We start from the raw sequence: 57,671 nt of genomic DNA on the forward strand, positions 1-57,671 counted from the left end.
ACACATTGATTTCTCAATATGCTGACTGTACGTTTTCGGAACTTGGTTCCGACGAGCGCTTACCCACGACTAAAGTCACGGGTGTGCGCGCTCGGTTCAATCAAAAAACCAAGCATAATCAAAAACCAATTTGGTTTGTTTTTCTTTCTTTTTTTCATAAATCCTCTTCAATTTCCTTGTATTTTCAACGGTTAGTGAAAGATTGACTCATCCATCCATTCGAGCAATGCTTGTTTTTCCCCCGTTAATACATGCTGCAAAACAGCTGGAACTCGGAATGTTAGCACATCATCGAATCCCCACTCCCCGTATGAAAGGGTCACTTTTAAATTAATCCATTGCTTTCCGTCAGCATCTTGTTCTTTTTGAACCATCTCCACTAAGCCTAATTGGTGTTCTATCCATTCTTTGGCGATGACTAGTTTCATTTTACGGTATTCCGCTAATGCTAACAAGCGTTTTTCCGGATAGATAATGGTTTGTCTCAGCACTTTTTGTACGAGCATCCATTCATAATCACTGAACAAATGGATAATTTTTTGATTGACTTCTGGCGCTAGGGTCCCTCGTTCTTCCTTCCAAGCTTCCCACTTCACCCAATCGATTCCTAAGATTGTTTTGACAAATTTGGACTCAGATCCATATTTGTCTTTGATTTCTTCGCAGACAATTTCCACATAAATAGAATGCATTTCATTTCCTCCTAATTATTCATCCGTGTGATTTGAAAAATGATTCGCGTGGGCAAATTCCGATTTTAGTTCAATAAAGTTTTGAAATGATTGCAGAAATTGAAACAAGCGCGCGCGATTTTCAAATTCGACTCGATTTTCTGGTAAATGTAAATTTTGATAAAACGAATAAAGCTCACTTAAATCATTAAGAATTTGGTGCCCGTCATTTTCTTCATGAAATCTCAGCGCAGTTTCTTCCAGAAGGGCCTGTAAGTTTTTGAGATACGTTTGATCCACCACAATTTTTGCTTGCAACTCAATCATATCCTGCAAAATTCTTAGTTGAGAAGCGCGCATGAAAAAATATTCTTCGAAATACGGATTTATCGCGAAGTAGCGATCTTTCGACAACAGTTTTGCATTATTTTGTGCGGAGCGGATGGTTTTCATTAATTTTTGGCAGTTTTGTTTAAGTAGTTGATTATCTGAATGATCAAAGGCCTTGGAAAGATCCCAAATGACTTTTCTAAATAGTTCTTCAACAATTTGTTGCTCCTGTCTGACTACTTTTTCCCGATTTGGCATATGACTATTTAATACCAGTGCTGAACCCACTCCGATAATCATCAACAGAAATTCGTTCGCTATGAGATGCAAACCAAATGACTCTTCTAACAAATAATGTGTGACTAACACAGAATTGACAACAATTCCTTCCGTCACATTCAAACGCACCGCAAAAGGAATAAAAATAAGTAAATAGATGCCGAAAGCAACTGCATTAAATCCTAGTAGTTGAAAACAAATGTAGGAGATAACTGTTGCTAATCCTAAAGAAACGATTCGCCCTATCCCCGTATACAATGAATCTTTTTTGGTGTTTTCTAGGCTTAATATGGCAATTACACCCGCCGATGTTGCATAGCTTAAATGAAAAAAATTGGCTATCATCATCGCCATAACACAAGCAACGGCTGTTTTTATTGTTCGTAATCCAATACGCATAGCTTCCCCCCTTTCTCACTTAAGCAATTCTCTTATTCATTTGCTTTCAACGCATCCAACATATCGATTTTTTTGAGCTGAAGGTGCATCACGCCCCCAACAATCAAAGTAAATAGAAAGGTAATCCCACCAGCGTAAAAATAGCTTTGCCAATGCATCTGTTTAACAAAAAGGGTTGTATCCATTTCAACGGTTTGGATAACGAAACGATGCAAAAATGTCCCTCCAAATAAACCAAAACCAATCCCAATCAATGCGAGCAGAATATTTTCACGAAAAACATACAAGGTAACCTCGTGATGAAAAAATCCTAAAACTTTCATAGTGGAAAGCTCCCGAATACGCTCCGATACATTCATCGAATTCAAACTATAAAGCACAATAAAGGCCAACATTCCAGCAGCGATAATCAAAATCCAGACAACCAATGTTAACACACCAAGTGATTTTGCTAGATCTTTTTTTGATTGACTCATGAGACGAATATTCACCACCTGTTGCTGTTTTTGCCACTGATTTGTGAGTTTCTTAATTGCGGCTCCATCAAAATCCTTATTGAAAGTCACAAGACCTGTACGGTAAATAGGTTGATTGCCAGTTAACTTTTGATAGTATGAACTAGATAGAAAAAGCGCATGTCCAACATAATTTTTCACGATCTGGGCAATCCTTACCTTCGTATACTGACCATCTATTAACTGAACCGAAAGTACATCGCCCCGTTTTAAGTGATACAACGTGGCCAACTTTTCCGAAACAAATGCCCCCTCATCTGGTAAAGTATACGTTTGATTTGAAGTAGTCGCTTGTAGCAATTGGACTTTGTTGAGTTGTTTACGATTCTTAGGAATGGTCACTACTACTTTTTGATTTTGATAACCAGGACGCGTAACCGTCCGCTCATTTGCATCCACCGGAACAAGTTGCGCGACTCCTTTTTCTTTTGCAAAAGTATCAAACAGTGCCGAATCTTCCTGTCCTAGCGTGACAACAGCTTGATAGTTCCATATTTTTTGAAATTGTAAAGGGACAATATCTCCAATTGAATCTTTTAACCCAAAACCTGTCAAAATCATTGCCGTGCAACTTGCAATTCCTATGATGGTCAACCACATTCTACCTTTATATCGGAACAAATTTCGAAACATCACTTTATAATGAAAGTTTACTCTTCGCCAAAATGGGCGAATCTGTTCCAATAAAATACGTTGACCTGCTCGAGGAGCTTTCGGTCGCATTAGCTCTGCAGGTTTTCTTTTTACTTCTAGCATTAAAACGACAATGGCTACCCCAATCGTACACACTATAGCGAAAAGCGTCGCCAGCACGATTAAATTGATTGGCCACATTAGTTGATAACCCCTGATGCTATAGACCTGACTATACGCTTCAATGATTATTTTGGGAAATAGCGTAAAACCAACAGCCAGACCGGACAACACACCAATCAGACAAGCCGAACCAACATACAATAAAAATTTTCCTATAATTTCCACGGGCCGATAGCCTAGTGCAAAAAAGAGCCCAACTTCCATTCGTTTTTCATCCACCATTCGCCTAACCGAAGTTAAACTAATTAAACAGGCAATCAAGAAAAAAATAGTCGGAAAAACAGTTGCAAGGGAATCAATTCGATTGGCGTTTTGTTTGTATTCACTATATCCTGGGACATCTTGTCTTGTGAAAAATTGCAAGGTATTGAGGTCGCCCATTTCATTTGCAAAAGAGGCTCTATTCACCAAAAATGCGTGAAGCTCCTGTTTCGCTTGATTCACTTCTTTTTTATATAAAGAGGAATACGTGGCAGCATTCGTAATAGAATTTTCGAGCTGAATCGCTAAGGTCGTCGGACGACGATTCACAAAATTACTTGTCGCTACCATACCATAGTGGGCTACAGAGCCATTGCCAACAAATGATGCACCACGATTGGTTTCATCTAGATAAACTGGACTCTGGATGAAGCCCACTATTGTATACGTCGACCGCTGTAATTGATGATTATCATGAAACGTTACTTGGTCACCGATTGCCAGTTTTTTTTCATTTTTGACAGATTGATCCAGAACAATTTCCGTATCCGTTTTGGGAAACCTTCCCTTGATTAGCGTGACTTGATTCACCTTGGCCTGCTCATCAAAATTTGATAGACGGACAACTTCTCCATTTGTTGTAAAGGTGACGTCTGCAACCGTTTGAGCGGCTACATGTTTGACCCGAGAAAAGTTTGTTACATCATTTATTTGTGCTTGGCTAAATCCCTGCATCGAGGTCATCGTAATATCAGCCAATTTCATTTCTCGAAAATAGGCATCTGCAGATTGCTTCATATCCGGAGCGGTTGCCTTGATCCCAACAAAAAACGCAACACCGAGAAAAATAATACTCACTAACGACAGAAAGCGAGCAGGTGTTTGGCGAATGTCTCGCCATGCAGAACGAACAAACTGCTTATTCACTTTCCCCACCTACCATTCCAATGACTGTATTGATTGAGGATTCGGATTCTCATCAATCGTTTGGATTCGGCCGTCGTTCATCCGAATCACACGATTTGCCATTGGTGCAATCTGACTGTTATGAGTAATGATGACAACGGTTGTCCCATCAACCCGAGCGACATCTTCAAGGAGCTGAAGAATCTGCTTTCCTGTTTCATAGTCCAAAGCGCCTGTTGGTTCATCAGCCAAAAGCAATTTGGGCTTCTTTGCCAAGGCGCGTGCAATAGTCACTCTTTGTTGCTCTCCACCAGATAATTGTGCAGGAAAATTATTCAACCGATGTCCTAAGCCCACTTTTACTAGCATTTCTTTAGCGTCATAGGCATCAGGAACTAGTTGGCTAGCCAATTCAACATTTTCCAATGCAGTCAAATTTGGGACAAGATTATAAAATTGAAAAATAAAACCTACATCCACTCTCCGATAATGAGTCAATTGTTTATTCGTAAATTGAGCAATATTTTTTTGATCCACTCTAACTTCACCACTCGTGGGTACATCCATCCCACCCAAAATATTCAAAACTGTTGATTTACCTGCACCGCTAGGACCAAGTATCACGGTTATCTTACCCTCTTCAATCGTAAAAGAAACATCATGATTGGCTCGCACCTCGGTGGTTCCCATTGTATATAGTTTCGATTCATTGTGTAATTCAATAAAGCTCATGACTTTCTTCCTCTCTACCGTCTTTACGCCTTTAAATGTAGTTTACCACAGTCGTTATCGTGCTTCATCTTCTTTTGCATGCATCCAATCACTCAATGATACCAAAATACTTTTGCTCTCAAGTTAGTACTCAATGAAACAAAGCTTCTACTAAAACTGTTCGATAGAAAAACGAAAAAACACAGACTTACGTAAGCCTGTGCTAAAAAATCGAATTTATTTTTCTTCAAACCGTTTTTGTCCATCTAGATAAGTTGCGCGAAGATTCATTTTTTGATCTAGCACAATAAAATCAGCTGCTCGACCTGCTTCAATTGAACCGCAAACATCATCGATATGACAACTTACAGCCGGAACGAAACTGCCCATCATAATGGCTTCCTCAGGCGTTGCTAAATTCCAATCCACAACATTCTTAATAGCCTCTTTCAATTTTAAAATACTTCCTGCAAGATTTCCTTCCAATAAGCGAGCAGTACCATCTTTTACGACCACTGGAAATTCGCCTAATTGATATTCGCCATCCGGCATTCCTCCGGCCATCATACAATCCGTAATTAACGCAACATGGTCGGCCCCAGCTTTATCAATTAATAGTTCACAGGCTTTTGGATGAACATGGTGTCCATCACAGATCAACTCTGAATACACATGGTGCAAAGTCAATAACGCCCCAACCATACCCGGTTCTCGATGATTTAGTCCGCGCATTCCATTATAGGCATGAACAAAGACACTTGCGCCGGCTTCAACCGCTTCTCTTGCTTGGTCAAGTGTCGCATCACTATGGCCTAAAGACACCACAACGCCTTCTTTGGTAACCGTTTTGACAAACTCTTGCACACCTTTTCGTTCTGGAGCCAAAGCTATTTTTTTGATTAATCCGTTGGCAGCCGTTTGCCAATCATGAAATACATCAATATCAGGATCACCAAAATAACTTGGATTTTGTGCTCCTTTATGTTCTTCTGTAAAAAAAGGACCTTCAAAATAAATACCTTGGATTTTTGCACCAGGAACCTGATCCTTTACAGAAGCAATCGTTGCTGATACATCCTTTAAACGTTCTTTGCTTGATGTTAGCGTCGTTGGAAGAAAGGAGGTCACGCCGCAAGATAGCAATTGCTCAGACATAATTTTTAGCCCTTCCGCATCATTATCCATCACATCATGATTTGCATAGCCATGAATATGGGTATCAACCAATCCCGGAGCAATCCATTGATCCGAGTAGTCGATGACTTTTCCTTGTGCATCCGCTGGTAATGTTGTGGAAAAATCACCAAATAATCCATCCACAATCTCTAAATACCCTGGTCCTTGTGTACCTGACGAAAAAAAGAATTTATCCGCATACAAATAGTTCTTCACCATCATCGCTCCCTTTAGCTTTCTATAATCTAAAGGTACTCGTTTTCTGCTAAAAAATCAAGAAAGGTATACACCATTTTCAAACTTTGAAAAGAGTTGAACGGATTGTGCCTTTTCATACATAAATTGTGCCCTTTCGTATTCTTGAAGCTGTTCATAAGCTGCACCTGTTATTTGTAGGAGTTCCTCTACATAATAGTAACTTAGTTTATCAATCGCCCACTGGACCCCTTTCAAAGCGCAATCAATTGTACCCAACAAATCGTTTTGGACAAACAAAAACCGACTATAATGATAGAAAATTTTCGTTAGTTCGAAGTTGGCATGTTCTTTCGGTAAACTCAGGGTCAAATCAATGCTTCGATTCAAATAATGTCGGGCTTTTTTTAATTGATTGGTATCCGCATAGATTCGACCAAGACAGCCCATAATTTGAATTTCGGTGGAAGAAATATTATTTTTTTTATTTTCTGTATAAGTGAGTAATAAACTATGCTTTAACGAAGCAATTGCCCGCGTTGCATCTTGATCAACAAAATACTCAACTGTTCCCAAATAATAAAAATACAGTTGCATATCCGTATCAAGGTATATTTCTGAAGAAATAGTGGAATCATGCAATAAATCATACATTTTATGATAATTTTGATGAATCAATGCATTATTTACTTTTTCAAAATAAAGTTGAACATGCTGGATTTCATCAAATTCAGCAAACATCATCTGATCCATGGTAATCCCTAGTCGTATGCAAATTTGTTGCATCACAAGAATATTGGGAATCTCCAAATCGTTTTCAATCCGGCTTAAAACACTTTGCGAACAAATACCAATTGCTAACATTTTTTGTGTCATTCTTCGCGCTTTTCTCATTTTTTTGATTTTCTGACCTAACGTATTTTGCTCAATATCCATCGTTTCACTCTCTAAATATGCGAATTCGCATTTTCTATTTTATTCATTTTAGCACATACTATCGAAAAAGAAAGCGTATTTTTTTCTTTTTAGATCAAGATGGGGTGTGATGGGGATGAGTCAGCAGATTGGAATTACCTTTACGTGGGAAAATGAAGTCTATCAGGGAGTAATAGAAAAAGAATATGAAAATTCTTATTTGATTAGTGTCAACAATCCAAATCAAGAATTAATAGACAAATATAATGGTCGCATTGTTATTAGTAAAAAGAAGTGCAATGAACTTGCTGAATAATTTATCAAAAAAAATCCAAATTTAGACTTGTTGGAGTGAGCCAAAGCAAAGCTTAACAAGTTTAAACCTGGATTTTTCTATTTTCATGGCATTATTTTTGTTGGTATGTTTCTAAAAAACTCCGCATCGAATTGGCAGTCGTTTTTAAATCTTCTAGATTAGGTAGATAGACAATTCGAAAATGATCTGGTTGTTGCCAGTTAAATCCTCCACCATGAACCAATAAAATATGGTATTCATGTAAGAAGTCCAAAACAAATTGTTCATCATTCGTAATATTAAATCGTTTCACATCAATTTTCGGAAACATGTAAAAGGCCGCTTTGGGTTTGACTGCTGAAAGACCTGGAATAGCATTAATCGCATTGTAGATGTATTCTCTTTGCTCATAGATACGTCCACCTGGTAAGAGTAGCTTATCCACGCTTTGGTAGCCGCCTAAAGCAGTTTGTACAATTTGTTGTGAAAGCACATTTGAACACAACCGCATCGAAGACAACATATTTAAGCCTTCTATATAATCTTTTACATTTGCTTTATTCCCACTTAATACCATCCAACCTACACGGAATCCAGCCACTCGATGCGATTTAGATAACCCTCCAAACGTCACAACAAAACGATCTGGGGCTAAAGTAGCAATCGGAACATGCGTTAAGCCATCCATTACCAAACGATCATAAATTTCGTCAGAAAAAATAAGCAAATCGAATTCACGAGCAATCGCAACAATATCAAGCAGAATATCTTTTGGATACACGGCCCCTGTCGGATTATTTGGATTAATCAGCACAATTGCTTTGGTTTTAGGGGTGATTTTGGAACGAATATCATCAATATCGGGATACCATTCACTTTCTTCATCGCAAATATAATGAACGGGTTTTCCTCCCGCCAAAGAAACAGAGGCCGTCCATAAAGGGTAATCAGGCATTGGCACGAGCACTTCATCGCCATTATTGCATAACCCTTGCATACTCATCGTAATTAGTTCACTGACACCGTTTCCAGTATAAATATCATTAATCGTCACATTTGGGAAATTGGCCAGTTGACAATATTGCTCAATCGCTTTTCGCGCGGAAAAAATGCCCTTCGAATCCGAATAGCCCTCAGAAGCTCGGACATTCATGATTAGGTCTCGGATAATTTCATTTGGTGCTTCGAAACCGAACGTCGCTGGATTTCCTGTATTCAGTTTCAGAATACTAATTCCTTCTTCTTGCATTCTTTCTGCTTCTTCTAAAACTGGACCACGAACATCATAGCTAACGCCTTCCAATTTTGATGATTTTTCAAAGTTTCTCATGGCAGATCCTCTTTTCAGAATTAATGGTTTGTTACAACTTTAAGTCATCTTATCTAAAATTGCAATTTGTATTTAAAAAAAAATCTTTTTATAACAAAAAGTAGCCTATTGACAAACGAAAAGAAAAACGATACGATTTCCTAGTCGTAAGTTTTGCGGATATGGCGGAATTGGCAGACGCGTACGCTTGAGGGGCGTATGACCAGTGGTCGTGTGGGTTCGAGTCCCATTGTCCGCATTTGCTAGTTGATGTGATAAAATGAAGAGGCCTTTTTACAAGGCCTCTTCATTTTATAGTTTCAAGTTTACATAATACTATTATAATTAAATTTTATTCTAACAAGCATTCATCGATCCGTTGCCGTACTATCAAAAAAAGCCAAACAAGCTAAACAGGATGCTACTCGTCACTTCACCTAGTTGGTGACACCCTTTTTAGTTTGTTCCGCTTTTCGTTGATAAGCTACTTTATTTTACTTGTCAGGCGCTTGAAAGTACCCGTTTTCTTTAATTTGGCTCTGTCCATCTTCAATTAATCCATTCAATGAGTGATCCAAAATATTTCTTTTTTTGTCTTTTGTTTTAATTGCTGCCTTGTATTCATTTCTAGTCATCGTAATCTGCTCAGTTTTTTTAAAACGCTTGACAGCTGGTTCATCAGGGCGCTTCTCTTGATAGGCGTCATTTGTGTCAAATAAAAGATACGTCTCACTTTTTTTCTGCATTGATGCATAGAGCGTATTCGCTTCAATCTTTTTTTCCGGCTCATCTGGGATTAAAGATGCTGGCACAAATTTGGGCACGAAATACGAGCGACCTCCTGTATATTGCTTCTTAAGAGAGTCGTCTTTGTTGGCTGCATAGTGGGTACTTGAAGGAGTTTCAAACATCTGCTTAGCCTGATCAGACGTTTGCTGCTTATTTTTCGTACCAAATAAACTGGTCTTTCCTGTACTGGTAGTTTCTTTAATCGCATGTTGACGATAAGTCGGTAACGATTGGCGGAATCGTTCTAAAGTTTCCCGCTCTCTGCCAATACTTCCAGCCCGTTCAATTGTTTTTTTTGTATTCCGGCGATAGCGTGTATCAGCATTTTGGGTTTCTGGTTCAACGACCAGCGATTCCGTTTGTTGTTCCGTTATAATCCAACTATCATCGGATACAAAATGATTCGCTGTGGCTTCACTTGAACGTTTTTTCACACCTTCCTCATCGGAAAAAGCTGGAAACCTTTCTTTTTTTCGCTTAATATCAGCATAATGCGTCATAGGCATAATCCTCCCAAACTATCATCTCTTCATTTTATCATAGCATGAAAATGAATTTTTTGCTGAACTTCTTTCCTCAGGATTCGGCGTTTGCTAAGAAGACCCATTCATCTTGGTGTACGATGGTTAATGGCGCTTTCTCAAAAAAATGCCACAATTCGACAAAAATACGTCGCTTTTCAAAATTCGTTAATTCCGCCACACAAGCATCCGCTTTCGCAAAAGGTGCTTGTTGTATAGGAGTCTGAGTAGTCATTTCCACGACAGACCTAAGAACAAACGTATCGGTTAAAAAGCCAAAATCGACTAAGCTTTGGAGAAAAATTGTTGGTCGAATGCGCCGTGATTGCTTCCTTGCTTTTTCAAACAAAACAGCCAGTTGGTCAAGATAATACTCCGTGTTCACATCCCCCAAATAGGCAAAGGGTTCATACAAACTAGCATCCCCTTCTCTCAGCGCAGAAAAATATGCTGGTATGGTTTTCGCATGGGGTTCATCGGCTAATTCTTGAACGATTAGTTGATCCGAACACAATTCACGAAAATAAAACAGCTCCATCATTTCTTCAACAAAGTACACTTGAGGCTCCTTTTTTAAACGTTGTCCTTGCAGAACAAACCATGCTCGACGACTTTCCACGGACCATTCTGCTAAGATTGTTTTCAAAGATGCGACTTTTTTTTCAATCAACTCATTCGAGGAAAGCACATTGTAAACAGGGACAATCAACTGGTAGCGACGATCTGATCGAGCAATTAAGCCCAATTGGATATATTCCTCAATGGCACGATCAACTTTCACCTCAGGAAACCGGCTTTTTATCTCTCTTAGAGTAGGCGGTTTTTCTTTTCGATTAGTTAAAAAAGAAGCAACGCCTTCAAAAAACGTATCTCGCAAGAGTGAATGATTTTTCTGCCAATTATCTTCTACAATTAATTTCATTTCTTAACTAAGCTCCTCCTCTAATTGAAAAAGTGTGACAACCAATGACAGTCATTCTCAGGAACCCCCGTCAAACTTGGTCAATCACACAATTTTTTCCCTATTTCACTGATTACTCACTCAACTGAGCTAGATTGGCGCAAAAAGCAAACTTCCTTCTTTTACGCAACGGTCTAAAAACTTTCAGTCAAAGGTGGCACAACTTGTTTTTTTCGAGAAACAACCCCAGGTAAAAACGCCCGATTATCTGTCAACGTAACTTGAAAAGCAGCTTCAACATTCGCTTTTGGTTCACCAACTACCAACAATTCGGAATCACTATCTAAAATGTTGGTGATAACCAATAAGAACAAATCATAACCATTCTTCGCATTTTCACTGGCCATCGTAGCTTCAAATTCAGCTTGACGTTCAAGAACTTCCGCAATATCCACTGTATTAACTTGCGCAATACGAACGTTTTTATCTCCCATTGGAAAGCTTTTGGCATCCAGATCCAACAAGGTTGCGACTGATTTCGTACTAAGGTTGGTACCTGCTTTCAACATATCCAGACCATAGGATTGCAAATCAACCGCTGCGATCGTCGCTAATTCCTTTGCAGCGGCAACGTCTTCTTCGGTGCAAGTTGGAGACTTAAATAACAATGTATCGGATATAATTGCCGACAACATGATACCAGCAATGGCCTTTGGTACTTCAATGCCGGCTTCCTTATATAATTTCAAAATAATTGTACTCGTACAACCAACTGGTTCTGCTCGATAATAAAGAGGATTCGCAGTTTCAAAATTTGCTATCCGATGATGATCAACCACTGATAAAATAGTCACTTCGGCAATATCCGCAGCACTTTGTTGAAATTCATTGTGGTCTACCAACATTACGCTATCAGCTTCTGGCTTTACACTAGTAATCACTCGTGGGGCTACTAACCCAAAAGTAGTTAATGCAAATTGCGTTTCTTCGCTAGGTGCGCCTAATGCAACAGCCTCAACATCTTTTCCTAACTCTTTTTGTAAATGTGCAAAGGAGATAGCAGCTCCAATGGCATCAGTGTCTGGGTTTTGATGCCCAAAGACAAAAATTTTTGACATAACAATCGCTCCATTCTTTCTTTTCGCTTCTAATGATAGCAAAAAAAACAAGATAAGAAAATAGGCTTTTCTTATCTTGTCTCCTTTTACCTTGTCAAATAGCCTTGATAATCCGACACATGCAATAATTTTTTGGCATTTTCTACCCGATCATCTGTAGGCGGTTGAATTCCTTCTAATGGATACTTCAAGCCCATTTCATCCCATTTGTATTTTCCCATCGTGTGGTACGGTAGGATTTCAACTTTATCCACATTGTCCAATGTTTTGATAAAGTTATCTAGACGAATCAAATACTCGTCATAATCACTACGAAACGGTACGAGGACGTGGCGAATCCAGACAGGTTTATGAATTTCTGAAAGATAGTTTGCCATTTCGAGAATGTTTTCATTTCCTAAAGAAGTTAGTTTTTTATGCTCTTCATTATCGATATGTTTAATATCAAAAAGCAATAAATCGGTATAATTCATCAGCTCTTCAAATTTGCTGAAAAACGGTTCTTCTCGAGTAAACGGTTTGCCACAGGTGTCAATGGTTGTATGGATTCCCTTTGCTTTTGCTTTTTTGAATAAATCTAGGAGGAAATCAAGTTGCAACAATGGTTCACCACCACTGACTGTAATCCCACCTTTTTCTCCCCAATAAGATTGATACTTCATGGCCTCTGCCAAGACATCATCCGCACTTCTGAAGGATGCTTTTGGATCATCAATTTTCCAAGTATCTGGATTGTGGCAAAACTGGCAACGCATACGACAACCTTGAGAAAAAATGACAAATCTAACACCGGGGCCATCTACCGTTCCAAAATTTTCAGTTGAATGAATCCTACCTTTTACTTCGGTAGTCATAAAATCCCTCTTCTCTAAAAAAGAAGGTGACAATCAACAAGACTGCCACCCTTCCTTTCTGTTTCTTTATTGATTACATACGATCATGTGACGTTCTAGAAATAACATCTGCTTGTTGTTCAGGAGTTAAATCACGGAATTTCACAGCATATCCTGATACACGAATTGTTAAGTTAGGATATTTTTCAGGATGTTTTTGTGCATCCAATAATAATTCATTTGTAAATACGTTGACGTTAATATGGTAACCACCTTTATCAAAGTAGCCATCTAATACGTTACGTAAATTGTTGATACGTGTTGTATCGTCTTTACCTAAACCATTTGGATTGATGGTTTGCGTATTTGAGATACCATCGCGTGCATGTTCATATTCTAAACGGGCAGTTGAGTTTAATGAAGCCAACAAGCCATGTTTTTCACCTAAGAATTTACCATCTTGGTAACTTGGGTTAGCACCTGGAGCCAATGGTTTGCCTGCACGACGTCCGTCAGGTGTATTACCAGTAGCTTTACCATAAACGACATTTGATGTAATTGTCAATAATGAAGTTGTTGGTGTTGAATTACGGTACGTATGTTGACGTTTAATTTGCGTCATAAAGTAATCAAGAATCCAGTTAGCCATAGCATCGGCTTCTTCATTATCATTACCATAAGTAGGGAATTCATTTTGTGGAACATAGTCAATTGCCATACCATCTTCATCACGAATAACTTTTACATTACCGTGTTTGATAGCCATAATACTGTCAGTTGCATGAGAGATTCCGGCAATACCAGTTGCAAAGGTACGTTTCAAGTCAGTATCCATTAAAGCTAATTGCGCAGCTTCATAAGCATATTTGTCATGCATGTAGTGAATGATGTTTAAGGTATTCACATAAAGTTCAGCTAACCAATCCAATGTTTGTTTGTAGTTTTCCATGAATTCATCGAAGTCAAGGGTTTCACCTTCCATACGACGGAAACGTGGTCCAACTTGCATTTTGGTTTTTTCGTCTTGGCAACCATTAATAGCATAAAGAACAGCTTTAACTAAGTTTGCACGAGCACCAAAGAATTGCATATCTTTCCCAACAACTGTTGCAGACACACAACAAGCGATGGCACAATCGTCAGATCCCCAGTTGGCACGTAACAAATCATCATTTTCAAATTGGATAGAAGAACTTTCTTTCGCAATTTTTGCTGCATACGTACGGAAGCCTTCTGGTAAGTGTGAAGAATACAAAACTGTCAAGTTTGGTTCTGGAGAAGGACCCATGTTTGTTAAGGTATGCAAGATACGAAAGTCATTCTTTGTTACCAATGAGCGCCCATCGATACCCATACCAGCGATTGATAAAGTTGCCCAAATTGGATAACCAGAGAATAGTGAATTGTATTCTGGTGTACGTGCAAATTTAACCATACGCAATTTCATAATCAAATGATCAATTAATTCTTGTGCTTCAAATTCAGTAATTTCACCACGTTCTAAGTCACGTTGAATATAGATATCTAAGAAGGCTGAAATACGACCGATTGACATTGCAGCTCCGTTTTGAGCTTTGATTGCTCCAAGGTAACCGAAGTATAACCATTGAACAGCTTCTTGAGCATTTTCAGCTGGACGTGAAATATCAAATCCATAAGAAGCAGCCATTTTTTTCAAATCAGCTAAGGCACGGTATTGTTCAGAAATTTCTTCACGAAGACGAATAACGTCGTCTAACATGACTTTATTTCCACAATTGTCATGATCTTTTTTCTTTTGTTCCATCAAGAAATCAATTCCGTATAGAGCAATACGACGATAGTCACCAATAATACGACCACGGCCATAAGCATCTGGTAGTCCAGTAATAATTTTGTTTTTACGGGCTAAACGCATTTCAGGAGTGTAGGCATCAAATACACCTTGGTTATGTGTTTTGCGCCATTCTGTAAAGATTTTTGTCATATTGTCATCAACTTCATAACCATTTGAAGTTAAGGCATTGTTCGCCATTTTGATTCCACCAAATGGTTGGAACGCTTGCTTCAAAGGTACATCTGTTTGTAAACCGACAATTTTTTCTTCTTCTTTGATTAAGTAACCAGGACCATGAGAAGTAAGGGTTGAAGGGATATTATTATCCATATCATAAACACCGTTCTTTTCATGTTGTACTTCGAATAATTCTTGCAGTTTCGTCCATAATTTGTCTGTACTTGGTGCGATTGGTTCTAAGAAACTATCGTCACCTCTGTACTCTGTGTAGTTCTTTTGGATAAAGTCCCGTGTGTTAATTTCATTTTGCCAATGTCCGCCTGTAAAACCATCCCATGCTTTGTTTGTTGTTTTTACATCGTTTGTTTCGACTGCCATTTTCTGGTCCTCCTTATAACTGTTTTTGTGTAACAGCTTTTACGTGATTAGTATAACACATCCCCAACGTTTTGCAAGTGTTTCCATCGTGATTTTTTAACAATTTTTTTCTTTTTGTTCAGATATTTTTTTCAAATCATTGATATATCAACAATTTCAATTGTGAATTTAATCATTAAATAATTAAAATTTTAACGTGAAAGAATCACAAAAGAAAAAACAGTAATGAATTGTATTATAACAATTTATTACTGTTTCGTTATTTTTTATAACAGAGTTGGTACTTTTTTATAAACGGAAACGATCGTGCCTCCCGTTTTTTCATCCATTACAAATGAGCCATTCGAAGTTCGATCCCCAATCGGAAATTGTGTTGCGATGAATTTCTTCACCTCGCCCTTTTGATTCATCACCACTAGTTCTGACTCATCGCTAACTCCCATATAAACAATGCGATGCGGGTTGTTTTTTAACTCTCGAAAGACCATCATCCCTCTTTGAGCACGAGAAGTTCGTGGGATTTCTTGCGCAAGCATGCGCTTCACAGCTCCTCTTTGTGTAACCATAACAACGGGTGTGTCCCCTTCTGAGTACACTAAGATTGCTTGGACGACAAACGCATCATTTTCCTTCAAATTCATAGCCTTTACACCTGCGGCTTTGGGTCCGACAACAGGGACTTCCGCCAAAGAGTAACGCAAAGCGTAGGCCCGGTTTGTAACGAGAAAGACATCTTGGTCCCCTTCTGTCTCCTCAGGGTCGACGATTGAGACATGAACGACTCGATCTTCCTCCGTTTTCAAATTAATAAACGGCAACGGCCGAGTTCGATACGTTCGCCAAGGTGAAAATTCCTGAAGTTTTGTGCGCTTAATCAATCCAGCTTGAGTAACGATGAGAAACTCTTGACTGTCATTGAGTTGTTTATAAGGAAAAACGGCTAAAATAGTTTCTTCAATTTTAAGCGTCGTCAATGTTTGTGAGAGATGTTCGCCAAAGTCTTTCCATCTTAAGTCGGGCAACTCATGAACCGGGCGATAGATAACATTCCCCTTATCGGTCAATATTAATAGATGATCCAATGTATTCAATTGCCCTTGATAAACAACTGCATCTGTTTCCTTCATTCCTGCTTCTTCATTATTCGAAGCACTATACGACCGAAGACTGCTTCGTTTTACATACCCTTCACGCGTAATCACAACCATAACATCTTCTTGTGCAACAAGAATTTCTGTATCGATGGTTAATTCCGTAACTTCTGCTTCGATGATGGTGCGCCGTTCAGATTGATACTGCTTCTTCACTTCACGCAATTCTTGTTTCATCACTTTAGAAAGTTCGTTGGGTTCATGAATAATTTTTTGCAATTCGGCAATCGTTCGTAAAAGCTCTTCCGCTTCTTTTTGCAATTGCGTAATATCCGTATTGGTTAAACGGTACAATTGCAACGTGACAATCGCTTCCGCTTGTTCTTGAGTGAATGCATGGGCTACAATTAAATTGTTTTTGGCATCGCGTTTGTCTTTACTTTTACGAATAGTACGAATCACTTCATCCAAGATGGACAACGCTTTGATTAGACCATCCACAATATGTTGCCGGGCAAGAGCTTTTTTTAAATCGAACGTACTTCTGCGCAAAATGACGGATTTTCGATGTTGGATGTAACTAGCCAGCATCTGTTTTAACCCAACTTGCTTGGGACGCATCTGATCAATTGCCACCATATTAAAGTTGTAGTTTACTTGCAAATCGGTGTTTTTAAATAAATAGTTCAAGACGCCTTCTGCATTAATCTCTTTTTTCAATTCCACGACAATTTGCAGACCCGTCCGATCACTTTCATCGCGAACTTCCGCAATGCCTTCGATTTTTTTATTCAATCGAATTTCGTCCATTCTTTTAACAAGGTTGGCTTTGTTTACTTCGTAGGGAATTTCAGAAATAACAATCTGCTGTTTGCCACCTTTCAGCTCTTCAATACGCGTTTTGGAGCGCAAAATGACTTTTCCTTTGCCCGTTTCATATGCTTTTTTTATCTCATCAGCACCTTGTAGAATGCCTCCAGTTGGAAAATCCGGTCCAGGAATAAATGTCAACAATTTTTCAAGAGATGCCTCCGGATGGTCGATGAAATAAATCGTCCCATCGATGACCTCCCCTAGATTATGGGTAGGAATTTCAGTGGCATACCCAGCAGAAATTCCTGTGGAGCCATTGACTAACAGATTGGGAAACTTGGAAGGGAGCACAGTTGGCTCTTTTTCGGTATCATCAAAATTCCAAACAAATTCCACTGTTTCTTTGTCAATATCGCTTAATAATTCGCTACTAACTTTTGACAAACGGGCTTCTGTATACCGCATAGCGGCAGGTGGGTCACCATCCATACTCCCATTATTGCCGTGCATCTCAATCAAAACGTTCCGTAATTTCCAATCTTGACTCATCCGAACCATCGCTTCGTAGATACTGCTGTCTCCATGAGGATGATAATTCCCCATGATATTTCCTACTGATTTTGCTGATTTTCGAAATCCTTTTTCGGCCGTATTTCCATCTTGGTTCATCGCAAATAGGATTCTACGCTGAACTGGTTTTAATCCATCTCGTATGTCTGGCAAAGCTCTTTCTTGTATAATATACTTCGAATAGCGGCCAAAACGATCCCCCATTACTTCTTCTAATGTTAATTCTTGAATGGCGTGTTTTTTTTCCAAGAAATCAGCTCCTATTCTTCAAATAAACTTATTTCTCCATAAGCATCTGTTGAGCGATTGCTCTGTTCGACTTCCTTCTTCTCCTCGACTGAATCAAGAATGCTTCCATCTTCCTCCAGAGAAAATTGAACATGGCTTTCTATCCATTTTCTGCGCGGTTCAACTTTGTCTCCCATTAGTGTAGTGACACGTCGTTCTGCTTGAGCAGGATCATCAATTCGAACTTGAACAAGCGTTCGTGTTTCTGGATCCATGGTTGTTTCCCACAATTGATCGGCATTCATTTCCCCAAGACCTTTGTAGCGTTGCAAAATATAGCCACGCCCCACTTTATCGATAACCGATTGTAATTCCTCATCTGTCCATGCGTATTCAATGACTTCCTTTTTCCCCAGTCCTTTTGATACTTTGTATAAAGGCGGCAAGGCAATATAGACTTTTCCGGCTTCAATTAGTGGTTTCATATAACGATAGAAGAACGTCAGCAACAGCACCTGGATGTGCGCACCGTCCGTATCCGCATCGGTCATAATAATGATTTTGTCGTAGTTACAATCTTCAAGGGAAAATTCTGGACCAACACCCGCACCGATTGTATAAATCATGGTGTTAATCTCTTCATTTTTTAAGATATCCTGCATCTTGGCTTTTTCCGTATTGATAACTTTCCCTCGCAAAGGCAAAATGGCTTGAAATTTGCGGTCTCGTCCTTGCTTGGCAGAACCCCCTGCAGAATCTCCTTCTACCAGATACAACTCATTTTTCTTCGGATTTTTCGACTGGGCTGGGGTCAATTTGCCTGAAAGCAAGGATTCGCCTTTTTTCTTTTTCTTACCATTGCGGCTTTCCTCACGCGCTTTGCGAGCGGCTTCTCGGGCTTCACGGGCCTTAATTGCTTTACGAATTAACAATTGACTCGTCTCATTATTTTCTTGTAAATAAAAGCCTAACTGTTCACTGATGGCCGCGTCCACAGCAGTCCGAGCAGCGGGTGTCCCTAGTTTTTCTTTCGTTTGTCCTTCAAACTGGAGCAAGTGCTCTGGTACTCGAATTGATAAAACGCTGGCCAAGCCTTCTCTAAAATCACTGCCTTCAAGGTTTCGATCTTTTTCTTTTAATAGACCAACCTTGCGAGCGTACTCATTAAACGCCTTGGTAAGTGCAGCTTTCATTCCAGCTTCGTGCGTGCCTCCATCTTTGGTTCGAACATTATTAACAAAGGACAAGATGGTCTCAGAAAAGCCATCATTGTATTGGAACGCTACTTCCACTTCAATTTGTTCTTTTTCCCCAGAAAAATAAATAATAGGTGTTAGCGCGTCTTTTTCCTCATTTAAGTACTGGACAAATTCTTTGATTCCCTCTTCGTAATGAAAAACAGCGACCTTTTCATCCGCTTCTCGTTGATCAACCAAAAAAATTTTCACACCACGTAGCAAAAAGGCCGATTCGCGCAATCTTTCCGCTAAAATATCATACGAAAATTTAGTGGTAGAAAAAATGCCTTTGTCTGGTAGAAAACGAACCGTTGTCCCCGTTTTTTCTTTTGTTTTGCCAATCTTTCTTAATGTGCCCTCAGGATGCCCACCGGCGACAAAACGTTCCATATATTTTATGCCATCGCGGACAATTGTTACTTCCAACCATTCCGATAAAGCATTGACAACACTGGCTCCGACACCATGCAAACCACCAGAGGTTTTGTATCCACCTTGACCAAATTTCCCTCCAGCGTGCAGCACAGTGAAAATAACTTCCACGGTCGGAATTCCTGACGTGTGCATTCCAACTGGCATGCCGCGACCAAAGTCTTGGACACTGATGCTATTGTCTTTATGGATAATGACCTTAATTTCATCGCCATATCCAGAGAGGGCTTCATCCACTGCATTATCGACGACTTCATAAACGAGATGATGCAAACCACGAGAATCCGTCGATCCAATATACATTCCTGGTCTCTTGCGAACAGCTTCCAAGCCTTCTAGCACTTGGATGGAAGCATCATTATATTCATTGGATTTTTTTGCCAAAGTCAGCTCTCCTTCATCTTTTAAAAATTTCGCAACATCTATTATCATACTCTATCTAAATTAAAAAAAAAAGACAATCCGTTTATCTCGTGATTTTGTAAAGAATATTTTTGAAAAAAAAATTGAGGATAAATTGTTAGAAACAGCTTTTCATGATAAAATCTGCCTTAGAGATAAGGAGCGAAATTATGTTAAAAATTAGTTTATTATTTATAGCTGCCTACCTTCTGGGATCGATTCCCTCAGGCGTTTGGATTGGCAAACTCTTTTACAAAAAAGACATTCGCCAATTCGGCAGTGGCAACACGGGAACCACAAATACCTTTCGCGTATTAGGAAAACAAGCAGGCATTATCGTTTTATTCATGGACATTCTAAAAGGAACCATTGCAACCTTGTTACCAACTCTGTTTCACAGCACAGCAGTCAACCCATTATGGTTTGGCGTGGGAGCAATTTTGGGTCATACCTTCCCCATTTTTGCAAACTTTAAGGGTGGGAAAGCTGTTGCTACCAGTGCAGGGATGTTATTGGCGTACAATCCCATCTTTTTTCTTTATTCCGCCACCCTATTTGTCATTTTACTCTTTCTTACTAGTACAGTTAGTTTGACAAGCATGATTGCTGCCGTTTTAATTACCCTCTCAACAATCATTTTACCATACTGGGTCCCTGCCATTTTACCTAATCACAATTGGTTACTAACTGTGATTGCTATCGGTGTCACAATTTTTATTTTTTATCGACACAAAGACAACATTCAACGCATCAAAAACGGAACCGAAAGCAAGATATCTTTTGGCTTGCAAGCGAAAAAAAAAGAATCCTAAAAAAGAGCTAAAAAATTTGGTGTTGTTACTCGAAGCGAGCGACAACACCAAATTTTTTTAAGATAGTTTGCACGAACATTTTGCATTGCCACCAGCTTTAAGAAATCGATACACGTTAGAAGTAACTTGGCTAAAACGATACACTAAATTTGCTTCTTTTAAAACAGAGACAGAACTATCTTGACTGTAGCACAATGACTTCTTTAATTATCTAGCTTCCTTTTTACAATCAGCAAACAAAGAAAGTCACTTGCTGGACTCTCCTTATTCGGATTTTTTACGATTGAGAGCAAAAATAACTAACTGACAGAAATATGGTAAGCTGCTTCAAATAATTGGTTCGGATCAAGTCGGCAAATTCCCTTTTTGTCCGCCAAATTGCCTGATGCATCAACAGTATCCGCTATACCATACCAAGGTTCAATACAAACAAAGTCAGATGCTACTGGGTAAGTAGACCATACGCCAACGTAAGGAAAGCCCTCATAGGAAACAGTCACTTTATGCGGTGATTTTTCTGATTGAATGGTCCATTCGTTATGGCCTTTCGTTTCATAAATCAAGGCATCATTGGCAAATAACGCCTGATTGAAGGCAATTGGCGCGTTGGTTTGACCGAGCGTTCGATTCGAGTAATCAATAAAATTCCCTACTAATGGAAGTGTTGTCCTAGATTTTGCAGGAAAAGCGGTCAAAAAATAATCTGAAAAAGCTAATTCTTCATCCAAAGGAACACGAAATGCGGGATGTGCTCCTATTGAAAATAGCATGCATTCGTTCCCACTATTATACACTTGATAGGAAACGGTCAACTGATTATCCTTCAGCTCATAGCACACCTCTAACTGAAATGAAAAAGGATAGACCAAGCGAGTGGTTTCATCATCAACCAGTCGAAAAGTGACTTTTGAACGTGTCTGAGAAACCACTTGAAATTCTTTGTCCCTTGCAAAGCCATGGCGAGGAAGTTCATACGTCTGCCCTTGATAATGATAGTGATTGTTTTTTAATGCCCCTACAATTGGAAATAAAATGGGTGCATGCCTTCCCCAATGTTTTGGATCTGCTTGCCAAATATATTCAATGCCTGTTTTTTTTGCAACCAAATGCTGCAATTCTGCCCCAAGCGTCGCAAGTTCTGCCCGATACTGTTCGTTTTCTAAAATGACTACCACCATAACTCCTGTTGTTCCCCCCTATCCCTTTTTCTTTTTAAATCCTACATTTTTTCTAATTCATCTTTAAATCGTTGGTTTATTATTTTTAGATATGTCCCTTTCATTCCCAGTGAACGAGACTCGATGATTCCGGCTGACTCTAGCTTTCTAAGGGCATTGACAATCACAGATCGCGTAATGCCAATCTTATCTGCTACATTCGAAGCCGTTAGTCGTCCTTCATCCCCGTCTAAGGCTTCAAAAATAGCTTGAACTGCTTTCAGTTCACTATAAGACAATGTTCCAATCGCCATTTGAACAGCCGTTACACTTCGGACATCTTCCTCAATCGAACGCGATTGCTGATAAAGGAACTGCATGCCTACAACGGTTGCACTGTATTCTGCCAGAACCAAATCATCCTCACTAAAAGATTCATCAATACGAGAAAGAATAATCGTGCCCAACCGTTCTCCTGCACCATAAATTGGCACCACTGTTGTCAGCCCATTCGGATATATTTCCCGGCTCTCAACTGGGAAAGCAGTCATATCATTGCTGATGGGGATATTTGCAAGCGTACTCCCTAAATGATCCACTGTATCGGTATACGATTTAGGGAATTGCTTTTCTACCAACATGTTTTTCACACGATCATTGTTGACATCATGTTTTTCATTAAAGCCAAGCAAGCTACCGTCACTACTAATAATGTAGGCGTTGCTGTCTAGAATATCTCCTAAAATTAACGCCATCTGATTATAAGGTAGGTCGGATTTCATATTAAAGGTGTTCTTTTGTTGCAACAATTCATTGATTTGTCTTGTTTTTTCTAATAACGTACCCATTTTGCTCCTCCTTATAAGATATAGCGACTTAAATCTTCATCTTGCGCAATATCATTCAATTTTTCATTCACATACGCCTCAGTAATCGTAATCTCGGCCATTTGCATATCGGAAGCTTCAAATAATAAGTCTTCTAAAAGTTTTTCTAAAATAGTATGCAACCGTCTTGCGCCAATGTTATCCGTTTCCTGATTCACTTGGTAAGCAATTTGTGCAATCCGTTCAATTGCTTCTTGCGTGAAAATAACGGTAACATGTTCCGTATCTAGCAGCGCAATATATTGTTTGACGAGCGCGTTATTGGGTTCCGTTAAAATTTTGACAAAATCCTCCGCAGTCAAATCATCTAGTTCTACGCGAATTGGAAAACGTCCTTGTAATTCAGGGATAAGATCGCTTGGCTTCGACAAATGAAACGCACCTGAAGCGATAAATAAAATATGATCTGTTTGGAGAGAACCGTATTTGGTATTAACTTGTGATCCTTCCACAATTGGTAAAATGTCTCGTTGAACACCTTCTCTTGAGACTTCACCCGAGTTGCTTTGAGATTTTGACGTAATTTTATCAATTTCATCAATAAAAATGATGCCACTTGATTCAGTCAACTTCAATGCGGCACTATGAATATCCGCATCATTGACCAATTTCGAAGATTCTTCTTGAATTAGCAATTCACGGGCTTCTTTCACCGTAAGTGTGCGTTCAATTTTTTTCTTTGGTTTTAATGCCCCCAGTGTTTCATTTAAATCGATACCCATTTGTTCCAAACCATTATTCATTGGGGCTGCTTGTGTTTTTGGTTCATCAATTTTGATGGTGACTTCTCGATTGTCCAATACGCCACGTTCGAGCTGTTCAAAAATAGCTTGGCGATTCGAACGAATTTCATCTGTCAATTCTTCTTTGGGCTCTTCGACAGGTTGATTGGCTGTATTAAAAATGTTCATCATCTGTTCGTAAGGATTATTGCTTTGTTTTTGTTCTTTTTTAATGCCTGGAACAAGTGCTTTTACCAAGCGACGATTGGCCTTTTTCTCTGCTTGTTGGTAAACGTTGCTGTATTGTTCTTTTCGGACAATTTGGATGGCGTTTTCGACTAAATCTCGAACCATTGATTCGACATCACGGCCAACATAGCCTACTTCCGTAAATTTTGTTGCTTCGACTTTAATAAAAGGCGCAGATACAATTTTTGCCAAACGACGAGCAATTTCTGTTTTTCCCACTCCAGTTGGCCCAATCATTAAAATATTTTTTGGGGTAACCTCATGCTGCATCTTTTCATCTAATTGCAAACGACGGTACCGATTACGCAACGCCACGGCTACCGATTTTTTGGCCTTTTGTTGACCAATAATATAGGCATCTAACTCTTCAACAATTTCTTTTGGTGTTTTTTCTTGATTCATCTTAAAACTCCTCAACAATAATATTATGATTGGTAAAAACGCAAATATCAGCGGCGATGTTTAAGGCATTTTCAGCAATTTCTTTGGCACTAAGCGCATCAGATCCGTAAGCCTTCATCGCTCTCGCAGCGGATAACGCATAATTACCACCTGATCCGATTGCTAAAATACCATCGTCCGGTGCAATCACCTCACCTGTTCCAGAAACAAGTAGCATTTCTTTTTCATTCATAACGATTAACATCGCTTCCAATTTTTGCATTGACTGTTGCGTACGCCATTCTTGCGCTAATTCGACAGCCGCTCTGGTTAAATTACCATTGTATTCATTTAGTTTTCCTTCAAATTTTTCTTCTAATGTAAATGCATCAGCAACACTGCCAGCAAATCCTACCACCACTTGATTGTTGTAAATGCGACGGACTTTTCTAGCCGTTCCTTTCATGACAATTTGTTCGCCCATTGTCACCTGACCGTCCCCAGCCATCGCGAATTTACCATCTTTTTCGACGGCACAGATTGTAGTTGAATGAAACATTGATTTCATGATTGTCCTCCTCTTTCATGCTCTTGGATGAAATTTTCGATAATTTTTTTGTAACGATTCCTTGGTTACATGGGCATAAATTTGCGTTGTAGAGAGATTGGCATGCCCAAGTAATTCTTGAACGGTTCGCATATCCGCACCATTGTTTAGCAAATGCGTCGCAAAGGTATGCCGCAATTTATGAGGGTGAATGTCACTGTCCAACTGACTTTTCTTTAGCAATTGGTCTAGAATATATTCGATGCCAGTTGGTGTTAAAGGCGCACCTAAATGATTGAGAAACAAAGCATCATATTCCTTTTGCGCAGTCGCAAGCAACACATTTCGACCATCTTGAAGATACCGAATCATTGCTTGTTTGGTATGTTGGTTAAACGGGACAATTCTTTCTTTTTTGCCTTTCCCATAAACCAAAAGAATTTGATGTTCCCAATCAATCGAAGACAAAGTTATCGCGGCACACTCACTTACCCGCAGCCCACATCCATAAAGAATCTCCAGTAAAGCCAGATTTCTTTGATCAAGAGGCGCATCCCCTTGAACACTATCAAACAATAATTGCAATTCGTCTTCATAAAAAAAGCGTGGCAATTTTTGATTTTTTTTCTTCAAATGAACATAAGCAAATGGATTCTCACTGATGATTGTCCGCTTTAATAAGAACTGATAAAACGAGCGTAAACTTGCTATTTTTCGACTAATACTATTGCGGCTATAGTTCTGATCGTTTAAAAAGCTTAAATAGATTCGAACATCGCGGTAATCAATCGTTAAAAAATCACGGCTACCAGATTGTTCTAAAAAGTCTAGAAATTGAAAAAAATCCTCTGCATATGCCGCTTGCGTTTTTTCAGAATAGCCTCTTTCAACAATTAGATACTGTGAAAATTCATCAAACCACTGAATCGACAATGGACTATTTGATTGTAGTTGCTCATTTGACGGTTCTTTTTTCATTCTCACTCATCCACTTTACTTGTTATTCTTTCTAACATCGATTTGATAGCTATCCGATTGCTTAGAATGTAGCATATGGTTTCAGAAAAAACAAATAAATTGTCAGAATTTAATAAATTGTTCACCATTTGGTTACAATTTAGAAAAATGTCTAAGAATTACATGAAAAAAAACTCATAATAAAACAGCTTGGAATTCATACTGATATGCTCCCCCTATAAAGGACTGTTATATTTCAGTGTCCTATATAGAGGGAGCATATCATTGCCAAACTGTTTTTATTTTGCTTATTCGTCTACTTCGTTCGGTGCTGCTTGTTTTGAGTCAGCATGATGTTCTTTAATTGCTTCAACTAACTCTTTGTTGCCTTTGTTAACAGCCATCGAGTCATTGATTAGCGTCACTAGGTCCAAACCGGTTGTTTCTTTAATTGTTTCAAAGGTTCTAGCCAAACCTGCTTGACCCATTTCATGAACACCATCACCATTTCCAAAACTAACAATTTTATCAATGTTACTAATTGGTGCATTCACTTCTTTGGCAATAGCTGGTAATACCTTAATAAATTCGATTAACACCCCAGCTTCATTGAGTTTTTGCAAAGCAACTGCCATTTTTTCTTGACTTTCCGCTTCAGCAAGCCCGATTTTGACGATTTTTTCTGATTCGGCTTCCCCAATTTTGGCTATTCTTTCTGACTCTGCTTGAGCAGCTAACCGAACTTTTTCAGCATCCGCCTCTGCTCGGGCAATTTCACGAGCTTTGTCCGCTAAAGCTTGTTGTTCAACAACATATTTGTCGGCTTCGGCTTTCTTTCTTAATGTCGCTGTCAATTCCTTTTCGGTTAATTCAGCTTGCTTGGATTGAATTTCAATATTTTTGTCTTGTTCAATCAAGTTTACTTTCATTTTTTCAACCACAGCAATTTGTTCTGCTTTGGCATCGGCTACTTCACGTTCTTGTTTGTATTGCGCTTCTTTTAATGCCATGTCTTTATTTGCTTCCGCAATCTCTGTTCGACGTCGAATTTCTTCTTGTTGCGCCAACTGCTCATTTGCAGCTTGTTTAATTCGCGTTTCTCTAAGCGCGTTAGACTCAGCAACTTCTGCATTCTTCTTAACTTCTGCAATTTGGGGACGGCCCAAAGCTTCTAGGTACCCATTAGGATCACTAACATCCTTGATGGTAAACGAAACGATTTCCAAGCCCATTTTACGCAAGTCCGTTGAAGCAACTTCTTGCACTTGTTCTGCAAAGTCATCACGGTTTTTGTAGATAGCCTCCACAGTCATCGTTCCCAATATTGCTCGTAAATGGCCTTCTAAGACTTCTTGTGCTTCATCTTCTAGCTCAGCGGTTGATTTTCCGAGATACTGTTCAGCAGCTGTTTTAATGGCTTCCACACTATTTCCAATTTTTACCAAAACAGTTGCACTGGCTTTAATTGGAACACCTTGTTCGGTATAAACCTCTGGTGTCCCAATTTCCAACTTGTGCGTTAATAAACTCAATGTGTGTGCTTTTTGCACGATTGGAATAACAAATGTCCCGCTATTTTTTAAAATCTTAATACCATCTTTTCCTAAAAATGACCCCGTCACAATCAGTGCTTCATCGGGCTTTCCAATCCGATAACGAATCATTAAAAAAATCACAATTGCTAAAACAAACAAAACTATCCAAAAAATAGGACTACCTACTAAATCAAATACCATTCTCTTTCATCTCCTTATAAATGATTGGCTTTCACAACTAACGCCACGCCTCGATCATCAAAATCAATAATTAAAACTTTGGTACCGACTGGTAAAATTTGCTGGCTTCGTTGATCCTCATCCCGATAGAAACGTGCTGGATAAACACTTGAGGCACCTCCGCTACCTATTTCACGAACTTCTCCAAATGAATGTCCACTAATTTTTTCCGTTAACTCCCCAATAACAAAATCTGTTTGTTTTTCAACATTTGATTTGTTTTTGTCCGTCAGCCGATTGTAAAGGTACATCAATGGTGCCAACAATAACGAAAATAGAAAATAGCAAAGAATTAGTGCAGTCAAAATTAGAATGATGTACGCGCCATATCTTGCCGAATCTGTTAACTGGTTAAGCGAATTCATGACTTGCTCGATCATCGTCCATCCCTATCCTTTCTATGAATTCATCATATCGTACAGGTGGTTAACTGACAAGGGTTATCTAAAAAATCCATCTTAAGACCTAGAAAATACAACGAAACGGTTGGCAACCAAAAAATTCATGAGTAACCATCCCCTCCAAATAGTGCAAACAACTCTTTTTAGTCGTGCAACCTATTTTCGCATGATGATTACTCATGAATGTAGTTCCTATAATTTAAACCAGGCAGCTACTCTACGCCGGTGGTTACTTTTTCTAGTGAATCCAAAGCCCTTGTTGCCAATGCTTCGTAACGGCTCTTTTTGTCACGAATGCGTTCCGGCAATTCGGGGAACAAACCAAAATTGGCATTCATTGGTTGAAAATGTTTGCCAGATGCATGTGTAATATAATACGCCATTGAGCCAATTGCAGTTTCTTGTGGGAAAATGATTGGTTCCAATCCTTTTGCCAATCGTGCGGCATTAAGCCCTGCTACTAATCCACTGGCTGCACTCTCCACATAGCCTTCCACACCTGTCATTTGACCAGCGAAAAATAAATCATCGCGTAAGCGTGATTGATACGTCTGTTGCAATAACTCAGGTGAATTCATAAAGCTATTTCGATGCATCACACCATAACGAACAATTTCCGCCTGTTCCAATCCAGGAATCATTTGAAAAACACGCTTTTGTTCGCCCCATTTTAAGTGAGTTTGAAAGCCAACGATATTGTAAAGCGAAGCGACCGCATTGTCTTGACGCAATTGGATAACGGCATACGGTCTTTTCCCTGTTTTAGGATCTTCTAACCCTACTGGTTTCATCGGGCCAAATAGCATCGTCTTTGGCCCCCGGTTGGCCATTACTTCGATGGGCATGCACCCTTCAAAATATTTTTCTTGTTCAAACTCTTTTAAAGGAGCTACTTCGGCTTGAATCAAGGCTTCACGAAAGGCCTCGAACTCTTCTTTGGTCATTGGACAGTTCAGATAGGCTGCTTCCCCTTTGTCATATCTGGACTTTAGGTATACCTTATCCATATCAATTGAATTTTTATCAATAATTGGTGCAGCAGCATCATAAAAATAAAAACCGTCTGAGCCATTAAACGACCGAATCGCCTGTGCCAATGGAGCGGATGTTAACGGTCCTGTGGCAATAATAGTCAAGCCTTCCGGTATGGACGTGATTTCCTCACTAATCACCGTCACAAGTGGATGCTCCTTCACACGTTTGGTTATAAGTTCTGAAAAAGAGTCGCGATCAACTGCCAATGCTCCGCCGGCGGGTACCGCTGTTTGATCCGCTGAAGTAATCACGACTGAATTTAAGCGTCGCATTTCTTCCTTTAATACACCAACGGCATTAGCCAAGCTGTTTCCTCGCAGGGAATTGGAACAAACGAGCTCTGCAAAATTCCCCGTATGATGGGCTTCAGTTGATTTGATTGGCCGCATTTCGTATAGATGTACAGGCACGCCCGCTTGAGCAACTTGCCAAGCTGCTTCACTTCCTGCAAGCCCTGCACCAATAACATTTACAAATTCCATAGAAAATTCCTTTCATCGCCTATTTTTGGACTGCTTCTTCATAATCGCCTTCAGGACAGATGACCTGTTTGCCACCTTTGACTTTTTTCTCAACTAAGTAATGCTCACATTTCGGGCAACTACGTCCAACTGGTTTATCCCAAGAGGTAAATTCGCACGTTGGATAATTACTACAACCATAAAAAATACGATTTTTCTTTGATTTACGTTCGATTACTTGGCCTTGATGACAGACCGGACATTCCACACCAATTTCTTTGACAATTGGCTTTGTGTTGCGACATTCGGGAAAATTACTACATGCATAAAACTTACCATATTTTCCAAGCTTGATAACCATTGGATGACCACAGAGCTCACAATCAAACCCAGCTGGTTCATCCTTAATCTGAATCTTTTCGATACCTTCTTCCGCTTTCGTTAGCTCTGTTTCAAATGGTCGATAGAAACGGTCTACAACGGTTACCCATTGCTCTTTCCCTTCTTCCACACTATCCAAATCTTTCTCCATTTCGGCAGTGAAATGACTATCCACAATTTTCGGGAAAAATTCTTCAATTAAGCTATTCACAATTTCACCGAGTTCGGTTGGCTCAAAGCGTTTTTGCGCCAATTTCACATAATATCTTCGTTGAATTGTATCAAGCGTTGGCGCATAGGTTGAAGGGCGTCCAACTCCATTTTCTTCCAAGGTTCGAATAAGTGTTGCTTCACTATAACGTGCGGGTGGTTGCGTAAAATGCTGTTTAGGCTCAATGTCAACGGATTGAACCACATCTCCTACAACTAACTCTGGTAAGATATTCTCTTTGTCCTCTTTGCCATCATCTCGTCCCTCAACATACACTTTCATAAACCCTTGGAATTTTATTTTTGAACCATTGGCGATAAAGGTCACCCCATTTTGTACGAGCGTTACTTTCATCGTATCCAAAATAGCTGGTTTCATTTGACTAGCCACAAATCGCGACCAAATCAACCGATACAGTTTCAATTGGTCTTTATCTAGATAGTTTTCCATTTCTTCAGGTGTCCGAAGAACGCTTGACGGACGAATGGCTTCATGCGCATCTTGAGCTCCTTGAACATTTTTTACTGCTTTATTCGAATGGGCGGCAAATTCCTTGCCATAAGTCTCATCGATAAAGGTAGCAGCTTCCTGTTTGGCTGAGTCAGCAATTCGTTTTGAATCGGTACGCATGTAGGTAATCAATCCGACTGTTCCTTGTTTGCCAAGGGAAATCCCTTCATACAACTGTTGCGCAACCATCATGGTTTTTCTTGTACGGAAATTTAACTTGCGAGCCGCTTCTTGTTGCAAGCTACTCGTTGTGAATGGTTCTGCAGGGTTGCGTTTGCGCTCTTGTTTTTCCACTTTTGTTACATCATAATCTTTGGACGTAATCTTTTGGGTGACTTCTTTGACATCAGCTGCGGTACTTAATTTGCGTTTTTTGCCATCGATTCCCCAAAAATTGGCTTTAAATTTTTTCTTTTCCTTTTTAAAATTACCATCAATACTCCAATATTCTTCCGGTTGAAAACGGCGAATATCGTTTTCTCGATCAATAATCATTTTTAAAGCAACCGATTGTACCCGGCCAGCGCTTAAGCCCTTTTTCACTTTTTTCCATAAAATGGGACTAATTGAATACCCGACAAGGCGATCTAAGATACGACGAGCTTGTTGGGCATCGACTAAATCCAAATCAATGGAACGTGGTTCTTTAAATGCGGCTTTGACTGCATCTTTGGTAATTTCATTAAACACTACCCGGTTTTTATCATTGAGATTTAACCCCAATAAGAAAGCCAGATGCCACGCAATAGCTTCCCCTTCTCTATCCGGGTCACTCGCAAGATACACTTTCTGAGCTTTTTTAGCTGCACTGCGTAAATTCTTGATGATGTCCCCTTTTCCTCGAATGGAAATATAATGTGGTTCATAGTTGTGCTCAACGTCAATCCCCATTTTACTTTTTGGTAAATCGCGGATATGTCCCACACTTGCGACAACTTTGTAATTTCTTCCAAGATATTTCTCAATCGTTTTGGCTTTAGCGGGTGATTCAACAATAACTAAGTATTTATAGGCCATAAAAAAATGGCTCCTTCCTAAAAAATTTCTACTATATAATGGACCACTTACTCATAGCGATAAATCGTAGCCTATCATATCTATTAGAAATCTGTTTGTCAAGAATAGCGCCATTGTTTTTATTTTCTCTTACTCATTTCCCCGAAAAAAATGAACCTCGTCCAACACCATTTTACTGTCAGTTGTACAACTTGCACCATCCATGATTAATTGGTGACAGCCCTGCGATTGCCTAGATAAAATGTCGCCTGGGACAGCAAAAACATCTTTTCCAAACTCCATCGCCAATTGAGCCGTAATCAAAGCGCCACTTTTTTCTTTGGCTTCGATGACCACCACTCCATCTGATAATCCTGCGATAATACGATTACGCATGGGAAAATGATGCCTGCGCGGGGGTGTACCCAGCGGATACTCCGTGATAACCAAATGATGGTGCTTCATTTCGGAGAAGGTAGGAAAAGACTCACGAGGGTAGCAGCAATCCAAGCCAGTCCCAATCACTCCAATTGTATGCCCACCGCTTACAATCGTTGCTCGGTGGCTCCATTGATCGACGCCTTTAGCCAGACCACTAACAATGACAACATTTGCATCAACTAACGGTGGCAATAATTCATGAATAACCGCCTTTGCATAAGGTGTCGCTTCACGAGCACCAACAAACCCAATTAGACGTGTGTGATTCAGTAAAGCTAGTTGTCCTTCATAAAACAATACTTGTGGTGGATAGGCTATTTGCTTTAATTGACTGGGATATGCCTCATCTAAAAGGGTAATAAATTTTTGCTTATGAGCCTGTTCCTCTACCCAATCGTCGGTTAACTTTAGCCAATTTTTCTGAAACTGAACCTTTGTTTTTGTTAATTGGGATATTTGACATAATTCATGAACCGTAAACTCGGTTGTCCCCAACTCTTGTGATACTTGCAAAATTCGCTGCTTGCCAACCAGACCAATCCCCTCACATAACGCCAATTTCAGTAATAATTTTCGTTCTAGCGAAACCTTCTGTTGCATAAAAAGACTCCCTTTCACCTAGTTATTCATAAATAACTACGTAAAAAGGAGGGGGTTAGCAATATTTTTTTACTGGTGCAAAACTTTTTCTATGAATAGGTGTGATACCCTTTGATGCTAGAGCAGCTAGATGCTTCGCGGTTCCATAACCTGCATTGTGTTCAAAATCATAGCCCGGATATTCTTGTGCATATGCGGTCATCATGCGGTCCCGCGTGACTTTTGCAATAATACTTGCGGCCGCAATTGAATTCGACCGCGCATCACCTTTAATCAATTTTTCTTGCGGGAGATTTACTGGTAGAACCATCGCATCGATTAATAAATAATCAGCCGGCACCGCCAGTTTTTGGACGGCCTCTATCATTGCTAATTTACTGGCTTCATAAATATTCACTTCATCAATGATTTGGGGTGAAATCACACCTATACCAATGGCAATTGCTTGCTCTTCAATCGCGACAAACAGCGCTTCTCTTTGTGCTTCACTTAGTTGCTTTGAATCATTTAGCCCTAAAAGCAGAGCATCTGCTGGTAAAACCACGGCAGCAGCCACAACAGGACCTGCCAACGGTCCACGTCCGACCTCGTCAATTCCAGCAATGGCGCGCGCTCCTTGGGCACGTGCCAGTTGTTCAAATTCAGACATTCTCGCAAATTGGTCGCGTAGTACCTGTTTTTTGTGCTGTGCTTTTTCATATTGCTGTACCAACTTTTGGACACCTTTGCGTTCATCTGCAGCGAATTTAGCCAATTCTGCTTCAGAAACCATTGGATTGCTTTGAAAAAAATGGCGAATCTCTTCAATGGACTGTCTCATGATTCGACTCACTTTCCAGATCTTCTACCCGATCCAAGGTAAATCGACCAAGCTTGCCTTGACGAATTTCTAACAACAGACGCTCGCTTGCTCGTTCATAATCTTCACGAAATCCCATTTTTTTGGTTAAATCCATCAGTAAATCTGGCGCTGTCAGCTGTTCATCCGTTGATGACAGACCATACCTTTGACTGATTCTCCCAGGATAGAACGTGGCGAAAAACTCAAGACCATAAAGGGCAATATCATCCAGATGCAATAACTGATCCTTAATTGCTCCAGTGAGGGCGAGTTTTTTCCCGATTTCTTGATCTTCAAATTTCGGCCACAGAATCCCCGGTGTATCTAAAAGCTCCAACTCATTACCGACCCTTAGCCACTGCTGGCCTTTTGTCACTCCGGGTTTGTTGCCAGTTTGGGCAATTTTTTTCCCAACCAATCGATTCATGATGGTCGATTTTCCGACATTCGGAATACCCAACACCATCGCGCGAATGGCTCGAGGTTGGATTCCTCGCTCCCGATCACGAGCTCGTTTTTCCTGTAACGTATGCTTGGCTTTGGCTAAAATTGCCTTCGTTGTATTCGCTTCTTTTGCATTGCATGCAAGAGCAGGGTATCCCAATGATTCAAAATAATTGATCCATTTTTTTGTCTGTCCTTCATCTGCTAAATCAGCCTTATTTAATAAAATGATTCGTGGCTTATGTTGAACAATCTGATCCAACATTGGATTGCGCGAAGATAGTGGTAGACGTGCATCCACCAATTCAAAAACCAGATCAACAAATTTTATTTTTTCGCCTACTTCTCTCCTGGCCTTGGCCATATGCCCAGGAAACCATTGAATTGCCATTGCTTTTCCTCCCTATTCATGCACCCATTGAATATTCCTGATTGGGTAATAAACAAACACAGCTTTCCCGATAATTTCATCGGCCGATACTGCACCAAACGAACGACTGTCCTTTGAGATACGGCGGTTATCACCCATCACAAAGTAACTGTCCTTCCCCAATTTTTTGACATCCAAAAGTTCCTTTATAGAAAAATTATTTGTATAAGAATTTTTATCATGTATTTTTGTTCGATTTTCAATGAGAAATGGTTCATTCACCCGCGACCCATTGATAAATAATTGGTCATTGACATACTCAATTGACTCACCAGGTAAACCAATGACCCGCTTAATATACGTATTCCCATCAGGCAATCGAAACACCACAATATCAAAACGACGGATATTCGTAACTTTTTCCACTACCACCCAATCATTTTTGTTGAGTGTTGATTGCATTGATTTTCCTTCCACCTGAATCGGAATCAACAAGAAGCCTCTGACCACGATTGCGATTGCAAAAGCTAAAAGTGCATACTTCACATAAAGCCAAAATGTATCAAATTTGAATGATTTTTTCATGGTCAGCTTTCCCTTCTTGCTATTTTTTTAGTAAATCAATTGCTTTTTTCATCATTTGATCGGAAGTCTTTAACTGTTCAGCGGCAGCCTGCGAAATTGCCTCTGCGGTTTTCTTATCCACCATACCGGTCACTGAGAGATGGTGTTTTTGTTGGAAATCCTTGACTGCATTTTGTGTTGCTACCGTATAGATGGTGCCAGGTGTTTGATAACCCAAGCCCTCAAGGTACGTATTTAAACTTTTCACTCCCGTCGATTCTAAGCCCAATTGCATTTGCGTATCAGTGGGTATCGGTGTCGCATAGACAAACGCTGGGTAATCCACTTCGTATGATGGCGTGATGCCTTTTTCATGAATCCATTCTTTCTTCGGCGTTAGCCATTTTTTAATGGTTAATTTGACTTCACTGCCATCTTGGTATTGACTAACGGTTTGAACCGTCCCTTTACCAAAGGTTTTCGTCCCCACTAAAGGAATAGCCGCCGATTCTTTCACTGCTCCCGCAAAAATTTCAGAAGCTGAAGCACTTCCTTTGTCAACCAAAACGACTGTTGGCTCAGTGACTTTAACCCCTTGATCCAATTCATGTGAGGCCACAACTTTTTCGATTGCCCCAGTACGATCTTCTAATTGCAAAATAGTTTTTTGGTCAGCCAAAAACATGCTAGCCATTTTTTCAACTTGATCAAGCAGTCCTCCTGGGTTTTGTCTCAAATCAATTACAAAAGATGTTGCACCTTCTTTTCGAAGGGCCTCTATCGCCTTTTGGAAGTCACTTGCTGTTTTCTCTGCAAAGGTGCTGACGACAATTTTACCAACGGTTGGGCTGTCTTTCTCTGTGGAATAAGTTACAGTGGTCATTGGAATCGTATCGCGTGTCAGCGTAACAGAGTATTGCTCTGTTCCCCTCTGCAAGACCAACGCCACATCTGTACCTTTTTTGCCACGAATGCTTGAAACCACTTCAGTTAAAGATTTTCCAGAAGTCGACTTGCCATCCACCGAAAGGATAAAATCACCTGCCCGCAAACCACCCTTTTCTGCAGGACTTTCCTTAATTGGGGCCTGCGAAATCTGTGGCAACCCATCGACGATGGTCAAGGTGGCGCCAATTCCTTCAAAACTATCCGCTAACGACTGGGACAAATCTTCTGCATCCGATTTTTCAAGATACGTGGTGTATGGATCACCCAATGCAGCCGTCATTCCTTTTAATGCGCCATCAATCAATTTGGTCGAGTCCACTTTTTGATAATACTGAGTCTGCAACAGCTGATAAAGCGCATGTACCTTGCCTAATTCATCTTGTTTTTCAGATGTTTCAATTGTTGCTTGGAATCTTTTTTGCTCTTGACTAGATGTATAAGCATACATGAAACCACAAGACAGGGTTGCCGTAGCCACGATCGATACCAAGAACGTCTTATAAGAAACAGTCCTAACCATAAAACAAGTAACCTTCTCCCCAAACAATTTCATTTTTCTTTTCTATACTACCATGCTCAAAACAAAAGCAAAAGGGGCTTCACACAAGTCTGCCTGCCAATGGCAAAATCAACAGACGACGCAGCCCACTTTTTGCTATCAAGTTAAAAAACTAGATGTTCGTCCGACAAACAAGTTCCTTTGTCGACTTCGATTCACTTTCACTGACCGAATTGGATTTTCTTTGATTACTTTTGATTATTCTCCACATACTTCTCCCATGCCTGGTCAAAGATTGCCATCGTAGACAGATAATCTGTATTCATTTCAAGATAACTAGAAAGCTCATGATAGTCCTCACTTTGCTTTGGAAATTGGTGATCCTGCGCGATGTGATGGGCAAAAACTTGCAACTCATCCTGAACGTCATTTCCCCGTAAAGTCAAAAGATAATGATAAAAACTTCTAGTCATTGCCCCATGTTTCCTTTAAATAGTCTGCACGCAAGGCATGGTTACGTGCAAAGTTTTCGGGATGTTTTTTATAGTAGTCTTGATGGTACATTTCCGCTGGATAAAAGGGTTGAGCTGGTTCAATCGTTGTGACGATTGGTTGGCTGTAACGACCACTTTCAGCTAATTCTTGCTTACTTTTTTCAGCCACTTTTTTTTGCTCATCATTGAGGTAAAAAATAACAGGACGATAATTATCCCCACGATCTTGAAATTGCCCGAAAGCATCAGTTGGATCGGTTTGTTGCCAATAAATGGTTACCAACTCTTGATAGCTGATAATGGTTGGATCAAAGAGTATCTCTACGGCCTCAGTATGGCCTGTGGTATGTGAACAAACTTGTTCATAGGTTGGGTTTGGTACGTGTCCTCCAGTGTATCCAGAAACAACAGAGTAGATGCCTGGGTGTTCATCAAATGGTTGAACCATACACCAAAAACATCCTCCTGCAAAAATTGCGCGTTCCATCTTCATTCCTCCTATTTTTCTTTCGATGCAGGTAAGTATAAACTTGCTTTGATTTCATCGTCAACTAAATCAATCTTTTCGGCTTTAATAAACAAGCCATTCTGCATTCGAAATTGATCCAAGCGAATGAGCACCGTGCCCTCTGAAGGTTTTACTTCAACCCAGGAAGGCAATTTATAGCTTCGCTTCACGACTTTCATCACTTCTTTAATTGGTACCCCTAACGTACCAATGGATAAGCTTTTGGCTTTTAACTGTACGTTGCCATTCTCCATGACATATGGATCAAAATACAAGTAAAAATTGACCGGCATCCCCAAAATTTTAAACTCCCCATTCAACAGCGCTTGATTTTCTAAGGTGAAGGTATAGTCTAATCCCGATTTTTCTTTGTATTCTTGAAGATAAAAAGCCATTAATTCGTTGACTTGCTTCTTAGTACTGGTAATATTTACTACCGGATTGCCATCTCGCTCAACCAATTTGGCAGAATTGGTCGTTAGCACTTCTCTTGGCTCAAAGATTCGCTGAATGATTACTGTTCCTGATCCAAGCACAATGCCCAACAGCACAAGAAAAGCAACCATCCATCCATTGACCTTTTTTGGAAAAAAAGACCGTTCTCCTTTTGGTGACTTCTTTTCAGTAGAATTTTGATTTGTTCTTGTTTGTCTATCCATTTGCTACTCCTTTATTAACCAGTGTGATTTGGTTGCAATGAGCTCGTTTCTCACGGCTTTTGCCATAATTTGATACCCTATTGAATTTGGATGAAATTTATCTCCCTCATAAAGAGCATTGTTTTCAATCGAATTACTCGTTGCAGCACTGCTCGACGATTGGGAATCACTCGTCGTACTTTTGGTAACTCCTACTTGACTATTCAAGCCTTTGTACAATAAATCATTTATCGGAATAAAATACATGTTTTTCTGTTCTTTTACCACTTGCTCGGTCGCATCATTCCAGTTATCAACAACGGTTTGTAACGCTGTAATTTCGGAAAAATTTAGGTAAAAAGGATTGTAAATTCCCAAAACATAAATAGGAGCCGTTGGGTTTAACTCTCTGAGACGTGCCAAAAGTGCCTCAGAGTTTTTTTGATAGGCCGTTTCTGACTTTTCAATTTTTTTAACGGAAAGAGAGAGAAAATTCTTTTCAATCACCTTCAATAAATCATTTCCCCCAAAAGTAGCGGTTAAAAAATCGGCTTGGCTAATTTCCTTTTGTAAAGACGTGTTTTGGTTAATACGCTTCAAAATTTGATCGCTGCGCTCTCCAGCTACCCCTTCATTTTGTGCATGAACAGCTTTCAATTGGTAGTTGTCCTTAATCTTATCGGCTACCAACGAAACAAAGCCCCCTTGCTTCGTTTCATCGCCGACCCCTTGAGTGAGTGAATCCCCAATTGCAACGTAGTGAATCGTCTTTTTTTGATTCGTTGCCTTGGTCTGTTTGCTCACTGTTTGCTCGAGTCTCCCTGATTCTTTGGGAATCATCCAACTCGTTAAAAAGAAGGAGACACCCGTTATCACTAGAAAAAAAAGAACCCAGCTTAGTATTGCCTTTTGTTTCGACATCATTTTCACCTCTGCTTCTCTTACCTTAACAAAAATTGCTTTGATTGCAACCAATAGCTCCGAATTTCAAGAATCTTTTACAAAAAGTAAATGGCTAACGAAACAAGGAGTTTATTCGATGGTTTTTGAGGCATTCAAAGTACTTATTTTCGAAAAAAAGTGTATACAAGTATACACTTTCCTGGCTCTATAATTTATAGGACTGATAGAAAAAATTCTATCGGTCCTATTTTCTTCTTAAAAAACATAGAAGACATACAATATTTCCGTTAGAATAGAATCACCTTAACACTATCTAGAAAGGAAAATTTTGTATGTCTACATCTGATTCTATCAAACAAATCCTTGGAGTGAAAGATAAAAATATTGAAATTTTAAGCTGTCAGGAGGGCTTCTACAAGGGGAAAAAAGTGATTCTTGCGGAAGCTGCCCTTATTCGTACGTTTCATCGTTGTCCTTTGTGCAAAGTATCTAGTGAAGCTCTTGTTCGTAATGGCAAGAAAGTCTCGATGATTCTTTTAAATCGCTGCGCCAATAAACAAACGTATTTGCGTTTGAAGAAGCAACGCTATCATTGTCGCGCTTGTCACAAGTATTTCACAGCGCAGACGTATTTGGTGAATCGTCATTGTTTTATCTCGAAGCAGGTGCATTATCATGTACTTGAGGAATTAACCAAGAACCAATCCATGAAAAATATTGCGAACCATTGTCACATATCCGTGACGACGGTGCAACGCACCTTATCATCGCTCGCGTTTGAGACGAAGATAAGGAAAAGTTGGTTGCCGAAATGCTTATTATTCGATGAATTTCGCTCGTTGACAACCCATCATGGAACGTTTTCCTTTTCTTGTATGGATGGAATAACTGGGAAGCTATTTGATATACTCCCTAGTCGTCAAAAGAAAGATTTAGTCGCTTATTTTATGCGCTTTGATCGTAAAGCGCGGGAGAAAGTGCGCTATATTGTGACAGATATGAACGCTCCTTATTTCTCGTTAATGAAGGAATGTTTTCCAAACGCCAAAGCGATCGTTGATCGCTTTCACATTGTCCAACACTTGAACAAAGGCTTTAATCAGGTGCGTATTCGGGTGATGAAACAACTGAATACAAAAGATAAAAAACAAGCCAAATACTATCGGCAATTAAAATCTTTGTACAAATTACTTTTAAAACCAGCAGACAAGTTGGATTTCATGACCTTCAAAAAACGTCGAAATTTCAATTGGAGCTATTTAACAGAAACAGAAGTGGTTGATCGTCTACTTGCTATTTCTCCTGAATTGAAGGCCGCTTACAGCTATTATCAAGAACTCCTGTCCGCTTATCGCGACAAGGACAGTGAGCAGTTCTTTCAACTGCTTCACTCTCAGCTCAAAGAGCTGCCCAAAGAACTACAGCAGGTTAAAAAAGCGTTCTTTACCTATGAAAGCGGGATTCGTCTCGCTTTTACCCAGCCTTATTCCAACGATCGCTTAGAGAACCTACATACGCACATCAAAACGTTAAAACGAGTCGCATATGGCTTCCGTGATTTCTCCAATATGCGTACGCGAATTTTCTTGCTTAATGGTCTCATTACCTACAAATAAAAAAACACCGGAAAAAGAGTTTCCTCCCCTCTTCCGATGTTCATTGGTGAACCTATCAGTCCGATTTGACAAAGAGCCTCCTTCTATCTTAATCATTGATAGCTGATACAAATCAGTGAGCTTATTCGCCACTATAGTACATAACCGCAAAGGCACCTTCACCAGTATGAGTTGCGATAATTGGTGTTGTTTGCAGCAATGGAATATGCATAGTAGGAAATAGTTTTTTTAGTTCATCTCGGAATTTGACCACTTGTTCATACCCACCTGCATAGGAAATCCCAATTTGCTTCACATTAGGAACATGCTTTAATTCTTCTTTCAACTCTTCAAACCATTTATTAAACGTTTTTGCGCCACGGCCTTTAATCACAGGAACTAGCTCAGAGTTTCGGAACTCCATCACTACTCGTATATTTAATAAATTAGATAAAATCCCTGTCGCTCGACTGATTCGACCACCCTTAACTAGATTTTCTAGCGTGGATAGCCCGATAAACAAACGCGTATGCTTTAACACATTTTCCATTTCGGCATACACTTCTTCTAATGTTTTGCCTTCTTTCGCTAACTCAGCGGCACGAATAACTGGAAAAGATAAGCCTTGATCCGTCATGTCAGTTTCAACGACGGTCACCTTACTTTTAGAAAGGTTGCTTGCCTGTCTTGCTGCTTCAACCGTCCCACTCAATCCTTTGGTCATATGAATGGATAAGATTTCACTGCCGTCTGCACCTAATTCGTCGTACAGTTCAACAAATTTTCCTATCGGTGGCTGACTGGTTTTTGGCAATTCCTTGGCAGCTTTCATCATGCTCATAAATTTTTCACCCGACAATTGATCGTCATCAATGTAGAGGACACCATCAATCATGACTGACAAAGGAACAACATGAATTTCCAATTCATCTCGCGTTGTTTTTTCCATCGTACAAGATGAATCAGTTACAATTTTAACTTTTCGCATCTAAGTTCACTCTCTCTTTAAAAAAAGCCCATTTTCGTGTACACTACAGATAGGCGCTATATAAAGTTAGTATAACAGACAACTACTGTTTTTTCACCTTTTTTCTTACAAGCAATGTAGAGGATGATTTTTTATGCAAACACCGAAATTTACACGAACGTATCTGATTGTTAATGAAGTTCTAAACGCGTGTACCCACGGGATTGGTCTTGGACTAAGTATCGCTGGACTCGTCATTTTACTCGTTAAGGGGGCACATCTCCATTCTCCTATGCATGTCGTTTCTTATGCATTATATGGTTCCATGATGATTTTACTTTTTCTCTTCTCAACTCTCTTTCATAGTTTGATTTTTACCAAAGCAAAAAAAGTCTTTCAAGTATTTGACCATGCATCAATCTATTTACTAATAGCTGGTAGCTATACGCCCTATTGTTTGCTCAGTATCGGTGGTTGGCAAGGTTGGACTTTGTTTTCGGTCATTTGGGTCATGGCGATTATTGGGATAACCTACAAATCGCTCACTTTGCACAAACAACAATCGGTCTCAAAAGTTTCAACGGCCATCTACGTTATTATGGGTTGGCTTTGCTTGCTAACTGCCCCCCAATTAATTCATTCGCTTGGATTATCAGGAACATTGCTATTGTTTTTCGGTGGTGTTTCCTATACGCTTGGTGCAGTTATTTACAGCATAAAGAATGTGCGCTTTATGCATGTTGTCTGGCACCTTTTTGTGATGCTAGGAGCTGGCTTAATCTATTTTTCAATTCTATTTTTTACGTAACAATCCAAAAGGACAGCTATTTCTCTGCGAGAGTAGCTGTCCTTTTCGTTTAGTTACGATGATAAAACTCAAAGCGATGTGGATAAAGATTCGCTTCATCCACGACTCCGGGAATGATTTTGGTACATGTCCATTCATTCCAGTCAATTTGCTCTTCTGGAAAATAAACATCCCCTTCAAAACTCGCTTCAATCACTGTACGGTATAAAGCAGTGCATTCACTAAGCAAGCTTGCAAATACACCCGCACCACCAATTAAAAACACTGGATCATCGGTAGTTGTGACATAATCTAAAAGTTCTTGCCGACTGTGCATCACGCGTACATTCTCAGGAGCTTGGTAAGAGGTGTCACTTGTTAAGACAATGGAGGTTCTTTTCGGTAACGTTTTCCGTCCCATTCCTTCAAAGGTTTTTCTTCCCATCACAATCGCATGATTCAACGTTTGTTCTTTAAAAAATTTCAAATCATTCGGTAAATGCCACGGCAAAGTCCCGTGATTCCCGATTAATCCCTTCTCATCTTGTGCCCATAGCGCGATAAGCATCTACTATCTTCCTTCCTACACCGCAATCGGTGCTTTAATTGCTGGGTGTGGCTGATATCCTTCAAGGGTGATATCTTCCACTTCAAAATCAAAAATTGACTGCTTGTCAGGATTTAATTGTAACGTGGGTGCTGACCGAACCTCACGAGTTAATTGCTCCCTCATTTGTTCGAAATGATTCGTATACAAATGCGCATCACCTAAAGTATGAACAAATTCACCAACTTGGAGATTTGTCTCATGTGCAATCAAGTGTGTTAATAAGGCATAACTGGCAATATTGAAGGGAACACCTAAGAATACATCGGCACTCCGTTGATACAATTGACAACTTAATTTTCCGTCAAACACATAGAATTGGAACATCGTATGACAAGGAGGTAAGGCCATAGTGGGTACGTCCTCGGGATTCCATGCAGAAACAATCAGGCGTCTTGAATCAGGGTTTTGCTTAATTTGCTGAATAACTTCCTTTAATTGATCAATAAATCCACCTTGAACCGTATTCCAATGGCGCCATTGGTACCCATAAATATGACCCAAATCGCCAAATTCTTTTGCAAATACGTCATCTTGAATAATGCGTTCACAAAAATGAGCCAACTCTTGTTGATACACTTCATTAAAGGGTTCATCTTCCAAGCTACGACGTCCAAAATCCGTCATATCCGGTCCATGATAGGAGTCACTTTTGACATATTTCTCAAAAGCCCATTCATCCCAAATATGATTCTTGTGCTCCAATAAGTAACGAATATTGGTATCCCCTTTGATAAACCACAGGAGTTCACTTTTTATCAGTCCAAATGGCACCCGTTTGGTTGTCAACAGTGGAAACCCTTGTCCTAGATCAAAACGCATTTGGTGACCAAAAATACTTTTTGTACCGGTACCCGTGCGATCTGATTTCAAATTTCCCTCTGCCAATAGTTTGCGTCCTAGCGCTAAATATGCTTCTTCCATGATTGCCCTCCTTTAGTCTGTCTAAACATAGTCACTTAAATATTCCCAACGTGCATATTTTTGGTCAAGTTGTTCAGTCGTTTGATCAATGCTCGTTTGAATGCTCTGCAATTTTGTAAAATCAGAACCTTGATGAAGCATCTCTTCCTTTAAGCGTTCAATCTGCTCTTCCAATTGGGCAATTTCTTCCTCAATGGTTTCCCATTCTTTTTGTTCTAAATAGGTCAATTTTTTCTTTTGCGAAGTCGCCTCTTCCCGAGGAGCTTCTTTGATAGCAACCGGTGTTTCTTCCTGTTGCCCCTTTTTTTCAATCGTCAAATAATCACGAATTGAACCAAAATATGAATCAATTTGCGCATTTCCTTTAAATATCAATAATTTTTCCGCCACTTTATCAAGGAAGTAACGGTCATGAGAAACCGTGATAATGGCCCCAGGAAATGTACTTAGGTAATCCTCTAATACAGTTAAGGTATCAATATCTAAATCATTGGTTGGTTCATCCAATAATAGCACATTGGGCTGTTCAATCAACAATCGTAAGAGATACAAACGACGTCGTTCCCCACCTGATAACTTGCCAATCTTCGTCCCATGTGTCGATCGAGGGAACAAAAATTGTTCCAATAGTTCGGTAACACTAATAGACGTACCATCGACCCGACGAACTTCTTCTGCAATTTCCTGCAAATAGGCAATCATGCGCTTCTCTGGATCCATTTGCCCACCTTGTTGTTGGTAGTAGGCAAGTCTGACCGTCTCACCAATCTCAACAACACCGGCTTGCGGTGCAATTGCCCCGCTCATAATTGAAAGCAAGGTTGATTTTCCAGCCCCGTTTTCACCCGTAATTCCCAAACGTTCATGCGTTTGAACCAATAGAGAAAAATCTTTCACAATAGCTTTCTTTTCATACGAGAAGGTCACATCTTTTAATTCAATGACCTTTTTTCCTAAACGCTTGGTTTCCAAATCAATCGCAATGGCTTCCTTCGATTGGACTTGGTGTAGCTGATCCTCTAATTTTTCAAAGCGTTGAATCCGAGCTTGTTGTTTCGTGGAACGCGCTTTGGCACCCGCTCTCATCCATGCTAATTCTTGTTTGTATAATTGCATACGCTTGGTTTCTTGATCCTGTGCGATGCGATCTCGTTCTGCTCGTTGGGCCACGTAAGATTCATAATTCCCCTGATATTCCATCAGTTGGCCATTGCTCAGCTCAAACATGCGATTTGCCACACGATCTAGAAAATACCGATCATGTGTCACCATCATCAATGCCCCTTTATATTGAGACAAATAGCCTTCCAACCAAGTAATTGCATCATAATCCAAATGGTTGGTGGGTTCGTCTAAAAGCAACAAATCAGGCTCATCAATTAACACTTGAGCCAATCCCAGACGTTTTTTTTGCCCACCGGATAATTCGGAAACGGTTTGTTGCAACTCTCGCAACCCCAATTGATGAAGAATGCTCTTTGCATTTGTATCAGCCAACCACGCGTCCTTTTCATTCATGGCTTGTTCGGCAAGCGTGTATGCCTTTTGCACACTTAGATTTTCACCCGCTTCACTCAATGCCAACAAGGCCTTTTCATAAGAGCGAACCGTTTTAACTAAGTCACTATCTCCATGAAAAACTGCATCTAACACGGTTAATGAAGGATCCAGCTCCGTTTCTTGAGCCAAAAAGCCAATGCGATAATCCTTAGGTACAAAGATTGTTTGACGATCTCCATCACCTGAATCCAATCCAGCTAGCACCCGCAATAAACTAGATTTTCCTGTTCCATTAACACCAATTAATCCAATCCGATCCTTTTCGTGAATCAAAAATGAAAGCTGCTGAAAAAGCGTCTTTTCGCCAAATGTTTTATTTAAATTGTTTACTTTTAATTCCTTCAAAGAGTCCCCTCCCTATCTTGGCTATTTTAACACACAAAAAAAACCGTTTCACTACCTAAGTGATAGTGAAACGATTTTTTACGAATTTTGTAGCTGTCTCAAAGCATATGATTCAAGTAAATTTACCTTTTGTCGGTATTCATTTGCTGCAAACATTGACACTCTCTCAGCCACTTCATATTCATCAATGATTTTCCGTTCCAAATAATACCCACGCAAAATTTCTTTGGCATAGGCTGGTTCTTGTTGAACCATAAAGGAAAAAGGTAAGTCCACATGATGAATTTGTTTTTTCATATCTTCTCGTCTGCGCGCAAAATATTGCACAATCGTCGGATCATACAAATCTTCCAACGTCGTCAAACTTTGCTGAACCAGAATATTGTTTTGTAAAAACACATTTTGAACATCTCGAACATCTCGGCGAATAATCGTCACCCGATTATCTACGCGCGTACTTTGCCAAAAACGCTTCGGGTGCATCGTAATTCGTAACATTCTACGCCAAAAAAGTAACCAAAAACTAATAAATGAAAAAATTTGCCGACGAACGGACGTCTCGTAACGCTTTAAAAAGCGAGTATACAAACGATACCCATTCATCGAAATTTCCCCTTTACGATACGATTCATCAAGCCCATCTTGCTCAATTGATAGAATCAACGATTGAATTTCTTGCACTTCTTGTTGTTCCGATTCCGTCATGGACTCTGTATAAAATTCCCAGACTCTGGAATGGTAATGATCAATTACTGCTTCAATCGCAATTTCTTCTTGCTCAGACATGCTTTGCGTTTCAATATCTAAATACAAATTTTCGATTACCTCGTTTAAAATCGCCACTTCCGTTCGATCAATTGGTTTTTCGGCCTCTCCTTCTGACAGGAACGGCAAAGCAATCATGCCTCCAACCAAACTCACCATAATAACACAAGCAGTCAAAAACAATAGTAGTGGGCGCTGACTAAATTCTGCACCGTTTATCGTAACTGGTAAAATAAAAATGGCTGCCAAACTGACGGTTCCCTTAACGCCACCGAAAGTTAAAATCAAAATTTCATTAAACGCTTTGGGTAACTTTTTAAATCCCTTTGAAACACCAAAAAATAACGAAATACCAACTAACCGTATCAAAAATAGAATGACGGCAATCGCCAAAATCGTGAAGACTAAATGCATATTTGCATATTCTTGTCCCAACCAAATTGGTGAAAAAACAACCGAAAGTTCAATCCCTAAGAATAAGAAAACCAATGAATTCAAGGTAAAACTAATGGTCTTCCAAGTACTTTCTGAGACATTCGCCAATTCCGCATCAAATAACGTAACCTTACGATACCCCATGGACTGCAAAATCCCAGCGACCACCGCAGCAATAATCCCAGAACAATGAAAAACTTCAGCCAATAAATAGGCAACAAAGGGCAATAATAATTCTATTAATAAGTAGACAATCACATCTTGAGCAGAAGCCCGTTCAATAATACTGATGACCTTTTTTTTCACCCATACGACCACAAAACCAGCCAAGGCACCACCAATACTTGATATAACGAGACTGACTGATGCATTCAATAAAGAAAAGGACCCCGTAATCAGCGCAGCAACAGCAAACTGAAAGGCTGTAACGCCCGATGCATCGTTTAGCAGGCCTTCCCCTTCCAAAATATGCAGCACACGCGGTGGAATTTTGAGGCGTTTAGCAAGCGAACCGACCGCTACAGCATCTGTCGGTCCCAACGCTGCTCCAAAAGCAAAACAAGCTGCCAACGGAATGGAAGGAATCAACGCTTTTAAAGCAAAGCCCACACCAACGAGGGTCGCAATGACTAAACCAAAAGCTAGAAATAGAATCATGGAAAAATTCTTAAGAATTGCAGGGACATCCGCTGCTTCCCCTTCGCGGAAAAGCAGTGGCGCAATGATCATAATTAGAAAAATTTCAGGTTGAAATGAGATGAGCTTCGCAAATTCCGTCATCCCGAGGATTACACCCAAAACAATTTGGGCGATAAAAATTGGTATTGTAGGTACTACCTTACTAAACACATTTGAGAAAGTAATGGCTATGGCAATAATAACCAATAGCTCAATGATTTCCATTGCATCATCTCCGACTCTCTTTTTGTTTCACTTCATTCAACAATTTGAAAAAAGCCTCTTTCTTCTCTAATACTCTTTTCTCAACCTCAGCCAACTCTTGGGTATGAGCAGGATCTAACTCAAGTTGACACCGTTTGGTTTCCAAACGTAAGATGTCATGTTTGAGACTTTCGGTTTTACGAAAAGTTAGTGGATAGCGCTTTTTCAAACATTCTTTGATGACTTTTCGTTCTTCTAAAGATAAGTTGCCATATTGCTCATGAAGCATTTTCAGCTTCAATTCGAATTCTGTCGTCATTTTTCATTTGCTCCTTATAAACACAATTCAAGTTCTCACAAATACAAAAGTATACTCTAATTAAGAAAAAAAGCAACAAAAAAAAGCCACTGATGTATATATACCAAAAATCTTTTATTTGGTCAAACATCAGTGGTTTTCGATTCGTTATTTTGCTAAATACATATCATAGTAGGCATCCATAATTTGCTTTGCAATGACTAAATTGGGGTACGTGGTATCTGTCTGTTTAATCTTAGGTACCATGATTGCCACAGCAATTTCTGGATCATCGGTTGGACCATAGACAACAGCATTGTGATTGTTTAATTCTACCAGTTGTCCTGATTCTGTTGTTACGCTCGTTTCAGCCGTCCCTGTTTTTGCGGAAACCGTCATTTTTGTACTTGCTAATGGGCGAGCCGTTGTAAATGGATCATTTCCATGAACCACATCATAAAGTCCTTGTTTTAAAATGGCCATCTCATCTGACGTGATGTCAATCTTATTCAGAACTTTCGTAGCGATACTTTCTTTCAGCTCACCTAAATTCCCATTGGCATCATTGTTATAAATTCCTTCAACGAAATGTGGCTCTACTCTGCTTCCACCATTGGCGATAGCGGAAATATACTGAACCATCTGTAAAGGTGTATACGTATCAAATTGTCCGAAAGCCAAATCGAGCACTTTCCCACCGTCACCATTGGTTTCAGAAAGTGAGGATACAGCAGGACTTTCGCCAGTTTCCTCATTCGGAATATCCACACCCGTTTTCACACCTAAGCCATATTGGGCAAAACCGGCCCGTAACTCTTCATAAGCTTTCGTTTGATCACTGATAGATGGGATACTAATGGTTCCACCTTGATAAGTAATCCCTAGTAAGCGCAATGCAATTTGAATCATATACGAATTGGAAGAAATTTCCAACGCTTTGGCTGCATCAATATAACGATTGTTCGATCCAGTCGGGTTAAAAATAGATGCTTTAGCTGGTGAACCTTGTAAATAAATAGGTTGATCCAGCATCACTTGATTTCCTGAAATCACCTTGTTATCCCAACCCGTTGTGATGGTGGCTGCCTTAATTGCCGAACCAGGAACAATTGCAGCTTGGAAAACCCCAATTGCATTTTGTTGCATTTCTTTGGAGTTGGCTTGATGATAATAGCCAGAAATACCCAAAATTGCTCCCGTCTTAGGATTCATCGCTACCGCATAAATCCCATTAGAATATTGGGCTGCACCCGAGTCAATTAGTTGTTGATAATTCGTTTTAACAATCGAATCAAACTTCTCTTGAAAGGCTGAATCAATGGTTAGTTTTAAGTTGTTTCCTTTGCTACCTGCTGAAATTTCTTTGGTACTTTCAATGGATCCTTTGTTATTGATTGTGACTTTGTATTCAGACTTCGTTCCTTGCAATTGTGATTCATATTGTTTTTCCAAATAACTAGTCCCTACACGATCGTTGCTAAAGTATCCTTGTTTGAGATAGTCCTCAGCTTCTTCGGCAGGTAAACCTTGTTTGGAGGTAGAGACCGTCCCGATAATGCTCTTCAACGCGTCGTTTGTCGTGTTCACTTGGCGCGACCAATCCGTACCCGTCGAGACACCCGCAAGTTCCGAGGCGTGCTCTGCAACCGTCGCTAATTCTTCATCGGTCACGCCCTCATTTTTAATGAACGTCGTCTTTAAGTTTTGTCCTGCATTCAGGCGTGTAAAAATCGTCGCAATTTTTTGTTGTTCTTCATTAAAGTTTAATTCATCTTTGGACACATTTTTTATCATTAAACTATATTGCTCACTACTAGAGAGTAGTTGCTCTTTGACACTTAATTTTTTCTGTGCAGCTTCAAGGTGTTTCGAATCAGCCAAGTAAAAATCTTTTAAGTCCCGCTCCGTCAACTTATCATCTACTGGAACATCGATGAACTGATTTAATTTTGTAGCAATCTTTAGTAAGTCATCGGCACTCATGGAAGACATCCGTGTAAAAGTAATGGCGGCATTGGCTTGATTGCCTGCCAATAAATTGCCTTTTGCATCATAAATCGAACCCCTAGGTGTACTCTGTTTAATGGTCGTTACAGTCGCCGCTTTAATCTGTTGATCCCATTTTTCACTATTTACAATTTGAAGATTTCCCAGTCTCACAATTAATGCGACAAATAACACAAAAATGACAAGAAATAAAAAATTTAACCGAAACGGAATATGTCCTCTTTTAACAGCTGCTCCGCTTTTTGCCTTATTTAGTTTTTCTTTAATAGAAGTAGATTGTGATTGTTTCTTGCCGTTTTTCATTAGATAATTCCTTCCTTACTTTCTTCTTTTTCATTTTAGCAGAAAAAAACAAAAGTTGATGAAAAATAAAACATTTTAAGAAATATTCATACTCTCACAACAATTATGTTTCACAATAAAATTGACAACTTTTTCATTTCCATTCAAACCATTGAATAATCTATATTTCCAGCAACTGATATCAAATAGACTGTGAAACATTTTTTTCGACATTATTATTGTGGAAAAGTAAAAGACTTGAACGATGTTCAAGTCTCTTACTTTTCACTTATTGATTTGTGTTATCTGCAACTTCGTCACTATCATCTGTTGCATTCTCCGTACTACTTGTCGATGTATTCGTCGACTTATCGCCATATTCATATGGCGCTTCAGCAACCTGATTGTAATCTGTATCATCGTAAAATTGATCCCCAAGAAGACCATTTGATGAATAATAAAAATCTTGATTAATGACTAATTTTGAACTCTCTGATAAATTTAATTGTTTCTTTAATATATTTTGAATGGATAATAGTTCGTTAACTCCTAAAATCTGATAATAAACTTCATTAATCGTTTGACTTTCGCCTTGTAACTGATACGATTTCACTGTATCAAACGCTGCCGTATAATTTTTCCCTATCGTAAGCATTTCGTTAAATGACAAATCTGTCAATACATTCTTCTTAACAGCATTGAGTATTTTTTGATAATTCGTAATGCTATCCATACTCAAAACTTTTCGGAGAATCTTTTCAACCACTTCACGCTGTCTCTTTTGCCGGCCAATATCCCCTTCTGGATCTTCATGACGCATCCTTGAGTAGGCAAGACCCGTTTTCCCATTTAGTTTCTGCTTACCGACTGGTACGTGAACACCATCTAACGTGAAATCAATCTTGTTATCCACTTCAATACCACCAACCGCATCAATCAGATCACTCAGACCTTCCATATTAATCGAAACATAATGATCAAGTGGAATATCTAGTAATGATTCAATCGTATCCATCGCCATATCCACACTACCAAATGCATAGGCATGATTCAATTTGTCAAAATAGGCTGTCCCATTTGGTTCATATCCGACAATATTGGTTAAAATATCTCGATCCAGACTAACAATCGTTGATTGCTTTGTTTTCGGATTAACAGTTACCACCATCATACTATCTGATCGACCTTGTTCCGTTCGACCAAGTGCCCCAGTATCAATGCCCATCAACAGAATGGAAAATGGCTCACTATCCTCAATGCTAACATCTTCAGTCCGCATGTCTGTTTTTCTAGAAATGGTTTTGGATATATCATCAAACGTTGTGGATGTTGTATTGTACAGATGGGCAGCATAGGCAGTTGCAGCTGTTACTAGCACAATACCCAAGGCTAAAACACCCACGAGTACTTTACGAAAGATTTGCATCTTGCACCTCGATTCATTTTGTCTCACACAATAACGATTGTGCCATAACAAAATGACAAGTGCAATTCAATCAGAAAAATTTCAAGAAATTTAATGTTTTTGTAATAAAACTATTGATACTAACCTTTTTTGATAACCATCTCCAAAACACTAACTGTAAAATATTGAAAGAAAAAAAATACAAAGTATACTTAGGTGATTCAAAAAACCAAATTTTACTGATAGTAGTATTATGTATACCACTTATGATATAGGTTAAAGGATTTAACTTTAAAACAGAAAGATAAGGTAATAATCTTGAAGTTGGTAATGTTTGAAAAGTCCAATAGATTGGGCTAAGCCAAAGCAAACAAAATACAAATATTTTTGATATATATCCGAAAATAACATGTATATCGATGAGTAACACTGTTATTTGGATAAACAATAGAAAAAAAATCGTGTAACAAGTCAAATAATAAATGTATTGAAACAAGTAAACTGACCATGAATACCCTAATGAAAGCAGGATAATAACTAAACAAAAATTTAGCATAAAATATGAAAATAACTCGTATTTACATAGCTCTTTAATTGAAAGTTTAGTATGTTTATTTTTGCTAACAAGGATTTTTTTTTGAGAGCTGTATAGTGGTGCCCATTGGATAAATCCTAATGAAACAAATAAAGAAAAAGGTATACCAAATTCATAGTGTTGGCCAATCAAGTAATTTATGACAAAAGTTGAAAATAGAATCCAAAAGATGATTTGAAGTACGTTTTCGTATTCTTCAAATTCATTAGGTAAAATTTTTTTTAAAAAATACAAATATTTTTTTTCTGTCATTTTCTAGGCATCTCCTTTTTCTAATAGTAATTAATCCATGCTTCTACTCTCTTTCTATAAAACCATAAAACAACCAAGCATATGAACGTCCCAAACGTAATAAATAAATATCTGATCATTGACTTATTTTCATATTTCAAAACGACTGTATGTTTCCCTGAACTAACTTTTATTGCTCGAAAAATACCATTTCCTCTATAAACGTTTGTTTTCTTTCCATCTATGTAAGCAGTCCAGTTGCTATCATAGTACTCATTAACCAACACTATTCTGCTTTCATTAGTTATAACATTAAAAGAAATTGTACCATCGTCGTTTTCTTTATATTTGCTAATCTTCTCTTTGTCAGATAGCTTTTGTCGATTATCAACAATGGGATAGGCATCATTTTCAGAAAAAAATACAGATGTTTTTTCATAATTAGCTTTCATGTAATTTAAAAGTTGCTTTCTGCTATTAAAAGTGAATGCTGTATCGGTGAGTTGTATTTGATTGCTATAATCATCAAATTCAGTAGTAACTAAACCATCGTTTCCCAACCTTTGATTACTCCTCAAATATATGGGCAATAAAACAATATTATCAGTATTAAGATTATTATTAAGGACTCCATCATATACTTGTTGATTACTGCCATAGAAAGCAATACGTTTTTTTGTTTTTACATTTGATTGCACAGTAATCAAAAACTCTCTGTTCTCTGAATTCTGTATTGTATCAAATGGGAAATCAATATAGGCATTATCCTTTTGATTTTTTAAACTAATATTTAACTTCCTTATCTCAAGATTCGATTGTTTATCAGTAAGCGTAAAATCAAGTGAATCCTGATCAGAAAATTTTTGACCATATGTCCCAACAAAAAGTCTTATGTTTGACAAATCATCTTTAGTGGCAAAGAATGTTTGAGTAAAACTGTCACCATTCTCTAAAATTGCTACTGGCTTGACTCCACCCTTTGATCCAACCCTATCAGAAAAATTATCAATTGTATCTAATGTATATTTAACACCCATGTATTTTAGTAAATTTTCATTTTCAATTTCTTTAAATGCAACTCTTGTTGGCGTTGTATATACATTTGAATCAATTGCTTCATAGTACGTTTTTATGTCATTATTTGTATAGACAAAATTATGCCCCCTAACATCTCTAATTCCATAATAAACGTTACTTGAGGCAAAAAAATTCCATTCGCCAACTGGAGCTATTTTTTCGTTGTTTTCCGTGTTGTCTTGAATGAAAGTAATTGAGTCTGTAGCTTTAGGTATAACAGACGCATCATTTCTTACTCCTGGTGTGTAATAGGAAGCAAAATTAGAGATATCCCACATTGTAAGTAAAAGCAAGCAGCCAATAAATAGTTTTTTTAAAGATTTTCTATCAATTATAATAATCAATATTAATAAACCAAAACTAATAATACTAATAAAACGAATAAGATCTAGTTGATCATTTAATGTGTCAGAGATTACATATTTACTAATTCTATTGTATGATAATATAAATGTTGTTATTCCAGTAATACTTAATATTATTTTAGAAATTTTTATTTTTACATCATTTTTTTGATCAATTATAACTTGCTCAATCGTAAATCCCAGATTAATGGACAAACAAAAATTGATAAGCACAATTAACCGATATCTTATCGATGTATTTACTAAAGGTAAATGTTTATATATAGGATACAACAAATCTGAAAACATAAAAAACATTACAACAATCAAAGCTCCTAGATAGAATGCTTGCTTTGGCTGTTTCCTACTTGTCCAAATTGATAGAGGCAATATAATGACAGAAATAATTCCTGTATAAAGTGTAGCCTCATTTATATGTATTGATAGTCCGTCACGGATATAAGGAAAATAAAGTGTTCTTAAATAATCTAAACTAAGAGAGTTTGCAGATAAATTTTTTCGTGAGGCGTTATAGCCATTCCCACCAACTGTATTTAAAAGATCAACTGTATAGGGTAGTGAAAGAATAGTTGCAAGTATTACAATAACAGCAAAACTACCGAAATAAATACTGAGAACTCTATAGTTTTTTCGATGATATTTTAATCCATAAAATAATACATAGATACCGAGTAAATACATAAAGTAGGCCACGTATGTAGGCATACCGGCAACCAGCATAGAAAACAATACAACTACACCTAATAACAGATAGTTGATAGAAAATTTTTCTGTCAATACGTCCATGACTAAGAATAACAGTGGAGCTAACATTGTAACATCAGAGTGTGGCCACCCTTGCCACATAACCATAGTTGAGGAACCACTGTACACTAATGCAGAAAAAAGAGCACTTACTTGTCGCGTTCCATATCTCCTAAGTAATGCATACATTGTACCAAATGCAATACTTACTTTTACGATTGAAATTGCTATTTGAGCAATTTCTAATGGTAAAAGATAAAAATAATTCATAAAGAATAAATAAATACTCATGCTTTGAGGCATGCCAATACCTATATTTGATAACCAAAAGGTAAAAATACCTTTATGTATAGATGAAAAAGCAATAGGAAGAACATTATCAGCCGGATCAGATAGCCACGGCCCTATAACTTCTTTTCGTAACGAATCAAACGGCTGAAATACGTACATCAAATTCGTATAAGTAAAAGTCACATCTTGAAAAAAATTTTTTTGATAAATCATCAATAAATAGATAATCAATATCGTTAAAAATTTCGACGCTCTATAACTTATCAGACTTTTATTTTTCATGGGATCCCTTCCTAATAATTGAAGGAATAGACATGTATCGTCTACTCCTTCAATTTTTACTTTTTAACTTTATATTTGGAGATAGTTGCCGTGAGAAGTTTTACAAAACCATAACAATTAATTACGTAAAAAATTTGAAGTACTGGAACAGCTCCGCTAGTGTAAAAATACAATCGGTTCATGGTATCTCCACTTACCCACGAATAAGCCCATGAAACACCAATTAATAATATGAAGTAAGAGGCTATTAGACCAAGATTGATAATTGAAATACCAAAGAAATGCTCTTGAAAATTTCTATTAAATAAGCAAAAAATGAAATAAAGCATACCTATTAAAGATGTTACGATTAATGTCCATACTGTTCCTCTATAGAGGTTAATAATAAAATTGACTCGTGGAATCATTTTTGTAATAGGTCGATTGTAGATACTTTGTTCTGAACTGACCGGATAATTTAAAGGTGAGTTTATTAGCATTTCGATTTCCCGAACCTTACTTGAATCACCGTTTACTGCCCGAATATCTTCATTGATAAAGTAATTTTCATAAAATACGGTTTGTTTGGTTGAGTATAAAACTTTAGGTATTACATTATTAATAATATCTGCTGATGTTTTAGCTGGTGCGGAGGATGATATTGCGATTCCTTTTGTTCTTTTTTTCAAACTTCCATCCTCAAATGCTACACTTAACTCTTTATGCACTTTTTTATAAAAGTTATTTGTAGCAACAGCCCCTCTAACTTGTTTACCATCAACAATAACATATGGCTTATATCCTAAACCCGCTCTCTCAACTGCAAGTCTCATCAACCAAACAATCTTACCACTGAAAATTTCTGCTTGACCCTCACTATCCACTTTAGTCGTTAGTGTCGAGTTATCTATGTAGAATGAATCAAATTGTTCCTCAAGTTTTTTAAGAGTAGGTGATACTTCGAACGCTTGCCTTAGTGCATCTTCATGCACCCATACATATTCTTGATTTGTCCCATCATCAATAGCAATTAAGTCTGTGATTACATTTCTAAAATAAGTTTCGGTATGATCATTTACAACTGCAACACCATAAACTTCTTTATTTTTTTGACTTAATAATGAGGTAAAACTATACAAAATGAGAAATGGAATCAAACAAGCAATCATTCTAATAATTCTTTCAGAAAAACTTTTTTTTTCAAATAAAATAAATAAGCAAGTAATCAATAGCGCACCAAAGAAAAAAGGCTTAAGCCAAATAGCATCTTCTCTTAAGTATGAAAAGATGAAAAATGATATACCACTTAATATCCCCCACATATATAGAATAGGTTGGCATTTATTTCGATATAAGTACAGACCAATTAACGAAGCAATTACCAACAGTACCAAAGGACTCAATAACGCATCTCTATAAAGACGAAATCCAAATTTTTTATCTAACATTACCGGTGAATATAGTAAAAAAACATAGGTAAAAGAAAGATAGTATTTATTTTTTATAATTGGGAAGATTGCTAGAATGAAAATCAGTATTGATACAATATAAAAACCAATTAATGCAATAGGATATGAAAGTCCTACCTTGTTAACAAAGACATAGAAAAAAGAATACATCGGATTTTTAACTAACGTTATTGAATTATAATCGCCAAACCATTTACCTTTTAGTATATTAATTGCCTGATTGACAAAAACATGCTCATCAACCCCGCCACCTACATACGTTACTGGCAAAATTTTCATTTGGATAACAAAACGGCCCAAAGTAAGAATTAATAAAATGAAAAATAAGATTATACTAGAATAATTTTTTTTAATGCTACACACTTCAATTCTCCTTGTTTTTCTTATTTTCACTGTCATAATCAAATTTTCGAAGTCTAAACTGAATATCTTCAAGAATTTTTCTATTAGCAGAGATCATATCTCCTTGTAACCCAATAACAAAGGTTTGAAATCCTATCATCATTAACGTGCTAGAAAGGATTAATGATTGTATATGTCCCCCACCCGTTCCCTTAATTAAAAATGTTAAGAATCTTACCCCAATTAATGCACCAATTAAAAAAATAATCCCACCTAAAATTGAAAAAAATATTAGTGGTTTGTACATCATGAATGCTCGTAAAATGGTGAGCATCGATTTTTTCACATAACCAAACATGCTGCTAAACAATCGTGATGGACGTAATTCTTCATTTGTTCTAATTGGAACAGAAGTCATTGCTATTTTGTTACGTCCAGCCTGTACAATAGTTTCAAGAGTATAAGTGTATTCATTAAACACATTCAATTTCATAGCAGCATCCCTACTATATGCTCTAAATCCACTAGGTGCATCCGGAATATCAGAGTTTGAAGCTTTTCTAACAACCCAACTACCAAATTTTTGAAGTTTCTTTTTTAATGGGGAAAAATGTTCTGTCTGCATAATTGGTCTCTCACCTATGACAATGTCAGACTTACCTTCAATAATTGGTCGA

At 38.6% G+C, this 57,671-nt stretch carries 49 protein-coding genes and 1 tRNA gene (1 of these 50 running past the window's edge); 6 read left to right on the forward strand and 44 right to left on the reverse strand.

Annotation, left to right across the window (positions count from 1 at the left end; all coding sequences use genetic code 11):
* A partial coding sequence (locus ACFSR0_RS06540; RefSeq protein WP_379981094.1) for a hypothetical protein occupies window positions 1-206 on the forward strand: 206 nt, incomplete at its 5' end.
* Here the strand turns inward: ACFSR0_RS06540 and ACFSR0_RS06545 are convergent.
* The 6 genes from ACFSR0_RS06545 to ACFSR0_RS06570 all read right to left on the reverse strand — a co-directional run bounded on the left by ACFSR0_RS06545 (window position 192) and on the right by ACFSR0_RS06570 (window position 7,135).
* A complete protein-coding gene (locus ACFSR0_RS06545; protein WP_379981096.1) occupies window positions 192-692 on the reverse strand; it encodes a hypothetical protein in 501 nt (166 codons plus the stop codon). The two genes, ACFSR0_RS06540 and ACFSR0_RS06545, sit on opposite strands and share 15 nt — an antisense overlap.
* A 15-nt stretch (window positions 693-707) precedes the next feature.
* Entirely contained in the window at window positions 708-1,679 is a 972-nt protein-coding gene (locus ACFSR0_RS06550) for an aromatic acid exporter family protein (RefSeq protein ID WP_379981098.1), read from the reverse strand.
* Between the two features lie 32 nt (window positions 1,680-1,711).
* Window positions 1,712-4,138, reverse strand: a complete 2,427-nt coding sequence (locus ACFSR0_RS06555; protein WP_379981100.1) for an ABC transporter permease — start codon at window positions 4,136-4,138, stop codon at window positions 1,712-1,714.
* A gap of 9 nt (window positions 4,139-4,147) precedes the next feature.
* Window positions 4,148-4,849, reverse strand: a complete 702-nt coding sequence (locus tag ACFSR0_RS06560) for an ABC transporter ATP-binding protein (RefSeq protein ID WP_379981102.1) — start codon at window positions 4,847-4,849, stop codon at window positions 4,148-4,150.
* A 216-nt stretch (window positions 4,850-5,065) separates the two neighbouring features.
* Window positions 5,066-6,220, reverse strand: coding sequence for an N-acetylglucosamine-6-phosphate deacetylase (nagA, locus tag ACFSR0_RS06565; protein WP_379981104.1), 1,155 nt, complete (start codon window positions 6,218-6,220; stop codon window positions 5,066-5,068).
* Between the two features lie 57 nt (window positions 6,221-6,277).
* Window positions 6,278-7,135 carry a helix-turn-helix domain-containing protein gene (locus ACFSR0_RS06570; RefSeq protein ID WP_379981106.1) on the reverse strand — a complete coding sequence of 286 codons (858 nt, stop codon included), beginning with the start codon at window positions 7,133-7,135 and terminating at the stop codon, window positions 6,278-6,280.
* A gap of 115 nt (window positions 7,136-7,250) precedes the next feature.
* Between ACFSR0_RS06570 and ACFSR0_RS06575 the strand changes: the two genes are divergently transcribed.
* Window positions 7,251-7,430 carry a DUF2187 domain-containing protein gene (locus ACFSR0_RS06575; protein ID WP_379981108.1) on the forward strand — a complete coding sequence of 60 codons (180 nt, stop codon included), beginning with the start codon at window positions 7,251-7,253 and terminating at the stop codon, window positions 7,428-7,430.
* Between the two features lie 91 nt (window positions 7,431-7,521).
* Here the strand turns inward: ACFSR0_RS06575 and ACFSR0_RS06580 are convergent, their stop codons facing one another.
* The gene (locus ACFSR0_RS06580; protein ID WP_379981110.1) at window positions 7,522-8,739 is read right to left on the reverse strand and encodes a pyridoxal phosphate-dependent aminotransferase; all 1,218 of its coding nucleotides are present in this window, start codon (window positions 8,737-8,739) and stop codon (window positions 7,522-7,524) included.
* A gap of 155 nt (window positions 8,740-8,894) precedes the next feature.
* Here ACFSR0_RS06580 and ACFSR0_RS06585 point away from each other — a divergent pair.
* A tRNA-Leu gene (locus ACFSR0_RS06585) sits at window positions 8,895-8,977 on the forward strand.
* 235 nt (window positions 8,978-9,212) lie between these two features.
* Here the strand turns inward: ACFSR0_RS06585 and ACFSR0_RS06590 are convergent.
* From ACFSR0_RS06590 to parE, 7 genes are all read right to left on the reverse strand, one after another.
* On the reverse strand, window positions 9,213-10,007 hold the full coding sequence (locus tag ACFSR0_RS06590) for a hypothetical protein (RefSeq protein ID WP_379981112.1): 795 nt from the start codon (window positions 10,005-10,007) through the stop codon (window positions 9,213-9,215).
* A 76-nt stretch (window positions 10,008-10,083) separates the two neighbouring features.
* On the reverse strand, window positions 10,084-10,950 hold the full coding sequence (locus tag ACFSR0_RS06595; protein WP_379981114.1) for a DUF1803 domain-containing protein: 867 nt from the start codon (window positions 10,948-10,950) through the stop codon (window positions 10,084-10,086).
* A 173-nt stretch (window positions 10,951-11,123) separates the two neighbouring features.
* Window positions 11,124-12,047, reverse strand: coding sequence for a manganese-dependent inorganic pyrophosphatase (locus ACFSR0_RS06600; RefSeq protein WP_379981116.1), 924 nt, complete (start codon window positions 12,045-12,047; stop codon window positions 11,124-11,126).
* Between the two features lie 86 nt (window positions 12,048-12,133).
* A complete protein-coding gene (pflA, locus tag ACFSR0_RS06605) occupies window positions 12,134-12,901 on the reverse strand; it encodes a pyruvate formate-lyase-activating protein (protein WP_379981118.1) in 768 nt (255 codons plus the stop codon).
* 73 nt (window positions 12,902-12,974) lie between these two features.
* Window positions 12,975-15,254 (reverse strand): formate C-acetyltransferase, encoded by a 2,280-nt coding sequence (gene pflB, locus ACFSR0_RS06610; protein WP_379981120.1) that lies wholly within the window; start codon window positions 15,252-15,254, stop codon window positions 12,975-12,977.
* A gap of 266 nt (window positions 15,255-15,520) precedes the next feature.
* On the reverse strand, window positions 15,521-17,932 hold the full coding sequence (gene parC, locus ACFSR0_RS06615; RefSeq protein WP_379981252.1) for a DNA topoisomerase IV subunit A: 2,412 nt from the start codon (window positions 17,930-17,932) through the stop codon (window positions 15,521-15,523).
* Window positions 17,933-17,988: 56 nt separating this feature from the next.
* Window positions 17,989-20,010 (reverse strand): DNA topoisomerase IV subunit B, encoded by a 2,022-nt coding sequence (gene parE / locus ACFSR0_RS06620; RefSeq protein WP_379981122.1) that lies wholly within the window; start codon window positions 20,008-20,010, stop codon window positions 17,989-17,991.
* A 188-nt stretch (window positions 20,011-20,198) separates the two neighbouring features.
* Between parE and plsY the strand changes: the two genes are divergently transcribed.
* Window positions 20,199-20,840, forward strand: coding sequence for a glycerol-3-phosphate 1-O-acyltransferase PlsY (gene plsY, locus ACFSR0_RS06625; RefSeq protein WP_379981124.1), 642 nt, complete (start codon window positions 20,199-20,201; stop codon window positions 20,838-20,840).
* A 299-nt stretch (window positions 20,841-21,139) separates the two neighbouring features.
* Here the strand turns inward: plsY and ACFSR0_RS06630 are convergent, their stop codons facing one another.
* The 18 genes from ACFSR0_RS06630 to ACFSR0_RS06715 all read right to left on the reverse strand — a co-directional run bounded on the left by ACFSR0_RS06630 (window position 21,140) and on the right by ACFSR0_RS06715 (window position 38,778).
* Window positions 21,140-22,015: an aldose 1-epimerase family protein gene (locus tag ACFSR0_RS06630; RefSeq protein WP_379981126.1), complete on the reverse strand. Its 876-nt coding sequence runs from the start codon at window positions 22,013-22,015 to the stop codon at window positions 21,140-21,142.
* A 44-nt stretch (window positions 22,016-22,059) separates the two neighbouring features.
* Window positions 22,060-22,845, reverse strand: coding sequence for a GTP-sensing pleiotropic transcriptional regulator CodY (gene codY / locus ACFSR0_RS06635; RefSeq protein ID WP_379981128.1), 786 nt, complete (start codon window positions 22,843-22,845; stop codon window positions 22,060-22,062).
* Window positions 22,846-22,856: 11 nt separating this feature from the next.
* Window positions 22,857-24,257, reverse strand: a complete 1,401-nt coding sequence (hslU, locus tag ACFSR0_RS06640) for an ATP-dependent protease ATPase subunit HslU (protein ID WP_379981130.1) — start codon at window positions 24,255-24,257, stop codon at window positions 22,857-22,859.
* 1 nt (window position 24,258) lies between these two features.
* Complete coding sequence (hslV, locus tag ACFSR0_RS06645; protein ID WP_379981254.1) at window positions 24,259-24,807, reverse strand: ATP-dependent protease subunit HslV; 549 nt, start codon at window positions 24,805-24,807, stop codon at window positions 24,259-24,261.
* Window positions 24,808-24,819: 12 nt separating this feature from the next.
* A complete protein-coding gene (xerC, locus tag ACFSR0_RS06650; protein ID WP_379981132.1) occupies window positions 24,820-25,761 on the reverse strand; it encodes a tyrosine recombinase XerC in 942 nt (313 codons plus the stop codon).
* A gap of 287 nt (window positions 25,762-26,048) precedes the next feature.
* A complete protein-coding gene (locus tag ACFSR0_RS06655) occupies window positions 26,049-27,476 on the reverse strand; it encodes a flotillin family protein (RefSeq protein ID WP_379981134.1) in 1,428 nt (475 codons plus the stop codon).
* A gap of 14 nt (window positions 27,477-27,490) precedes the next feature.
* Window positions 27,491-27,895: an NfeD family protein gene (locus ACFSR0_RS06660; RefSeq protein WP_379981136.1), complete on the reverse strand. Its 405-nt coding sequence runs from the start codon at window positions 27,893-27,895 to the stop codon at window positions 27,491-27,493.
* A gap of 233 nt (window positions 27,896-28,128) precedes the next feature.
* Window positions 28,129-29,433 carry a methylenetetrahydrofolate--tRNA-(uracil(54)-C(5))-methyltransferase (FADH(2)-oxidizing) TrmFO gene (gene trmFO, locus ACFSR0_RS06665; protein WP_379981138.1) on the reverse strand — a complete coding sequence of 435 codons (1,305 nt, stop codon included), beginning with the start codon at window positions 29,431-29,433 and terminating at the stop codon, window positions 28,129-28,131.
* Between the two features lie 19 nt (window positions 29,434-29,452).
* On the reverse strand, window positions 29,453-31,531 hold the full coding sequence (gene topA, locus ACFSR0_RS06670) for a type I DNA topoisomerase (RefSeq protein ID WP_379981140.1): 2,079 nt from the start codon (window positions 31,529-31,531) through the stop codon (window positions 29,453-29,455).
* 129 nt (window positions 31,532-31,660) lie between these two features.
* Window positions 31,661-32,551 carry a DNA-processing protein DprA gene (gene dprA / locus ACFSR0_RS06675; protein WP_379981142.1) on the reverse strand — a complete coding sequence of 297 codons (891 nt, stop codon included), beginning with the start codon at window positions 32,549-32,551 and terminating at the stop codon, window positions 31,661-31,663.
* Window positions 32,552-32,606: 55 nt separating this feature from the next.
* On the reverse strand, window positions 32,607-33,371 hold the full coding sequence (locus tag ACFSR0_RS06680; protein WP_379981256.1) for a ribonuclease HII: 765 nt from the start codon (window positions 33,369-33,371) through the stop codon (window positions 32,607-32,609).
* Entirely contained in the window at window positions 33,355-34,227 is an 873-nt protein-coding gene (gene ylqF, locus ACFSR0_RS06685) for a ribosome biogenesis GTPase YlqF (RefSeq protein WP_379981144.1), read from the reverse strand. Before ylqF ends, ACFSR0_RS06680 begins: the two co-directional genes overlap by 17 nt.
* Window positions 34,228-34,239: 12 nt before the next feature.
* Window positions 34,240-34,791, reverse strand: a complete 552-nt coding sequence (gene lepB / locus ACFSR0_RS06690) for a signal peptidase I (protein WP_379981146.1) — start codon at window positions 34,789-34,791, stop codon at window positions 34,240-34,242.
* A 19-nt stretch (window positions 34,792-34,810) separates the two neighbouring features.
* Window positions 34,811-36,238 (reverse strand): S41 family peptidase, encoded by a 1,428-nt coding sequence (locus ACFSR0_RS06695; protein ID WP_379981148.1) that lies wholly within the window; start codon window positions 36,236-36,238, stop codon window positions 34,811-34,813.
* Window positions 36,239-36,465: 227 nt separating this feature from the next.
* On the reverse strand, window positions 36,466-36,690 hold the full coding sequence (locus ACFSR0_RS06700) for a YozE family protein (RefSeq protein ID WP_379981150.1): 225 nt from the start codon (window positions 36,688-36,690) through the stop codon (window positions 36,466-36,468).
* Window positions 36,683-37,198: a peptide-methionine (S)-S-oxide reductase MsrA gene (msrA, locus tag ACFSR0_RS06705; RefSeq protein ID WP_379981152.1), complete on the reverse strand. Its 516-nt coding sequence runs from the start codon at window positions 37,196-37,198 to the stop codon at window positions 36,683-36,685. Before msrA ends, ACFSR0_RS06700 begins: the two co-directional genes overlap by 8 nt.
* A gap of 11 nt (window positions 37,199-37,209) precedes the next feature.
* Window positions 37,210-37,878 carry a YpmS family protein gene (locus tag ACFSR0_RS06710; RefSeq protein ID WP_379981154.1) on the reverse strand — a complete coding sequence of 223 codons (669 nt, stop codon included), beginning with the start codon at window positions 37,876-37,878 and terminating at the stop codon, window positions 37,210-37,212.
* 3 nt (window positions 37,879-37,881) lie between these two features.
* Window positions 37,882-38,778 (reverse strand): SGNH/GDSL hydrolase family protein, encoded by an 897-nt coding sequence (locus ACFSR0_RS06715; protein WP_379981156.1) that lies wholly within the window; start codon window positions 38,776-38,778, stop codon window positions 37,882-37,884.
* 314 nt (window positions 38,779-39,092) lie between these two features.
* On the opposite strand from ACFSR0_RS06715, the gene ACFSR0_RS06720 reads away from it, so the two are divergent.
* Window positions 39,093-40,376 (forward strand): ISL3 family transposase, encoded by a 1,284-nt coding sequence (locus ACFSR0_RS06720; protein WP_379981158.1) that lies wholly within the window; start codon window positions 39,093-39,095, stop codon window positions 40,374-40,376.
* Between the two features lie 121 nt (window positions 40,377-40,497).
* Here the strand turns inward: ACFSR0_RS06720 and ACFSR0_RS06725 are convergent, their stop codons facing one another.
* Entirely contained in the window at window positions 40,498-41,343 is an 846-nt protein-coding gene (locus tag ACFSR0_RS06725; protein WP_379981160.1) for a DegV family protein, read from the reverse strand.
* Between the two features lie 133 nt (window positions 41,344-41,476).
* Here ACFSR0_RS06725 and trhA point away from each other — a divergent pair, with 133 nt between their 5' ends.
* A complete protein-coding gene (gene trhA / locus ACFSR0_RS06730) occupies window positions 41,477-42,130 on the forward strand; it encodes a PAQR family membrane homeostasis protein TrhA (RefSeq protein ID WP_379981162.1) in 654 nt (217 codons plus the stop codon).
* Window positions 42,131-42,179: 49 nt separating this feature from the next.
* Here trhA and ACFSR0_RS06735 read toward each other — a convergent pair whose 3' ends face one another.
* The 11 genes from ACFSR0_RS06735 to ACFSR0_RS06785 all read right to left on the reverse strand — a co-directional run.
* Window positions 42,180-42,677, reverse strand: coding sequence for a dihydrofolate reductase (locus ACFSR0_RS06735; RefSeq protein WP_379981164.1), 498 nt, complete (start codon window positions 42,675-42,677; stop codon window positions 42,180-42,182).
* A gap of 15 nt (window positions 42,678-42,692) precedes the next feature.
* Window positions 42,693-43,640: a thymidylate synthase gene (locus tag ACFSR0_RS06740; RefSeq protein WP_379981166.1), complete on the reverse strand. Its 948-nt coding sequence runs from the start codon at window positions 43,638-43,640 to the stop codon at window positions 42,693-42,695.
* A 21-nt stretch (window positions 43,641-43,661) separates the two neighbouring features.
* Window positions 43,662-45,545 carry an ABC-F family ATP-binding cassette domain-containing protein gene (locus tag ACFSR0_RS06745; RefSeq protein ID WP_379981168.1) on the reverse strand — a complete coding sequence of 628 codons (1,884 nt, stop codon included), beginning with the start codon at window positions 45,543-45,545 and terminating at the stop codon, window positions 43,662-43,664.
* Between the two features lie 78 nt (window positions 45,546-45,623).
* Window positions 45,624-47,648 (reverse strand): cation:proton antiporter, encoded by a 2,025-nt coding sequence (locus ACFSR0_RS06750; protein WP_379981170.1) that lies wholly within the window; start codon window positions 47,646-47,648, stop codon window positions 45,624-45,626.
* Window positions 47,649-47,652: 4 nt separating this feature from the next.
* Complete coding sequence (locus ACFSR0_RS06755) at window positions 47,653-47,946, reverse strand: hypothetical protein (protein WP_379981172.1); 294 nt, start codon at window positions 47,944-47,946, stop codon at window positions 47,653-47,655.
* Window positions 47,947-48,093: 147 nt separating this feature from the next.
* The gene (locus tag ACFSR0_RS06760) at window positions 48,094-50,235 is read right to left on the reverse strand and encodes a peptidoglycan D,D-transpeptidase FtsI family protein (protein ID WP_379981174.1); all 2,142 of its coding nucleotides are present in this window, start codon (window positions 50,233-50,235) and stop codon (window positions 48,094-48,096) included.
* A 268-nt stretch (window positions 50,236-50,503) separates the two neighbouring features.
* A complete protein-coding gene (locus ACFSR0_RS06765; protein ID WP_379981176.1) occupies window positions 50,504-51,640 on the reverse strand; it encodes an LCP family glycopolymer transferase in 1,137 nt (378 codons plus the stop codon).
* Between the two features lie 70 nt (window positions 51,641-51,710).
* Window positions 51,711-52,466 carry a hypothetical protein gene (locus ACFSR0_RS06770; RefSeq protein WP_379981178.1) on the reverse strand — a complete coding sequence of 252 codons (756 nt, stop codon included), beginning with the start codon at window positions 52,464-52,466 and terminating at the stop codon, window positions 51,711-51,713.
* A 20-nt stretch (window positions 52,467-52,486) separates the two neighbouring features.
* Window positions 52,487-55,204, reverse strand: a complete 2,718-nt coding sequence (locus tag ACFSR0_RS06775) for a YfhO family protein (protein ID WP_379981180.1) — start codon at window positions 55,202-55,204, stop codon at window positions 52,487-52,489.
* 56 nt (window positions 55,205-55,260) lie between these two features.
* Window positions 55,261-57,015: a hypothetical protein gene (locus tag ACFSR0_RS06780; RefSeq protein WP_379981182.1), complete on the reverse strand. Its 1,755-nt coding sequence runs from the start codon at window positions 57,013-57,015 to the stop codon at window positions 55,261-55,263.
* A 1-nt stretch (window position 57,016) separates the two neighbouring features.
* Window positions 57,017-57,671, reverse strand: the 3' portion of a protein-coding gene (locus tag ACFSR0_RS06785) for a glycosyltransferase family 2 protein (protein WP_379981184.1). The gene runs 311 nt beyond the window's last position; 655 of the gene's 966 nt are visible here — the last part of the coding sequence; its start codon lies off the right edge, out of view; it ends in the stop codon at window positions 57,017-57,019.

The organism is Enterococcus camelliae (genome assembly GCF_042685105.1).
Taxonomy (GTDB): Bacteria; Bacillota; Bacilli; order Lactobacillales; family Enterococcaceae; genus Enterococcus_G; species Enterococcus_G camelliae.

Bases quoted from the DNA above. Each gene is read 5' to 3' on its own strand.
- ACFSR0_RS06550 (WP_379981098.1), bottom strand. From the start codon at position 1,679: ATGCGTATTGGATTACGAACAATAAAAACAGCCGTTGCTTGTGTTATG.
- hslU (WP_379981130.1), bottom strand. From the start codon at position 24,257: ATGAATCAAGAAAAAACACCAAAAGAAATTGTTGAAGAGTTAGATGCC.
- ACFSR0_RS06660 (WP_379981136.1), bottom strand. From the start codon at position 27,895: ATGATCGAGCAAGTCATGAATTCGCTTAACCAGTTAACAGATTCGGCA.
- parC (WP_379981252.1), bottom strand. From the start codon at position 17,932: ATGGGGGATCGTTTTGGCCGCTATTCGAAGTATATTATACAAGAAAGA.
- ACFSR0_RS06600 (WP_379981116.1), bottom strand. From the start codon at position 12,047: ATGTCAAAAATTTTTGTCTTTGGGCATCAAAACCCAGACACTGATGCC.
- topA (WP_379981140.1), bottom strand. From the start codon at position 31,531: ATGGCCTATAAATACTTAGTTATTGTTGAATCACCCGCTAAAGCCAAA.
- ACFSR0_RS06770 (WP_379981178.1), bottom strand. From the start codon at position 52,466: ATGACAGAAAAAAAATATTTGTATTTTTTAAAAAAAATTTTACCTAAT.
- ACFSR0_RS06755 (WP_379981172.1), bottom strand. From the start codon at position 47,946: ATGACGACAGAATTCGAATTGAAGCTGAAAATGCTTCATGAGCAATAT.
- pflB (WP_379981120.1), bottom strand. From the start codon at position 15,254: ATGGCAGTCGAAACAAACGATGTAAAAACAACAAACAAAGCATGGGAT.
- ACFSR0_RS06595 (WP_379981114.1), bottom strand. From the start codon at position 10,950: ATGAAATTAATTGTAGAAGATAATTGGCAGAAAAATCATTCACTCTTG.
- plsY (WP_379981124.1), top strand. From the start codon at position 20,199: ATGTTAAAAATTAGTTTATTATTTATAGCTGCCTACCTTCTGGGATCG.
- lepB (WP_379981146.1), bottom strand. From the start codon at position 34,791: ATGAAAAAATCATTCAAATTTGATACATTTTGGCTTTATGTGAAGTAT.
- ACFSR0_RS06740 (WP_379981166.1), bottom strand. From the start codon at position 43,640: ATGGAAGAAGCATATTTAGCGCTAGGACGCAAACTATTGGCAGAGGGA.
- ACFSR0_RS06580 (WP_379981110.1), bottom strand. From the start codon at position 8,739: ATGAGAAACTTTGAAAAATCATCAAAATTGGAAGGCGTTAGCTATGAT.
- ACFSR0_RS06720 (WP_379981158.1), top strand. From the start codon at position 39,093: ATGTCTACATCTGATTCTATCAAACAAATCCTTGGAGTGAAAGATAAA.
- ACFSR0_RS06560 (WP_379981102.1), bottom strand. From the start codon at position 4,849: ATGAGCTTTATTGAATTACACAATGAATCGAAACTATATACAATGGGA.
- pflA (WP_379981118.1), bottom strand. From the start codon at position 12,901: ATGACTACCGAAGTAAAAGGTAGGATTCATTCAACTGAAAATTTTGGA.
- ACFSR0_RS06570 (WP_379981106.1), bottom strand. From the start codon at position 7,135: ATGGATATTGAGCAAAATACGTTAGGTCAGAAAATCAAAAAAATGAGA.
- ACFSR0_RS06750 (WP_379981170.1), bottom strand. From the start codon at position 47,648: ATGGAAATCATTGAGCTATTGGTTATTATTGCCATAGCCATTACTTTC.
- xerC (WP_379981132.1), bottom strand. From the start codon at position 25,761: ATGAAAAAAGAACCGTCAAATGAGCAACTACAATCAAATAGTCCATTG.
- dprA (WP_379981142.1), bottom strand. From the start codon at position 32,551: ATGCAACAGAAGGTTTCGCTAGAACGAAAATTATTACTGAAATTGGCG.
- ACFSR0_RS06775 (WP_379981180.1), bottom strand. From the start codon at position 55,204: ATGAAAAATAAAAGTCTGATAAGTTATAGAGCGTCGAAATTTTTAACG.
- codY (WP_379981128.1), bottom strand. From the start codon at position 22,845: ATGGGTACGTTATTAGAAAAAACAAGACAAATCAATGAATTGTTGCAA.
- ACFSR0_RS06765 (WP_379981176.1), bottom strand. From the start codon at position 51,640: ATGCAAATCTTTCGTAAAGTACTCGTGGGTGTTTTAGCCTTGGGTATT.
- trmFO (WP_379981138.1), bottom strand. From the start codon at position 29,433: ATGGAATTTGTAAATGTTATTGGTGCAGGGCTTGCAGGAAGTGAAGCA.
- msrA (WP_379981152.1), bottom strand. From the start codon at position 37,198: ATGGAACGCGCAATTTTTGCAGGAGGATGTTTTTGGTGTATGGTTCAA.
- ACFSR0_RS06725 (WP_379981160.1), bottom strand. From the start codon at position 41,343: ATGCGAAAAGTTAAAATTGTAACTGATTCATCTTGTACGATGGAAAAA.
- ACFSR0_RS06695 (WP_379981148.1), bottom strand. From the start codon at position 36,238: ATGGTTAGGACTGTTTCTTATAAGACGTTCTTGGTATCGATCGTGGCT.
- ylqF (WP_379981144.1), bottom strand. From the start codon at position 34,227: ATGGCAATTCAATGGTTTCCTGGGCATATGGCCAAGGCCAGGAGAGAA.
- trhA (WP_379981162.1), top strand. From the start codon at position 41,477: ATGCAAACACCGAAATTTACACGAACGTATCTGATTGTTAATGAAGTT.
- ACFSR0_RS06715 (WP_379981156.1), bottom strand. From the start codon at position 38,778: ATGTCGAAACAAAAGGCAATACTAAGCTGGGTTCTTTTTTTTCTAGTG.
- ACFSR0_RS06735 (WP_379981164.1), bottom strand. From the start codon at position 42,677: ATGCTTATCGCGCTATGGGCACAAGATGAGAAGGGATTAATCGGGAAT.
- ACFSR0_RS06590 (WP_379981112.1), bottom strand. From the start codon at position 10,007: ATGACGCATTATGCTGATATTAAGCGAAAAAAAGAAAGGTTTCCAGCT.
- ACFSR0_RS06710 (WP_379981154.1), bottom strand. From the start codon at position 37,878: ATGGATAGACAAACAAGAACAAATCAAAATTCTACTGAAAAGAAGTCA.
- ACFSR0_RS06680 (WP_379981256.1), bottom strand. From the start codon at position 33,371: ATGAGACAGTCCATTGAAGAGATTCGCCATTTTTTTCAAAGCAATCCA.
- ACFSR0_RS06760 (WP_379981174.1), bottom strand. From the start codon at position 50,235: ATGAAAAACGGCAAGAAACAATCACAATCTACTTCTATTAAAGAAAAA.
- ACFSR0_RS06575 (WP_379981108.1), top strand. From the start codon at position 7,251: ATGAGTCAGCAGATTGGAATTACCTTTACGTGGGAAAATGAAGTCTAT.
- ACFSR0_RS06545 (WP_379981096.1), bottom strand. From the start codon at position 692: ATGCATTCTATTTATGTGGAAATTGTCTGCGAAGAAATCAAAGACAAA.
- ACFSR0_RS06655 (WP_379981134.1), bottom strand. From the start codon at position 27,476: ATGGTATTTGATTTAGTAGGTAGTCCTATTTTTTGGATAGTTTTGTTT.
- ACFSR0_RS06700 (WP_379981150.1), bottom strand. From the start codon at position 36,690: ATGACTAGAAGTTTTTATCATTATCTTTTGACTTTACGGGGAAATGAC.